Annotated in this window: 47 protein-coding genes (2 of these 47 cut by a window edge); 23 read left to right on the top strand and 24 right to left on the bottom strand. The window is 44.9% G+C overall.

From position 1 onward, the window contains the following. Nucleotides 1-105 carry the 3' portion of a putative toxin-antitoxin system toxin component, PIN family gene (locus FEM33_RS02625; RefSeq protein ID WP_161597052.1) on the top strand. Its footprint begins 228 nt before the window's first position, so the window shows 105 of its 333 coding nt (coding positions 229-333); its start codon lies beyond the left edge, outside the window; it ends in the stop codon at nt 103-105. A gap of 199 nt (nt 106-304) precedes the next feature. After that, nucleotides 305-1,093, top strand: coding sequence for a DUF3050 domain-containing protein (locus FEM33_RS02620; RefSeq protein ID WP_139010565.1), 789 nt, complete (start codon nt 305-307; stop codon nt 1,091-1,093). 145 nt (nt 1,094-1,238) lie between these two features. Here FEM33_RS02620 and FEM33_RS02615 read toward each other — a convergent pair whose 3' ends face one another. The 4 genes from FEM33_RS02615 to prmA all read right to left on the bottom strand — a co-directional run bounded on the left by FEM33_RS02615 (nt 1,239) and on the right by prmA (nt 9,093). Further along, nucleotides 1,239-2,600, bottom strand: a complete 1,362-nt coding sequence (locus FEM33_RS02615) for a dipeptidase (RefSeq protein WP_139010564.1) — start codon at nt 2,598-2,600, stop codon at nt 1,239-1,241. A 105-nt stretch (nt 2,601-2,705) separates the two neighbouring features. Continuing rightward, nucleotides 2,706-3,365, bottom strand: coding sequence for a glycerol-3-phosphate 1-O-acyltransferase PlsY (gene plsY, locus FEM33_RS02610; RefSeq protein WP_139010563.1), 660 nt, complete (start codon nt 3,363-3,365; stop codon nt 2,706-2,708). 146 nt (nt 3,366-3,511) lie between these two features. After that, nucleotides 3,512-8,188, bottom strand: a complete 4,677-nt coding sequence (locus FEM33_RS02605; RefSeq protein WP_139010562.1) for a hypothetical protein — start codon at nt 8,186-8,188, stop codon at nt 3,512-3,514. Nucleotides 8,189-8,250: 62 nt separating this feature from the next. Next, nucleotides 8,251-9,093: a 50S ribosomal protein L11 methyltransferase gene (gene prmA / locus FEM33_RS02600; protein ID WP_139010561.1), complete on the bottom strand. Its 843-nt coding sequence runs from the start codon at nt 9,091-9,093 to the stop codon at nt 8,251-8,253. A gap of 141 nt (nt 9,094-9,234) precedes the next feature. On the opposite strand from prmA, the gene FEM33_RS02595 reads away from it, so the two are divergent. Both FEM33_RS02595 and FEM33_RS02590 read left to right on the top strand, forming a co-directional pair. After that, a complete protein-coding gene (locus FEM33_RS02595; RefSeq protein ID WP_139010560.1) occupies nt 9,235-9,468 on the top strand; it encodes a hypothetical protein in 234 nt (77 codons plus the stop codon). After that, on the top strand, nt 9,469-9,867 hold the full coding sequence (locus FEM33_RS02590) for a type II toxin-antitoxin system VapC family toxin (RefSeq protein ID WP_139010559.1): 399 nt from the start codon (nt 9,469-9,471) through the stop codon (nt 9,865-9,867). A gap of 69 nt (nt 9,868-9,936) precedes the next feature. Here FEM33_RS02590 and FEM33_RS02585 read toward each other — a convergent pair whose 3' ends face one another. Continuing rightward, nucleotides 9,937-11,751 carry a glycosyltransferase family protein gene (locus FEM33_RS02585; RefSeq protein WP_139010558.1) on the bottom strand — a complete coding sequence of 605 codons (1,815 nt, stop codon included), beginning with the start codon at nt 11,749-11,751 and terminating at the stop codon, nt 9,937-9,939. 378 nt (nt 11,752-12,129) lie between these two features. Between FEM33_RS02585 and FEM33_RS02580 the strand changes: the two genes are divergently transcribed. Then, the gene (locus tag FEM33_RS02580) at nt 12,130-13,647 is read left to right on the top strand and encodes a glycoside hydrolase family 10-like protein (protein WP_201747688.1); all 1,518 of its coding nucleotides are present in this window, start codon (nt 12,130-12,132) and stop codon (nt 13,645-13,647) included. A 4-nt stretch (nt 13,648-13,651) separates the two neighbouring features. After that, complete coding sequence (locus tag FEM33_RS02575; protein WP_139010556.1) at nt 13,652-14,869, top strand: NADH-quinone oxidoreductase subunit D; 1,218 nt, start codon at nt 13,652-13,654, stop codon at nt 14,867-14,869. A gap of 49 nt (nt 14,870-14,918) precedes the next feature. Here FEM33_RS02575 and FEM33_RS02570 read toward each other — a convergent pair whose 3' ends face one another. After that, nucleotides 14,919-15,929, bottom strand: coding sequence for an aspartate-semialdehyde dehydrogenase (locus FEM33_RS02570; protein WP_139010555.1), 1,011 nt, complete (start codon nt 15,927-15,929; stop codon nt 14,919-14,921). Nucleotides 15,930-16,097: 168 nt separating this feature from the next. Continuing rightward, on the bottom strand, nt 16,098-16,691 hold the full coding sequence (locus tag FEM33_RS02565) for a 5-formyltetrahydrofolate cyclo-ligase (protein WP_139010554.1): 594 nt from the start codon (nt 16,689-16,691) through the stop codon (nt 16,098-16,100). Nucleotides 16,692-16,806: 115 nt separating this feature from the next. Between FEM33_RS02565 and FEM33_RS02560 the strand changes: the two genes are divergently transcribed. Beyond that, on the top strand, nt 16,807-18,021 hold the full coding sequence (locus tag FEM33_RS02560) for an NADP-dependent isocitrate dehydrogenase (RefSeq protein ID WP_139010553.1): 1,215 nt from the start codon (nt 16,807-16,809) through the stop codon (nt 18,019-18,021). A gap of 115 nt (nt 18,022-18,136) precedes the next feature. Beyond that, entirely contained in the window at nt 18,137-19,378 is a 1,242-nt protein-coding gene (locus tag FEM33_RS02555; protein ID WP_139010552.1) for a BamA/TamA family outer membrane protein, read from the top strand. Between the two features lie 3 nt (nt 19,379-19,381). Here FEM33_RS02555 and FEM33_RS26610 read toward each other — a convergent pair whose 3' ends face one another. The 4 genes from FEM33_RS26610 to FEM33_RS02540 are packed head-to-tail and all read right to left on the bottom strand — an operon-like array spanning nt 19,382 to nt 21,624. Continuing rightward, complete coding sequence (locus FEM33_RS26610) at nt 19,382-19,594, bottom strand: PIN domain-containing protein (protein WP_262711954.1); 213 nt, start codon at nt 19,592-19,594, stop codon at nt 19,382-19,384. A 45-nt stretch (nt 19,595-19,639) separates the two neighbouring features. Next, nucleotides 19,640-19,852: a PIN domain-containing protein gene (locus FEM33_RS26605; protein ID WP_229214047.1), complete on the bottom strand. Its 213-nt coding sequence runs from the start codon at nt 19,850-19,852 to the stop codon at nt 19,640-19,642. Next, the gene (locus tag FEM33_RS02545) at nt 19,842-20,078 is read right to left on the bottom strand and encodes a hypothetical protein (RefSeq protein WP_139010551.1); all 237 of its coding nucleotides are present in this window, start codon (nt 20,076-20,078) and stop codon (nt 19,842-19,844) included. Before FEM33_RS02545 ends, FEM33_RS26605 begins: the two co-directional genes overlap by 11 nt. A 19-nt stretch (nt 20,079-20,097) precedes the next feature. Further along, nucleotides 20,098-21,624 (bottom strand): RtcB family protein, encoded by a 1,527-nt coding sequence (locus FEM33_RS02540; protein ID WP_139010550.1) that lies wholly within the window; start codon nt 21,622-21,624, stop codon nt 20,098-20,100. A 203-nt stretch (nt 21,625-21,827) separates the two neighbouring features. Here FEM33_RS02540 and FEM33_RS02535 point away from each other — a divergent pair, with 203 nt between their 5' ends. Next, complete coding sequence (locus FEM33_RS02535; protein WP_139010549.1) at nt 21,828-23,057, top strand: pyridoxal phosphate-dependent aminotransferase; 1,230 nt, start codon at nt 21,828-21,830, stop codon at nt 23,055-23,057. Nucleotides 23,058-23,181: 124 nt separating this feature from the next. Then, nucleotides 23,182-24,246: a ferredoxin--NADP reductase gene (locus tag FEM33_RS02530; protein WP_139010548.1), complete on the top strand. Its 1,065-nt coding sequence runs from the start codon at nt 23,182-23,184 to the stop codon at nt 24,244-24,246. 62 nt (nt 24,247-24,308) lie between these two features. Here FEM33_RS02530 and FEM33_RS02525 read toward each other — a convergent pair whose 3' ends face one another. From FEM33_RS02525 to lipB, 10 genes are all read right to left on the bottom strand, one after another. Further along, nucleotides 24,309-26,144: a M56 family metallopeptidase gene (locus tag FEM33_RS02525; protein ID WP_139010547.1), complete on the bottom strand. Its 1,836-nt coding sequence runs from the start codon at nt 26,142-26,144 to the stop codon at nt 24,309-24,311. After that, entirely contained in the window at nt 26,141-26,521 is a 381-nt protein-coding gene (locus FEM33_RS02520; protein WP_139010546.1) for a BlaI/MecI/CopY family transcriptional regulator, read from the bottom strand. Before FEM33_RS02520 ends, FEM33_RS02525 begins: the two co-directional genes overlap by 4 nt. Before the next feature lie 192 nt (nt 26,522-26,713). Further along, nucleotides 26,714-27,838, bottom strand: coding sequence for a DNA polymerase III subunit beta (gene dnaN, locus FEM33_RS02515; protein WP_139010545.1), 1,125 nt, complete (start codon nt 27,836-27,838; stop codon nt 26,714-26,716). Nucleotides 27,839-27,941: 103 nt separating this feature from the next. Further along, entirely contained in the window at nt 27,942-29,594 is a 1,653-nt protein-coding gene (gene gldG / locus FEM33_RS02510) for a gliding motility-associated ABC transporter substrate-binding protein GldG (protein WP_139010544.1), read from the bottom strand. A 213-nt stretch (nt 29,595-29,807) separates the two neighbouring features. After that, nucleotides 29,808-30,701, bottom strand: a complete 894-nt coding sequence (locus FEM33_RS02505; protein ID WP_139010543.1) for a 3-keto-disaccharide hydrolase — start codon at nt 30,699-30,701, stop codon at nt 29,808-29,810. An 89-nt stretch (nt 30,702-30,790) separates the two neighbouring features. After that, nucleotides 30,791-31,162, bottom strand: a complete 372-nt coding sequence (locus FEM33_RS02500) for a GxxExxY protein (RefSeq protein ID WP_139010542.1) — start codon at nt 31,160-31,162, stop codon at nt 30,791-30,793. Between the two features lie 75 nt (nt 31,163-31,237). Next, nucleotides 31,238-33,625: a ribonuclease R gene (gene rnr, locus FEM33_RS02495; protein WP_139010541.1), complete on the bottom strand. Its 2,388-nt coding sequence runs from the start codon at nt 33,623-33,625 to the stop codon at nt 31,238-31,240. A gap of 71 nt (nt 33,626-33,696) precedes the next feature. Then, a complete protein-coding gene (locus tag FEM33_RS02490; RefSeq protein ID WP_139010540.1) occupies nt 33,697-34,431 on the bottom strand; it encodes a 3'-5' exonuclease in 735 nt (244 codons plus the stop codon). A 53-nt stretch (nt 34,432-34,484) separates the two neighbouring features. Continuing rightward, nucleotides 34,485-34,898 (bottom strand): hypothetical protein, encoded by a 414-nt coding sequence (locus FEM33_RS02485; RefSeq protein ID WP_139010539.1) that lies wholly within the window; start codon nt 34,896-34,898, stop codon nt 34,485-34,487. Beyond that, entirely contained in the window at nt 34,895-35,623 is a 729-nt protein-coding gene (gene lipB, locus FEM33_RS02480) for a lipoyl(octanoyl) transferase LipB (RefSeq protein ID WP_139010538.1), read from the bottom strand. Before lipB ends, FEM33_RS02485 begins: the two co-directional genes overlap by 4 nt. 130 nt (nt 35,624-35,753) lie before the next feature. On the opposite strand from lipB, the gene FEM33_RS02475 reads away from it, so the two are divergent. After that, nucleotides 35,754-36,113: a YraN family protein gene (locus FEM33_RS02475; protein ID WP_139010537.1), complete on the top strand. Its 360-nt coding sequence runs from the start codon at nt 35,754-35,756 to the stop codon at nt 36,111-36,113. A gap of 18 nt (nt 36,114-36,131) precedes the next feature. Here FEM33_RS02475 and FEM33_RS02470 read toward each other — a convergent pair whose 3' ends face one another. After that, nucleotides 36,132-36,998, bottom strand: coding sequence for an AraC family transcriptional regulator (locus FEM33_RS02470; RefSeq protein ID WP_139010536.1), 867 nt, complete (start codon nt 36,996-36,998; stop codon nt 36,132-36,134). Between the two features lie 140 nt (nt 36,999-37,138). Between FEM33_RS02470 and FEM33_RS02465 the strand changes: the two genes are divergently transcribed. The 9 genes from FEM33_RS02465 to FEM33_RS02425 all read left to right on the top strand — a co-directional run bounded on the left by FEM33_RS02465 (nt 37,139) and on the right by FEM33_RS02425 (nt 50,789). Then, nucleotides 37,139-37,957, top strand: a complete 819-nt coding sequence (locus FEM33_RS02465) for a phytanoyl-CoA dioxygenase family protein (protein WP_139010535.1) — start codon at nt 37,139-37,141, stop codon at nt 37,955-37,957. Between the two features lie 282 nt (nt 37,958-38,239). Then, nucleotides 38,240-41,341 carry a SusC/RagA family TonB-linked outer membrane protein gene (locus FEM33_RS02460; RefSeq protein ID WP_139010534.1) on the top strand — a complete coding sequence of 1,034 codons (3,102 nt, stop codon included), beginning with the start codon at nt 38,240-38,242 and terminating at the stop codon, nt 41,339-41,341. Between the two features lie 12 nt (nt 41,342-41,353). Then, complete coding sequence (locus FEM33_RS02455; RefSeq protein ID WP_139010533.1) at nt 41,354-42,940, top strand: RagB/SusD family nutrient uptake outer membrane protein; 1,587 nt, start codon at nt 41,354-41,356, stop codon at nt 42,938-42,940. A 148-nt stretch (nt 42,941-43,088) separates the two neighbouring features. Then, on the top strand, nt 43,089-45,842 hold the full coding sequence (locus FEM33_RS02450; RefSeq protein ID WP_139010532.1) for a DUF1553 domain-containing protein: 2,754 nt from the start codon (nt 43,089-43,091) through the stop codon (nt 45,840-45,842). A 49-nt stretch (nt 45,843-45,891) separates the two neighbouring features. Then, nucleotides 45,892-47,364 (top strand): DUF1501 domain-containing protein, encoded by a 1,473-nt coding sequence (locus tag FEM33_RS02445; RefSeq protein ID WP_139010531.1) that lies wholly within the window; start codon nt 45,892-45,894, stop codon nt 47,362-47,364. Between the two features lie 79 nt (nt 47,365-47,443). Continuing rightward, nucleotides 47,444-47,764 (top strand): L-rhamnose mutarotase, encoded by a 321-nt coding sequence (gene rhaM, locus FEM33_RS02440; RefSeq protein WP_139010530.1) that lies wholly within the window; start codon nt 47,444-47,446, stop codon nt 47,762-47,764. Nucleotides 47,765-47,816: 52 nt separating this feature from the next. After that, nucleotides 47,817-49,313, top strand: a complete 1,497-nt coding sequence (locus tag FEM33_RS02435) for a c-type cytochrome domain-containing protein (RefSeq protein ID WP_139010529.1) — start codon at nt 47,817-47,819, stop codon at nt 49,311-49,313. A gap of 53 nt (nt 49,314-49,366) precedes the next feature. Then, nucleotides 49,367-50,272 carry a sugar phosphate isomerase/epimerase family protein gene (locus FEM33_RS02430; RefSeq protein WP_229214046.1) on the top strand — a complete coding sequence of 302 codons (906 nt, stop codon included), beginning with the start codon at nt 49,367-49,369 and terminating at the stop codon, nt 50,270-50,272. Nucleotides 50,273-50,342: 70 nt separating this feature from the next. After that, nucleotides 50,343-50,789, top strand: coding sequence for a barstar family protein (locus FEM33_RS02425; protein ID WP_139010527.1), 447 nt, complete (start codon nt 50,343-50,345; stop codon nt 50,787-50,789). A 96-nt stretch (nt 50,790-50,885) separates the two neighbouring features. On the opposite strand, the gene pnuC is transcribed toward FEM33_RS02425, so the two are convergent. Continuing rightward, nucleotides 50,886-51,503: a nicotinamide riboside transporter PnuC gene (pnuC, locus tag FEM33_RS02420; RefSeq protein WP_139010526.1), complete on the bottom strand. Its 618-nt coding sequence runs from the start codon at nt 51,501-51,503 to the stop codon at nt 50,886-50,888. A 520-nt stretch (nt 51,504-52,023) separates the two neighbouring features. Here pnuC and mfd point away from each other — a divergent pair. Then, entirely contained in the window at nt 52,024-55,374 is a 3,351-nt protein-coding gene (gene mfd, locus FEM33_RS02415) for a transcription-repair coupling factor (protein WP_139010525.1), read from the top strand. A 93-nt stretch (nt 55,375-55,467) separates the two neighbouring features. Further along, on the top strand, nt 55,468-56,733 hold the full coding sequence (locus FEM33_RS02410; protein ID WP_139010524.1) for an SUMF1/EgtB/PvdO family nonheme iron enzyme: 1,266 nt from the start codon (nt 55,468-55,470) through the stop codon (nt 56,731-56,733). 54 nt (nt 56,734-56,787) lie between these two features. Here FEM33_RS02410 and FEM33_RS02405 read toward each other — a convergent pair whose 3' ends face one another. Next, the gene (locus tag FEM33_RS02405; protein ID WP_139010523.1) at nt 56,788-57,480 is read right to left on the bottom strand and encodes a ComF family protein; all 693 of its coding nucleotides are present in this window, start codon (nt 57,478-57,480) and stop codon (nt 56,788-56,790) included. A 66-nt stretch (nt 57,481-57,546) separates the two neighbouring features. On the opposite strand from FEM33_RS02405, the gene FEM33_RS02400 reads away from it, so the two are divergent. Next, nucleotides 57,547-57,671, top strand: the start of a protein-coding gene (locus FEM33_RS02400) for a dihydroorotase (RefSeq protein WP_139010522.1). 1,237 nt of this gene lie beyond the right edge of the window; the window shows 125 of its 1,362 coding nt (coding positions 1-125); its start codon is at nt 57,547-57,549; the stop codon falls past the right edge of the window.

The raw sequence follows: 57,671 nt of genomic DNA, 5'->3' as shown, positions 1-57,671 counted from the left end.
TTGTTACTGAACAAAGTGACTGTACAGTCAATACCACAGGTTGTACGCGATACAGATGATGATTATCTGTTAGGGATTTGTGAGCATTGCAATGCTGATTTTTAATTACAGGTGATGCCGATTTGCTGGTACTAAAATCCCATAGCAACACTGCCATTTTAACGATGAATCAGTTTTTACAACTACTGCCTTCCATATGCAAAAATGAAGAACTGTGAAATACTCCGTCTGACAAATCAGTTGCCTGTTAACTTTGCACCATAAGACAGAATACAGTTTTTGTCGTATCACTAAAAATTAAAAAGTGGAAAATTACATTGAGCAAATTCAAAAAAGCATAGAGCCTCTACGGCATCAGATTATCAACCATAAAGTATATGCTGCAATTCAGGATATCGAGAGTCTTGGAATATTCATGCAGTATCATGCGTATGCAGTGTGGGATTTTATGTCGCTCCTGAAATCACTGCAGAATAACCTTACTTGTACTGCTGTTCCGTGGTTCCCGAAAGGCTCGCCTGAAAGCCGTTATCTGATCAATGAAATTGTATTGGGTGAAGAATCGGACGTTGATATGGAAGGGAACCGGAAAAGTCACTTTGAACTGTACCTGGAAGCGATGTGCCAGTGCGGTGCAGACACCGCACCAATCACCGGTTTTATTTCAGAACTGATGCAGAACGGCGAGCTTGAACAGGCATTTCAGAAAGCCGGCACGCCGGAGAAAGCTGCACAGTTTGTCAGCAATACATTCGAGATTATTGGCAGCAACAAGGATTATGTTCAGGCGGCTGTTTTCACATTCGGGCGGGAAGATCTCATTCCGGACATGTTCCATTCCATTATCAATGATTTGCATGCACATTTTCCCGAGCGTATTTCCATTTTCAAATATTATCTGGAAAGGCATATTGAAGTGGACGGCGATCATCACAGCCATTTAGCCCTGCAAATGACTTCAAATCTGTGCGGTACAAACGAAGAATACTGGCAGGAAGCGACAGAAGCAGTAAAGACATCATTACAAAAGCGTATTGAATTATGGGATGGCGTTTACGATACCATTATGGCTCGCAAGCAGGTAACGGGGTAAATAAAATCAGTATCAAACTCATATATTGTTCATAAAAATATCAATCTGCAAAACAGAATAAACACAAAAAACCCGGCTGGTTTTACTGCGGCCGGATTTTTTTGTATAAAGAACAAACAAAAGTCAACTCAAATTAAAATCGGCTTTACTTCTTCAATTCTGCATAGTGCTTGAAAAACAATGGAATTGTCTCTATTCCTTTATAGTAATTAAAAATTCCGTAGCTTTCATTCGGAGAATGCAGGTTGTCAATATCCAGTCCGAAGCCCATTAAAATACTTTTACAGCCCAGTTCCCGTTCAAACAGCGCAACAATCGGGATGCTTCCTCCGCCGCGTGTCGGGATTGGCTTTTTGCCGAAAGATTCTTCCATAGCCATTTCCGCAGCTTTATATTCTACCGAATCTGTTGGCGTCACATAAGGAAGTCCGCCGTGATGCGGAACGACTTTTACCTTTACTGAAGCCGGCGCAATGGATTCAAAATGCTTTGTAAACAGCTCGCAGATTTCATCATCGTTCTGGTTTGGAACCAGCCGCATGGATATTTTGGCATTGGCTTTGGAAGGCAAAACCGTTTTTGCGCCTTCACCGATGTATCCGCCCCAGATGCCGTTTACATCCAGCGTCGGGCGCACGGACGTTCTTTCAATGGTCGTATAACCTTCTTCGCCAAGCACGTCGCCGATCTGCAGTTCATTCTTGTATTCTTCCAGGTCAAACGGCGCTGCGTTCAATGCGGTTCGCTGGTCAGGCGTAAGTTCTTCCACTTTGTCGTAAAATCCGGGAATAGTTATATGCCCGTTTTTATCTTTCAAAGAAGCAATCATTTCGCAAAGCACATTAATCGGATTGGCAACGCCGCCGCCGTAAACGCCTGAATGCAGGTCGCGGTTTGCACCGATAACTTCCACTTCTACGTAAGTCAGCCCGCGGAGGCCGGTTTCAATGGACGGAACGTCATTGGCGATGATGCTTGTGTCCGAAATCAGGATCGTGTCACATTTCAGCATTTCCTGATATTCCTTCACGAATGTGCCGAGGTTGGAAGAGCCGATTTCTTCTTCGCCTTCAATCATTATTTTGACATTGCATGTAAGTGAATTGGTCGCAAGCATGGTTTCCAATGCTTTTATATGCATGTAAAACTGTCCTTTGTCATCGCACGAACCTCTTGCATAAATTCGCTCATTTTTTATTACCGGCTCAAACGGAGGTGAATCCCAGAGTTCGTACGGGTCGGCAGGCTGTACATCGTAATGCCCGTAAATAAGCACGGTCGGAAGTGCCGGATCGATCAGCTTTTCACCATAAACCACCGGATGGCCTGCGGTTTCGTATATTTCAGCACGATCGGCACCGGCTTCCAGAATCCTGTCGCGGACGTATTCAGCCGCTTTCAGCATATCGTTTTTAAACTTCGAATCTGCGCTTACGGAAGGTATGCGGAGCAAATCCAGCAGTTCGTTTAAAAATCTGTCACGGTTTTTATCTATATAATCAAGCATTGCTTCTGAAATTGTTAGTCTTTGAAATAGGTATAAAACTGCGCACAAGATAAAAAAATAACCCCTGAAGGATTGCCTCAGGGGTTATTTTTCCTAAATATACTTTTAAGAATTTTGTCGTTCAGACTTGGACTTTGAAAAGATCTTGACGCGGCTTTCATTTCCGTTCATAAGCCTTATGATGTTTTTCTGATGCGTAAAAACGACCAGAATGAACATGGTAAATCCAAATACAACCAACAGCGGTTCCGGGTGACCAAACACTCCGATCCAGGAAAGAACAGGAAACGCAAGTGTAGCCAGAATAGAACTCAGCGATACGTATTGGGAGGTAAGAAGTGTCAGAATAAAAATCGTGATGCAGAGCAAGGCAAGTTCCGGGTGAATGGCCAGCACCATACCGAGTAAGGTTGCAATGCCTTTTCCTCCTTTAAAATTAACAAAAACTGGAAAAATGTGACCGATGATCGCAATGATGCCAAAAATGATCTTGTACATAAGCAACTCAGTCTCACCGATTTCATTTATGTAAAAAAGCATGGATGCCAGGCAGGTTGCCGTCCAGCCTTTCAGCACGTCGATGAGCATGACAACCGTGCCCGCTCTTTTTCCAAGAATCCGGAACGTATTGGTTGCGCCAGCATTGCCGCTTCCGTGCTTTCTGACATCAATTCCAAAGTATCCAATTCCGTACCAGACCGAGCTAGGTATAGATCCTAATAAATAGGCTGCAATAATCGTAACAGTTAATAAGGCAATACTCATTTTGAACTTTTCATAATTACTGGACTACAAAATGTTTTTCAAAAAATAAGATAGCCGGAGGATTTACAATCAAAAGGGATGTAAAACTAAGTTTTATTATGCAAATTTTCAAATATTAGTATAAAGTATTGAAATTATGCACAATTTCAGAAGCCTTCTGTCTGCTCTGCTTTTTTCTTCTTTTCTTCAGGTGTTACGGTTTTTTTCTTGGCAGCTTTTACCAGCTTTGCTTTTTTGAGTGCCGGCTGGTAAAAATCGTCGAACCGGTTAACAAACAAATCTTTTTCTTCAGTTCCAAGCCCGATCAAGGTCATATCCTTGGATTTTACATTCTTGGATTTTGCGGTGATCTGGTCATTGAAATCGACCTGCGATGAAACAACGCCCAGTTCCCCGAGTTTATAATCAAAAAAGTACCAGATATCCGGCGAAGCCTGTAAGAAAAGACTGAATTCGTCTCCGTCTACTGTCCGCCTGATTTCCAGTACACCGTCCATTTGCGCATTGATATTGTTTCTTCCCAGGTTTGCAACGCCAATCGGACCCTGAGAATAATATGCACCGTGCGCAGCCGACCAGTGCAGATCCACATTGGACAACAGCATCGGAACATCCAGCGTCGGAGAGGCTTCAAACAATGGCTTGTAACCCGCAGCCGTAAGTTTTATATAAGCATCCGTAGCCTGCGGCCCGATCAGAGCGGATAATTTCCGGTTCAGTTGTTCTGCATCATCGTCGGCTGCGGTACTGTTCTGTTCTTCCAGATTGGTTTCCACAATTTTGGCCGCCAAAGGCTGGGCAATCGGTTCCAGTGCAGGCAGTTTCATCAGTAACATCGTATTAAATGCAAACTTCGAACTATCCACCTGAACTTCGCCCGTTCCGACGGATTGCAGCCACGGATCACGGATCAGTTTCAGCGGGCCGGAGAAAGTAGCCGAACCGGTTTTATCGTCAAATCGCAGCGCATTGGCTTCGTCGATCAGGCCGTCGGCTCCGGGCGGAGGCATTACGCGGAAAGCCTTGCTGTCTTCGTCATAGTTCAGTGCGCCTTGCGCCAGGTAAATGTCATCGTCTCCGTCCGATTCCTTGGGCGAAAGAAATGACATGTACATGCCGCGGGTTTCATTGTAATGCAAGCCTACAGAAAGCGGTATGTCATGCTCGTTTTTCAGGTTTTTATCAATTTTAATCGAAATGGATTCGCCCGGTGATTCTTTATAGACAATCCATGAACTCTGAAAATCTTTCCGGAACTTAATCACGGGTTTTACAAATCCGTCCAGCTGCAGCGAAGGTTCGTATGCAATCAGGTTAATGCCGCCTTTGTACTGAATGCGCGGCGAAAGGATCAGGTTTTCGGTTTCCTTAATATCCGCGCGTGCCGTTGTGTAATATTTGATTGCCGTATTTCCTTTGTCGGACCGCGAACGTTTGCCTTCTTCTGCTGCGCCTATTTCCCTCAGCTCAAAATTCTGCATTTTGATGTTGAAAGTATCTTTTCTGGCCGTTATATACTGATACGTTGCCGATCCTTCGAAGTGGTTCCGGGAATCGATGCGGATGTCTGCATCGCGCATTCTGTGCGACGTGTTCAATGTGTCAATTTCAATCCGGGCTTTTTTCAACGGGTTTATTTTTCCTTTGCTGTCCACGCTTACAAGTCCGCCGTCCGGAATAATCTTTACATCCGCCGTCTGAATAAACGGAACGCCTTTGATATTGAGCGTCACTTTTTCAATGTCATAAATTGCTTCCGATCCGTTGAACGTCAGCCCTTCCTGCGTTGAATCCATGGAAGTATAGGAGGAAGTTTCGCCAAAACCTTTCATCAGAATGGTCTTTTTGTTCATATCCCATTTCGCACTTCCGATCAGCGTCTGGTAAGAAGCCGTCGGGATTTGCATGCCGGATGAATCCGACCCGAATCCGGTTTCGTCTGTAAGGAAATTGGCAACGCCGGTTTTGAAATTGAAATCAATGTTTACATTATTTCCGGTCAGCAGCTTTTTGGCAGCTTTCTGGTCTCCGCTGTTGATGGAAAATGCCGAGCGGTTGGCCAGAAATCCGTCCTTGTTGAATTTGATATCAGGCGAAGACAGTTCCGAATCCGGTCTTTTCAGCTTTCCGTTTCCGTACAATCCGCTCGAACGCAGCAAGAGGCTTCCTTCCAGGCTTGTAGTTCCTTTGTAAAAAGAAAAGGATTTTCCCTGCGTATTGATAAACATACTGTCTGCATTCGGATACCATTTCAGCGCATAATCTTTCAGTTCCACACCCGGGAAATAGCCTTTGCCGATCGTTGCTTCCTTGATGCTGGCCACATCGCCTGATGCCATCAGGGAATCGGCTGTCAGCAGCACGTTTTTGGCAGTCATGGAGGCAGACAAATATTTCAGTACGGCTTTGGAATGCAGACCGCTGTTGTCCATCGTAAGCGTGTCTGTAAACTTTGCCAGCGCTTTTCCGTCGTAAATTTTCAGATCCGTTACAGGCGGTTTGTAGTCGAAGCCAAGCGAATTGTCCGGCATACTTTTCAAAATCGTCTGAAGCGGAGGGATAATACCGTTGGAATTGAATGTTCCTTCAAAAATCACATCGCGGTTATCCAGCCCGTCCATATCTATTTTCGGGATCTTGAAAAAGACTTCACGCGGGTACAGAACCGTTCCGCGTTCAGGCTGATCAAAATAGACAATCATTCCGTCCGGAACGACAAGCCGGGGTGATTTTTTAACCCCTTTCTGAATTCCGGATTTGTTTTTCGGATCGCTGAGGTAAAATGTTCCGCCTTTTTCATATTTCACATGTCCGCCGACCTCGCCCTTCTGACCTTTGGCAAATTTTTCCCTCGGCGTAAACGTAATCGAATCGGAAGGAGCAACATTCACGAAAAACTGATTGTAATCAAATTTGACATTCTGCCCTCGGAACTGATAATTGGATGCCACCATCTGGCCGTTCAGCGTGAAATTCCTGTTTTTGCCGATCACCAGTTTTTTATCCGCCGGAACCGCATAAATCTTTAAAGAATCACTGACAACAAAGCGCGAAACACCCAGAACCGTCAGCAATGTATCTGAAAGATTGATGGTCGCATTGGCCACTTCTTCATTGGCTGCAAACTGCGAAGTCACCTGAAAATTGTCGTAATCCGCTTTGTCCAGATTGGCAAGCACGTACAGAATTCCTTTTTTGCTCAGTGCAAATTCGTCCGTCGTTTTGTTGTAAATAAAGTATTCATCCAATGCGAGTCTTTGCAGTGAATTGCGTAGGATTTTAGGATTTTGCTTGAATTTTGCAGCCAGTTCTTCAGCCAGAAACGCAGATTTCTTTTCGGTTTGCGTATAATTGGCTGCCATAATCAAAGGCTGAAAACCATATTCCTTGCTGATATCCTTGAATTTTTCTTTTTTGAAATAATCAAAAGATTCCAGCCTGACGGGAACCTCCTGCTTGCCATTAATACGCAGAAACTCCACTTTTTCATTCGGGAATTTCCAGCGCATGGCCTGCGACCAGATGTTCATTTTATGATATGAATCCTGATAAGGAAGCGGCGCGTAATCCGTTTTTTCGGCACGGCCCAGTTTCAGAATGCCTACTTCGTCATTATACTTGAAAGTAACGCCTGGATGGTAAAGCGAGTCATTTCCCAGAGGCATGGAAAAAGTAGCAAACGAGGAAGTAATGACCGAATCTTTCAGCATAAATTTCTTACTCAATGCCTTGAAAGCCACTTTATCCTTGTATTTCACCTGAATAGCAGACGGTTTGTCGCTGAGCGAAGAGCTGTACATTTCCGTTCCGATGAGTGCAAAACCACCTTTGTAATCAATGTTTTTTCGGGATGCTTTCAGCCTTGCATCAATGCCGTTGGAAACAAACCGCGGGTACGGCGCCGGCTGTCCTTTCACTTTTTTCACGCCGCGATATTCCAGCGTGCCTTTGATCGGCGCTGCAAGTTGTTGCTCGTGATGCAGCGTAACATTTTCAGCAAGGAGCTTGGGCTGTGAAATATGGAATGAGTAACTGTCCAGATCGGCATAAATGGAAGAATCGCCCGCAGCCTGCCAGTTGAACTTTCCGTTTTTACCCACAAAAATGCCGTCTTTCAGCATGACACTTCCGTTTGCCGGACCAAAAACGACCGAATCACCCGCAGCAACCATTGCAAAAGTGGCATTCTGAAGATCAAGCAACGGTCCGGAAACCGCAGGAAGCGGATTGGATTTCGGCGCAATAACAAAATTGGAATCCACAGGCGTGTTCCAGCTGTCGTCGGCTGCTGCAACATTCGCTTCCACTGCCGCGGCTTGTGCGTTTGTCGTGTCGAAGCGGTACTTATACGTTCCGCCAAGCAAATAAAGCGAGTTGTAATTGGCCGCATACAGCTTGTTTGTTTCACTCACCGAACGAATCGTTTCCAGTACTTTCTGAAACGTTTTGCCGTCGTATTTCTCACCGGAACTTGCTGCGATGTTCAGGAATCCTTCCAGGTTTTCAGGAGACTGTCTGGCAAGAAAATGCGTATTGCGTGCCAGAAGTGCAAGAACGGGCCCTGCTTTTTGACCTTTTGCGATCTGCGTTTTAACGATGTTTATAAATTTCGCCTGCTGCGCGCTGTTCAAAGAAGCCGTCCAGATACTATCCAGCTGAGCGGCCGGCCTTACAAGCTGCGGATTGCGGCTGCCGTCCATGAGTTTACGGAACTGCACCATAAACTGCGCCGGCTCGTCAGAAAATTTCTGATTCTGGGCGGATGCAGTAATTCCGATACAGGCCAGAAAGTAAAGAAATAAAGTAAATCGGATTATTTTCATGTGTTGTTGGCTTTTAGCTTTTAGCTATTGGCTCTGAATGTTGTTGTTTTTAAAGTCTGCTTTCAACTATTATCCAGTTTCTGGAAAACAACGGTTGCCCATTGATTGCGTGTATTCGACCTTAATTTTTTTAAATTGTTTTCTGCTGCGCAACGTTCGATATCGGCCTGGTCTGTTTCATAAAAACCGCTTGTTACAAGCCAGCCGCCGGACTTCAGATGCTTTACATAATCCGGGATTTCACTCAACAGAATATTCCGGTTAATATTGGCGAGAATTCCGCCGAAAACCTGCTCTTCGCGCACATCCGCTATGGTTCCCTGAAATACTTCTGCTTCTGCCGGCAAATCATTCATTGCAAAATTTTCGCGTGTATTCTCAACCGCCCATTCATCAATATCAAATCCGAGCAGCTGCGTTGCGCCCAGCTTATGCGCCAGAATGGCCAGGATTCCTGTTCCGCAGCCAACGTCCATGACGGACAAACCTTCATGCGGCAGGCCGAGCTGTTCATTCATCACAAGCCACGTGGTTTCGTGATGGCCCGTTCCGAAAGACATTTTAGGCTGAATAAGCAAATCGTACCTGAAAGCAGGATCGGGCTCATGAAAAACGGCTCTTACACGGATCTGATCGCCTACTTCAATAGGCTCGTAACTTTTTTCCCATTCCTCGTTCCAGTTCTTTCTTTCTAACGATTTCCATGTTGCCGCTATTGTCGTAAATTCCAGGTATTTGGCTGTCAGATTATGGATTTCATTTTCATCGAAATCAGTTTCCTGAATGTACGCCAGCAAGCCTTCTTCCGTTTCCACAAATGATTCAAAACCCGCTTCGCCAAGCTCGGCCATTAATATTTCCGAATAATCCGGCTCAACTTTCAGATCTAGTTCTATATAATTCATTACAATTTAACTGTTTTAAAATGGGAAGTGAAGGTGTGGAAAATTTTCAGGAATGCAGCCCGAACAACTTTGCCGATTCATGATTAATTGTCCTAAATTGTTGAATATTCTTAAATTTGACAAAAACGCATACGTAAAGCCATGTATACAGCCATCAAAGGAATTTATGAGAATGGCGTTCTGACTTTCATTGAAACGCCGCCATCAATCAAAAAGTCACAGGTTGTCGTTTTATTTATGGACGAAAGCCAGCAGGATCAATCTACGGAAGAACAGCCGCAAAGAGGAGTTGTTTTAGGAAGTCTTGCGAATAAAGGATATAATATTCCGGATAATTTTAATGATCCACTGGAAGATTTCAACGACTATATGTAAATGCAGAGATATCTTATAGATACACAAATTCTGATCTGGGCACTTATTTCACCTTTCAAATTATCAGCAGAAGTTCTAAAACTATTGTCTTCCAATCAGATTTGCGTTTCTCAAATCAGTATTTTGGAAATTGCAATTAAACAGAAAACGGGAAAGCTTACAGAATTGCCAGTAGCCATTGATTTATTAGAGAAAATTATTTTAAATGACGGTTTTGAAATAATTTCTCTTGCAACCAAGCATATAGTCCAATATGAATCCATTCCTCTCTTTCCTCAGCATCGGGATCCTTTTGACCGTTTAATTTTGGCAACTGCTTATTCTGAGCGCATGTCGATAATTTCTGCAGACAGCAACTTTGGGTTATATACTAATTTTATTCAATTAATTAAAGCATAGAAAATAATGCAAAAACCCGCTAACATCATCTTTGGAGATATTAACGGGCTTTATCAAGCTATTGAAAACTTACGGCTTCCTCCTTTTCGCAGCCAGATCGTGCGCTGTATCGTAATAGGAGCGGAGGTTCATCCAGTCGAATACATCGGAAATGTTTTCAACGCGGTTTCGCTGCATAATACGGTCGCGGCGCTGCATTCTTACAAATTTGAACAGAATATCGGCCAGCTGATCGGCAGCCTGCGTGAAGGTCTGTGACTTTCTGTTAATCACGTAAATTCCTCTGTTTTCATAATCCCGCATGATCTGCATAATGTAATCCCCGAAACCGGAAAGATCGCTTGTTACAGTCGGAACACCGCGCACTACGCATTCCAGCGGCGTGTAACCCCATGGCTCATAATAACTTGGAAAAACACCCAAATGGCAGCCGCGTACAAACTGGCCGTAATCGAGTCCGAAAAGCGGGTTTGTGGAAGCAATAAAATCCGGATGATAAACGATCTTGACGCGATCGCGCTCGTTATTGACCAGATTTGCCCTTTTGCAAAAATCCGTTATGCCGTCTTCTTCTTTTAAATCATGCGTTACAAATGCCGGAAGTTTATCTGTTTTCCAGCTTTGTATCGTCCGGCGGAGGCGTAAACGCCAGTATTCATCCACAAAATTGTTGAGGTCGGGCATTTTATGGTCTGCACCGGCCGCAGCGGCATGAAAGAGTTTTTCACCCACTTCCTTTTCAATCGCCGTACACGTTTCCTGCAGTTCATTCAGAACGGCCCGCGACTGCAGTACATCCGGATTAACCGAATAATACGGCTGCTTGGTGACGATAAACATCACGACCGTCATGTCCATATTGGCCTGCACCATTTTCCAGTTAAGGCGTGCAAGTGCTTCCAGAGTAAGGTCGTATCCTTTATTGCTGTATTCGTAGCGGCCCGATGTGAAGAAGTAAAGCGTTTTATCCAGGTCAAAAGAATAGCTCTGGAAAAAATGGCCCATTACAAATTCGTGAATGCGCTCTTTATGTTTTAAATGCAGGTTCTGGAATTCATGCACCGCCTGAAACCGGACTACGTTCAAGCCGTTCGGCGTAACCAGATCCGGCATTCTGCCCAGAAACACTTCACATTCACGCGCGGTCACGTCGCTTACCGTTGTAAGTACATGCGCATTCAGCGCAGCTTGTCTTTCTATGGAGCATTGTGCCAGAATGCCGTAGTTTTTAGCTTCCTGTTCCCAGTCGAAAAAAGGAAGTTTACCATAAAACCCGCTTACATTCTGGGCAAGATAACGGCCCAGCATGGTGGCATGGGTCGTAAAAGTAGTGGCTATTTTTACATTTTCACGTTTGAGATCGGGAAGTCCGCTGCTGGCCATCCATTCATGGAACTGCGCGTAGATTTCTTCGCGCTTGGCATTTTCCTCTGCATATTCCTTAAGAAATATACGTACAAGTTCCCCGAAGCATAATGTTTGGTTAACAAGATGTTCAACATTGATCGTAGGAATGCGGCTGCGTTCCCAAAGGTTAAACTTGATAACGTCGAGTTCTTTCTCGATGCTTTCAAGATCAAAAAGGATAACCCGGGGCTTGCCGGTAACGAGCCAGTAACCGTAAAAAACATGATAGCCCATATCGCGCATCCTCTTAACGATGCGGCCGGCAGGAGAATCGTCCAGATCCGTGATCACTTCAAACTCGGAAGATGCCTTTTTTTCGAAATAGGGCCCCAGCAGAAAGTAGTTGTCTTCCCATTTTTCGACCATTGCCGGGACTTTGGTCCGTATTACAGTATAAATTCCTCCAACTTGATTACAAACCTCCCATGCAACTTCAAACAGGACGTTTTTCTTAGTGGTTTTGACAAATGGTTCCAATATGGGATACAGGTTTAAACGTTACTAGCGGCAATTGCAAGAATGTAACTGATATTAAGTCACAAAAATCCTTGTAATTACACAATAAATATGCATAAAAATTATTCACAATAACAACAATTTTACTTTATGTTTCTCTGCTTTCTGAAAAGCATTGGAACATTCCGGCGCATAATATATAACAAAGTCAAGAATGTCCGGTACAACTGTCGGCCGGCAAACGCAGGCAATTCTGTGCCTGTTTAAATGAATTTAAGTTTGTTCTCAGCTAACTTTGTTCCAAATTACGTTACTTTGATTGGATTAACATTTTGCATTAGTTATATAGTGAAAAAAATTAAAATAGTTGCTCTTTCCTTTATACTTATCACGTTTTTAATGGAAAGCTGCATAGCCCAGTCTGCAGAAACTGATGAAATTTTACCTCCCAAAAGGGAATTCAGAGCAGTCTGGATAGCAACCGTTGACAATATTGACTGGCCCAGCAGTAAAAATCTTATACCTGAAGAGCAGCAGGAAGAATTTTCATCTCTTCTGGATTTTCATAAAAAAGTAGGCATGAATGCGGTTTTCGTTCAGGTAAGAGCTGCCGGGGATGCATTTTATGCCAAAAGCCCCGAGCCGTGGTCTGAATGGCTGACGGGCAGGCAGGGCAGGCAACCCAATCCGATGTGGGACCCGCTTGATTTTATGGTGCAGGAAGCACATAAGCGCGGCCTCGAATTTCATGCCTGGCTTAACCTGAACCGGCTTGTACATAAATCCTCCACAAGTGTTTCCTCTGAAAATATCAGCCGTGTGCATCCCGAATGGATCATCAGCTACGACGGTTACAAGCTTTTTGACTTCGGCATTCCCGAGGCACGGCAGTTTATTACGGACATGACAGTGAACGTTGCCCGTAATTATGACGTGGACGGCATTCACTTTGACGATTATTTTTACCCGTACGCCGTACCCGGACAAGTTATTCAGGACGATGCGTCGTTCCGGAAATATGGTGAAGGTTTTACAAGCAAGGCCGACTGGCGCCGGCATAATGTGGATTTGCTTGTGAAATCCATTCATGATGCGCTGGAAGCACTGAATCCGCGCCTGAAATTCGGCATCAGTCCGTTTGGTGTATGGCGAAACAAAGACCGCGACCCGGAAGGGTCAAAGACTTTCGGAGCACTAGCGTCCTATGACGATTTGTTTGCAGACAGCCGCAGATGGATCAAAGAAGGATGGATCGATTACATTGCACCGCAGGTTTATTTTTCCTCGGGATTCAACCGCGTTCCTTATAAAAACCTTGTAGACTGGTGGGCAGAAAACAGCTTTGGCCGGCACTTATATGTTGGAATGGGCGTGTACCGTGTTGGTTATAAAGACAAAGATACGCATTGGGCCAATCCGGCCGAAGTTCCGAACCAGATCCGCTATTCAAGAGAAACAGAGTCCAACGGGACTATATTTTTCAGTTCACGCTCCATTCGCGGCAACAGTCTCGGATTTGCCGATTCGCTGCGAAAAGACTTTTTTCGTTATCCGGCTCTGATCCCGACGATGCCCTGGAAAGACCGTATTCCGCCGCTTTCTCCCAAAAGTCTGAAAGCAACATTACTTTCCAAAGGAATAGAACTGACGTGGGAAAAGCCGGATGCTGCCGCTGACGGCGACCGCGCGTGGTATTATGTTGTTTACCGTTTTGAACCGGAGGAAAAAGCAACGGCCTACGATCCGCGGCGCATCATTGGCATGTGTTATGAAGGAGAAAAAATCATTGACCTTACTGCTGAAACCGGCAAACGGTATGTTTATTATGTAACAGCCGTAGATCGCCTTCACAACGAAGGACGGCCGATCGGCCCATTGCGCGTAGAGTTGCAGGATCAGAAACTGGTTAGATTTTAATACAATGGCCAATACAATTCAATACGAATACAAACCGGAATACCTTGCTGCTTCCATTCCCTCGAAATACAAGCCTGAAAACCTTCGTACCGAGGAAATGATCCTGAACATGGGACCGCAGCATCCTTCCACGCACGGCGTTCTGCGGCTTGAAGTCGTGACGGATGGCGAAGTGATCGTGGATGTCGTTCCGCATTTGGGTTACTTGCACCGCTGCTTTGAAAAACATGCCGAATCGCTGCCGTTCAATCAGGTTATTCCTTATGTAGACCGGCTGGATTACGTGGCTGCCATGAACTCCGAGCACGCCTATGTGATGGGTGTGGAAAAAATGCTGGGTATTGAAAATGATATTCCAAAACGCATCGAGTACATCCGCGTTGTGGTTGCTGAACTCAATCGCCTTGCTTCGCACTTTGTAGCATTGGGAACATACGCCATGGATATCGGTGCTTACACGCCGTTTTTGTGGATGATGCGCGACCGCGAGCAGATTCTGCGCTTGCTGGAATGGATCTGCGGCGCCAGGATGCTTTACAATTACATCTGGATCGGCGGACTGTTTTACGATTTGCCCGTTGGTTTTGAAGAAAGATGCCTGGAATTTGTCAAGTATCTGAAACCAAAGCTGATTGAATTGCAGCAGCTTGTCATTGATAACAAGATTTTTATTCAGCGTACGGCGAATGTCGGCGTTCTGCCATTGCCCGTTGCAATCAATTACGGCTGCACCGGCCCGATGCTGCGGGGTTCGGGATTGCGGTATGACCTCAGAAAAGTGGATGCTTACTCCGTTTACCCTGAACTTGATTTTGACATACCGATTGGTGAAGGTAAAATGGGAACAACCGGTGACTGCTGGGACCGGGCGTGGGTTCGTGTACTGGAATGCTGGGAATCGGTCAAAATGATTGAACAAAGCCTTGAACAGCTTACAGGCAATTACAAAAGAACCCGCGATTTTGACCCGCAGGCCGTTGTTCCGAAGAAAATACGTCCGAAAGCCATGGACTTTTACGCAAGAGGGGAAACTTCAAAAGGCGAGCTGGGATTTTATTTCAGAGCGGACGGACGTTCTGATATTCCGTTTCGCTGCAAGGCGCGGTCCTGTTCATTTCATAACCTTTCCGTCATCGGTGAAATCTCGAAAGGTGCACTGCTTGCCGACGTGATTGCGATTATAGGATCGATTGATATTGTAATGGGCGAAGTAGACCGCTAATTAAAAAAGCCGCTTAGCGGCTTTTTTAATTAATAATATATTCTCAAAACTAAGCTTCCTGCGATACGCCTACAAGATCGTGCTTTGCAAGGAACTCGGCGATCTGAACGGTGTTGGTTGCAGCACCTTTGCGAAGGTTGTCGGCAACGATCCACAAATTCAGTGTTTTTGGCTGTGACTCATCGCGGCGGATGCGGCCTACAAACGTTTCGTCCTTCCCATGCGCCGTAAGCGGCATCGGGTAAACGGCATTTTTAGGATCATCCTGAATAATGACACCTTCTGCTTCGCTTAAAATCTGGCGAACTTCATCCAGATCAAATTCATTTTCAAACTCAACATTGACTGCTTCCGAATGGCCGCCGATGGTTGGAATGCGAACGGTTGTGGCCGTAACAGCAATGCTGTCGTCGCCCATGATTTTCTTGGTTTCGTTCGTCATTTTCATTTCTTCCTTTGTGTAGCCATTGTCAAGAAACACGTCAATATGCGGCAATACATTCAGGTCGATCTGATGCGGATATACTTTTTCGGTGCTGTGGTCGCCGGTACGTTCTGAAAAAAGCTGGTCAACGGCTGCTTTTCCCGTTCCGGTTACCGATTGATAAGTGGAAACAACCACACGTTTGATTTTATATTTTTTATGCAAAGGATTCAGAACCACAACCATCTGAATTGTTGAGCAATTCGGGTTTGCAATGATTTTATCTTCCTTTGTCAGTTCGCCTGCATTGATTTCCGGAACAACCAGTTTCTTGGTCGGGTCCATACGCCATGCCGATGAGTTGTCGATTACCGTAATTCCGGCTTCTGCAAATCTCGGGGCCAAAGCTAATGAAGTGCCTCCACCGGCAGAGAAAATCGCAATTTCAGGTTTGGATGCAATCGCTTCCTCAAATCCGATTACCTTGATCTGTTTACCCTTGAATGTAACTTCCTTGCCTATTGATCTTTCGGATGCAACAGCCAATAATTCTGTTACCGGGAAATTACGCTCTTCGAGCACTTTGAGGATTTCGCCGCCCACCAGACCGGTAGCGCCTACTACTGCGATTTTCATTCTTGCATTAAGATTAAAAATGGATAAAATATAATTACTCTTTGCCTCGGTAAGGCTGAAAAGTGGCGCAAATTTACAATGAATTTTAGAATGAACGATGTTTTGAAATCACTAATGTATTTAAATCCAGCTTTGAACACAGAATTTCAGCATTTATCGTTTACAAAATCACTCATTTTCTGACAGGAACGGATATAACCGAAAAGGTGTAATGCAGAAGTTCAGCGGTATGTCAAATTCATTTCTGTCTTCAATTTTCTTTACAGGGTCAAAAAAGGAAAGCCCGATTTTAACTGCATCCGGCCTGCATCCGGTAAAAAACCGGTCGTAATAACCTCCTCCGTAACCTACACGAAATCCGTCTTCATCAAATGCAAGCAACGGAACCAGAACAGCGTCAATCGATTCCGGATTGATTTTTTGAGAAATGACAGGATTGGGCTCAGGAATTTTCCATTGATTGGTGATCAGTTCGGTTTGTTCATCCAGCAGAAAATGCTCCATTTCCCTCGTGCCCGGAAGGATGTACGGAACGGCTATTTTTAAGAACGGGAAAGACCTGCGGATTGCAGAAATTATTTTCCAGGTATCGATTTCTCCTGAATTAAGTTGCGGCAGAAAAGTATGAATGATTCTGAACGGCCTGTTTATCAGTAGTTTTTTAACATTTGCCGTAATATGTGTATCAAAATTTTCTTTTTCTTCTTTGGTCAAAAGCTTTCTTTTATCCAGATATTCCTGACGTAAAGCGGATTTGTTCATTGCAGACAGCAGTCTTTTTTAACTTGCAAGATGAGGAAATTTCGCCTTTTTATTCTATTGTTCGTACTTTCACGGTCTGATTTCAAAATCTTTAACTATTGTACAGAATTAGGACATGAGCAAAATTAAAGTTGAAAATCCCGTCGTAGAGCTGGATGGCGATGAAATGACCCGGATCATCTGGAAATTTATCAAGGAAAAACTGATTTTACCTTATCTGGATGTAGATATCAAATACTACGATTTGGGCGTAGAATACCGCGATGAAACCAATGACCAGGTTACAGTTGATGCAGCCAATGCGATCAGGGAATATGGCGTAGGTATCAAATGTGCAACGATTACACCGGATGAAGACCGCGTTAAGGAGTTCAATCTGAAACAAATGTGGAAATCGCCGAACGGAACAATCCGGAACATTCTGGACGGAACCGTTTTCCGTGAGCCGATCGTAATGAGCAACGTACCGCGTCTGGTTACAAACTGGACTGCCCCGATTATCGTAGGACGTCATGCTTTCGGCGATCAGTACAAGGCTACGGATTTTGTTGTTCCTGGAAAAGGCAAGCTGACAATCAAATTTGAAGGTGAAGACGGACAGGTTATCGAGCACGAAGTGTATCAGTTCAAAGGCGCGGGTGTCGCTATGGGAATGTACAACATTGACGAATCCATCCGCGGATTTGCACGTGCTTGTTTCAATGTAGCGCTGGATAAAGGCTGGCCTTTATACCTTTCAACCAAAAATACGATTCTTAAAAAATACGACGGTCGCTTCAAGGATATTTTCCAGGAAGTTTATGACCAGGAATATGCAGGAAAAGTACATTACGAGCACCGTCTGATCGATGACATGGTTGCTTCTGCATTGAAATGGGAAGGAAACTTTGTCTGGGCTTGTAAGAATTATGATGGAGACGTTCAGTCCGATACCGTTGCACAGGGCTTCGGCTCACTGGGTCTGATGACTTCCGTACTGGTTACGCCGGATGGCAAGGTAATGGAAGCGGAAGCAGCGCACGGAACGGTAACGCGCCACTACCGCGAGCATCAGAAAGGAAGACCAACTTCTACAAACCCGATTGCTTCTATTTTTGCATGGACACGCGGACTTGCGTTCCGTGGAAAGCTGGATAACAACCAGCCATTGATCGATTTCTGCCATGCGCTTGAAAAAGTGTGTATCGAAACCGTAGAAAGTGGTAAAATGACAAAGGATTTGGCCATTGGTGTTCACGGAAATGATGTGAAACATGGTGACCATTATCTTTATACCGAAGAGTTCCTTGAAGTTATTGATACCAATCTGAAAGCTGCATTGGCACAATAATCAGGATAAAATATAAAAGCTGCCGGTTTCTTCACGAAGCCGGCAGCTTTTTTGTGTTCAGGTATCATTTTAGTATAAAAATATTTACTCATATGAACCAGAAAACACAGCGCCCTTGAACCTCAGGATTACAGGCATATTGACCTCTATATTTTACCTGATAATCACAGGCCTGAATGCATATTGCCGTCCTTTTCAGGCAAATGAAAACACAGTTCAGGACAATGCAGATTCCGTTGCGAAAGTTGTGGTACAAAAAGACATTATGGATGTGCTTCGCCAGCTTAAGAAAAAGGAAAAGCAAAGTCCTGCCAAAGTAGATACCACCGTAAAAACGGGAAAACTTTTGTTTTCCATCATTCCAGCGTTCGGGTATACACTGTCTTCCGGCTTTATCGGATCCATCAATGTAAACAGTGCTTTTTATTCCAGTAATCCAAAGACCACCCGGATTTCCAGTATCACAACCAATTTCATTTATACACAGTACAAACAGATTACCGTTCCTTTACAAGCCAATATCTGGACAAAAAACAACAATTACAATATCCTGATCGACTGGCGTTTTTTCAAATATCCGCAGGATACTTACGGACTTGGCCCGAATACAGAAATAAGCAATGCGAGCAAAATTGATTATTCACATCTTCGTCTGCATCAGTCGGTACTTAAAGAAATCGGTACATCATTTTTCATCGGCATCGGATATTTGTTTGACCGGAGGTGGAATATCAAAGAGCAGGATAAAAATGCAGATGTTCAGGAATACGGTCTGCCGCCTACTTCTGTTTCTGCCGGCCCCGTTGCTACATTTCTGTACGACAGCAGAAAAAACTCCATTAATCCGGAAAAGGGGTTTTATACCAGTATACAATTCCGGTCCAATATGAAACGCCTGAAAAGTACGAGTAACTGGCAATCGTTAATTGTAGACATTCGTAAATACATTAATCTTCCGGCGGGAAGCCAGAATACACTGGCTTTCTGGAATTATAACTGGCTTACCGTAAGCGGCAAACCGCCATACCTTGATTTGCCAAGCACAGGCTGGGACCCGACGAACAATCTGGGGCGCGGGTACATTCAGGGCCGTTTCCGAAGTCTCAACCTTTTGTATCTCGAATCGGAATACCGCTTTGCCATTACAAGGAACGGCCTGCTGGGCGGCGTAGTTTTCGGCAATGCACAGAGCGTATCTGATTATCCGTCAAACAACTTTACCAAAGTAGCTCCCGGCGGCGGATTGGGCCTGCGGATCAAAGTAAATAAGAAATCCAGAGCCAACGCAGCCATTGATTACGGCTTTGGCGCCAAAGGTTCAAGAGGGTTGTTTGTAAGTTTGGGTGAAGTGTTTTGAGAATTAAGTTATGGAAAGATCAGCAACCGATTGAACAAGCTTGATATTTTCACCTGCACATGCAATTGTAAAGTCGTTTTCATCAAAGGACGCCAGCATTTTAATATTATTCAGTTTGCAGCTGGCAAGTATTAAGGCATCATTTGGCAGAAGGTTATACTTGGCCATCATCTCTAAAAATACCGGAACAACGTCATTTCCATTTTGAAGGACTATAAATAAAGAAAGAAACTGATGTGGCTGATCCTTTGATAAAATACCTTAAATTTCTTTGTTTTCCTTTGTAGTTCTTGGTGCCTTTTCCCCTTCAATGGCCAAAAGATAAAAGGTGTATTCACTTAACACAATGGAATTAATAACTAACTCAGTATCTGTATTCGAAATTAATTCAAGTAACAACTCTGTTTTAGATTGCTTTTTGAATTCTACCAAAATTGAACTGTCAATAAAAATCTTCCGCTTTTTACTGTTCATGTGCATCAAATTTACTTAAATCAAACGAAGATTTTTTTGATTGATTCAAGTAATTATGAGCAATGCTGAGTCTTGATTCTGTTGTGTTTGAATTACTTCTGTCTATCGATAAAACGATAACTTCTACTAAGTCATCATTAAAATATTCCGGAAGAGAAATCCTGAGTTCTCTGTTTTCCGGCTTTTCAATCAGCCTTAATGCATTCATAATGTTGTCTTTTTTCAAATTTAATGAAATCTGTTTACTAATCCTCTCTTCCTTCCTTCCGGTTTGCATCTGCCATTCTTACGATTTTTGGTGAAAAACGTGCCAGTACTGTAACCAGTTCGGACTGGGCAGCAATGACATCTTCAATGTTCTTGTAAGCCATCGGCGATTCGTCCAGATCTCCGCCTGTAAGTTGAATGCCGGCCTCTTCCAGAACTTTATTCATCTGGCTCTGCGTAACTGAACTCAGCGCTTTTGAACGCGACATCAGTCTTCCGGCGCCGTGCGATGCCGAATTCAGTGCCTCGGCATTTCCTTTTCCTCTGATAACATAGCCCGGCTGGCTCATGGAACCCGGTATAATGCCAAGATCGTCAATTCCGGCCGGCGTTGCGCCTTTGCGGTGAACAATCACCTCGGTACCGTCGGCAAGCTGCTCTTTCCACGCAAAATTATGGTGATTCTCAATCATCTTTAAAGGCTTTTCCCTGAGCTCTTTGGCAATTTTGTAGTGAATTTCGTGATGGTTTGCGGACGCATATTCGCCAGCAAGATTCATTCCGATCCAGTATTCCTGTCCTTCCTGCGTGTTCAGGTCGAGCCATGCCAGGTGCGCGGCCTGCTTTGGCAGTTTTGTTTTCTGCATGGCCAGTTTGGAATAATAATTGGCAATATTGGCGCCCAGTCCGCGCGAGCCCGAATGAGAAAGCAAGGCCATGTATGCACCTTTCGGCAAGTCCAGCAAATCATCTTCTTCCAGCACTTCCACAATTCCCCATTCCACAAAATGATTTCCGGTTCCCGAAGAGCCAAGCTGGCGGTATGCCTTGTCTTTCAGGCTGCTGATCAGCTTTGTGGCTTTCCATTCCGGACGGTCCATTACGCTGTCGTCGTACTTGCGGCCTGTTTCTCCGCCCATACCGAACTTTGTATTTTCTAGCAAAACCTTTTTCAGCAAATGTGGTTCCCGTTTCAGGTAATTGGCCGGCAAGTCGAAAACAGACATGCACATACGGCATGCAATATCCACACCCACGGCATACGGAATCACTTTATCATGCTCTGTTGCCAGCACGCCGCCAATGGGAAGTCCGTAACCCTGATGCGCATCGGGCATCAGAGCGCCTGCTCTGGAAATGGGCAGACTTACAGCCGTTTCCATCTGTGCCAAAGCGCCTTCTTCAATATGTTCCTTTCCGTAAACGGCATAATGCAACTTGTCTTCGCGCAGATCAAACTGCTTTGTGATTTGTCCGTTATCCTGATCCAGCGTCATGACGGCCTCTTCATTCACAAGGAATTCACGTCCGGTTTCAGTCAGTGAAATTTCCACACCGTTTTTCCGGGACTCAAAAACCGTTTTGGCAAGATTTGTCAGCTTGTTTTTTGAAAAAGCGTACTTTTTAGGATTTTCCATCATCCGGACCAGTTGCTGCAATACTTTTTCCTTTGGCTGCTTGGCCCGCTGATGCAGTCCGTTGGCAACGCGCAGAAACGTTTCATGCAGGTTTTCCGGAATGTTGATCAGTAACTGTATTTCTTCAATTGTTATGATTGATTCCATCGTATTGTTGATAAATAGGTATAATCAATAATGTTATTCGGGTAGTATAATAATATAATACTCCGTTTCTGCTGTTTGGTCACAATGGGTATTTCCTAAATCTTTCTTTGTATATCACAGCGCAACTTCTAAAAAACCCATACCTTTGCGGGCAATTTGTTGACACAGATTGCAGTACCTTCTTTAACTTAATTATCATTGCAATGTCCGCAGTAGCAGAGCAAACACAGGTGGAGTCCCGGTTGTTGGCCGACCGCATCAACGCCCTCGAAGAATCTTCGACGCTGGCGATGACCAAAATGGCCCGTGAACTGGCCGCAAAAGGCCATAGAGTAATCAGTCTGAGCGTGGGAGAGCCGGACTTTAAAACGCCTGCACAGATTTGTGAGGCCGCAAAAAAAGCCATTGATGATGGCTTCCACGGTTATTCGCCGGTAGCAGGATATCCTGATCTGCGAAAGGCCATTGCTGACAAGCTGCAACGTGATAATAATATAGACTGGAAACCGGAAAATATCGTGGTTTCAACGGGTGCCAAACATTCTCTGGCCAATGTAATCCAGGTGCTGGTCAATCCGGGCGATGAAGTAATCATTTTTGCGCCATACTGGGTAAGTTATTCCGAAATGGTGAAACTGGCAGAAGGAAAATCGGTTATTATTGACGGCGCTTTTGAAAATGATTTTAAAGTAACGGCCGCCCAGCTGGAAGCAGCCATTACGCCGCGTACCAAAATCGTCATGTATGCTTCGCCCAATAATCCGACCGGCGCCGTTTATTCCGAAAAAGAGCTCAGGGAAATCGCTGCTGTACTGGAAAAGCATGAAGATGTTTACATTCTGGCTGATGAAATTTATGAATATATCAACTTTACAGACGAAGGCCATTTCAGCATCGGATCTATTCCGGCACTGAAAGACCGTGTCATCACGGTTAACGGCGTTGCAAAAGGTTTTGCCATGACGGGCTGGCGCATAGGCTTTACGGCAGCAGCGAAATGGATTTCCGATGGGGTCGAAAAATTGCAGGGACAAGTTACTTCCGGTACCAATTCCATTGCACAGAAAGCTGCAACCGCAGCTTTCAACGGACCGATGGAGCCTTCCATTGAAATGGCAAAAGCATATCAGCGCCGCCGGGATCTGGTGATCGGTTTGTTAAAAGAAATCCCCGGATTTAAAGTCAATGTTCCGCAAGGCGCATTTTATGCTTTCCCGGACGTAAGTTATTATTTCGGAAAATCGGACGGAACAACGGTTATCAGCAACTCTGACGATTTTTCAAACTGGCTGCTCAATAATTCATACGTTTCCACCGTGGCAGGTTCCGGCTTCGGTGCCCCAAACTGTATCCGTATTTCAACAGCCGCTGCCGATGAAGCACTTGTAGAAGCGGTTCAGCGCATTAAAGATGCCGTTGCAACTTTAAAATAATCCGTTTTGAAATCTTAAAAGCCTCATAGGTGTTACCTGTGAGGCTTTTGTGTTCTATAACTATTGAAATTTTCCGGTTAAAGTCAATACATTGAAGCTAATCGCTAAAAGCTAACAGCTAAACATGAGCAAGTATTATTTTTTGAAAGTAAAGGAAATTGAAAAAGAAACGGAAGAAGCTTCGACCATCCACTTCTGGCATCCGCTCAATGAAGTCGTTGCATACCGGCCCGGACAATTCCTGACGTTGCTGCTGCCTCAGGATGACAAGAAAATCAGGCGTTCGTATTCCATGTCGAGTTCTCCGTATACGGATGTTTCGCTGGCAATCACGATCAAACGGGTTCCCGGCGGCTATGCATCCAATCTGCTTCTGGATACGGTTAAGGAAGGAGACGTGCTGGAGGCCATGGAACCCATGGGCACATTTTTCCCGAAACAGGCTGACGATCAGACGCGGCAGGTTGTATTCATCGGTGCGGGAAGCGGCATAACTCCTTTGTTTTCTATATTAAAATCCATTCTGATGGTGGAACCCGAAAGTGAGGTTTTTCTCATTTATGGAAGCCGTAATGAAGAAAGTATCATTTTTAAAAATAAAATTGCTGCGCTGGAAGCCAAATATGGCAAACGGCTGAAAGTTGTACATACGCTCAGCCAGCCGTCAGAAGCATGGAACGGGGAAAAAGGCCGTTTGAACAAAAGCCATTTGCTGAAAATCATGGAAGGCATGCCGGAGCTGGATAAAACACAAGCCGAGTTTTTCGTTTGCGGGCCGGAAGATATGATGGAAGAAGCACACAGGGCGTTGTCCATTCTTGCCGTTCCCGATTCCAAAATCAGAAAAGAAAGTTTTCTTACCGTTACCGCTGCACATCCGGGAGAGGTGATTGTGGAAGAAGAAAGTTCGCTGAAAACAAGAGAAATCACGTTGTTTTATGAAGGTGCAGAGTACAAGCTGCCTGTAAAACCGCATGAAACCGTTCTGGAAGCGGCATTGAATATGGACATTGACTTGCCTTATTCCTGCCAGGCCGGCATGTGTACGGCTTGCCTCGGCCGATGCGTGTCCGGAAAAGTGCACCTGGACGAAGAAGATGCGCTTTCGGAAGCAGAGCTGAATGAAGGATTTATACTGACGTGCGTTTCGCATCCGATGAGCGACGACGTGATTATTGAAGTTGAATAGAAAGATCAAATGAAACAAAAAAGCAGGCTGTATTTATTGCAGCCTGCTTTTTTGTTTAAAATTTATCTGACGGGCGGTGCCGACGGAGGCGTCGGCGAAACGGGTGCCGGAGCCGGTCTTGGTGCTTTCTTCACTTTTGCCTGCGGTGCGCGGGCGGGTTTTGGCGGTCTGGGCGGCTTTGGAGCAAAGGCCATTTCAAGCATTTCCATTTCGCGTGATTCCAGTTCCATTCTGCGGCTGATTTCTTCCATCTTGCCGTTTATTTCTTGCATTTCCCTTTCTAGCTTGTGCAATGGCTCTTCTGCTTTCAGGGCTTCTTTGCGGCTGGCCGAAATTTGCGAATTCAGTTCTGCTATGTTTTGCTCATGAACTTTAATCTGTTGTTCAAAGTCCGCAAGTTGCTTTTCCAGATCAGCTTCGTTTAATTTTGCTTTTCCGGATTCGGAATTATTTTCAAACACAGCAGACCGTTTTTCCATCAGTTCAGACCTTGCTTCTGCTGCACGCTGTTTTTTCCATTCAATCTTTTGTACTTCCCTTTCAAATCTTTCCACCTCAAAGCGCTGCTTTTCCATTTCAAGATTCAAGTCTTCCATTCTGCGGTGAAAAGGCTCCATTTCGGATTGAAGCGCCTGCATTCGGCGATGGAATTCATTCATTTTCTGATTCAGCGAATCGTTGTCAAAATCGAACGAGAATTCGGAAAGATCAAAGTCAATGTCTATTTCTTCGGGTGTTTCTATTTCAACTTCTTCCGGTTCTTCATTCACCTCGGCTACTTCTTCTTCATCCACATCTTCCTCCATTGAAACGGATTGTTTTTGTAAAACAGGCTTTGCCGCTTTTTCTTTTTCCTTATTTTCTGTTTTCTGGGCAACTGCATACACAGACAATCCTGCGATCATTCCGGCAGCCAACAGGATTACAGGCAGGTTTATGATGTTTCCTGTGGATTTGGGTTTTACGCCAAGTACCCTTTGTATACGCTGCAAAAGCAATGGTTTTTTAGATGCAAATGCCATCGCAAGTTCCGGCGAAGACTGCCATTCGGCTACTTTTACAAGTGCATGTGCAAGCGACATTTTATCACCGCAGACACGGAGTGCAATGTCATCGCAGCAATGCTCGCGTTCCATCCGGATACGATCGGAAAGCCACCAGATGGCCGGATGAAAAAAGAAAATAACCTCCACAAACGACTGCATCAAGTTAATCAGATAATCATTTCTGCGTATGTGTGCAAGTTCGTGCGCCAGAATGGCTTCCACCTGCGCAGTAGAAAATCCGGTAAGCAATCCGATCGGAATCAGAACGACCGGGTTAAATGCACCGATTACCATGGGCGTCAGGATTCTGGCTGATTCTTTAAATTCAATAATCTGGGAAATGTTCATTTTGGCTGTAATAATGCCAAAACGTGCGCGCCACTCTTTATCCATAATGATGTTGGCCTGAGAGCGTAATCTTTCGGTAAAAATCCAGCCGCCGGCAAATCTGAGTAACAATATGCCTGCGCCGATCAGCCAGCAGATTACAAGCTCATGCAAATGAGCCGAAAGCCACAACTGAAATTTGAAAGTAACCGGAAGGTCATGCGCAATTGATTTTAAAGCAGCAGCAGAATTCAGTGAAACATCATTTTTTAATAAATTTTCAGTCAGCAGGGTAGGAGATGACTTTAAATTATAATAACCAAACGTAATTCCGGAAGCAATCAGCTGAGCAAGCAAGAAAGAAACGCCGGTTATATAACGGGCATGCGCAGAAAATCTTTTGGAGAAGTAAAAAACAACTGCGGCTACAATCATCAGCAGTGTTCCCTGCCACACGGAATGCACAAGCGTCCAGCCAAAAGCAGACACAACAGAATCTGAAAGTAAACTAGAAATAATTTTCATGACTTACGGTTATTTTCCAGGTTATTGAGCAATTCACGGATTTCGTCTAATTCTTCCTTGGAAGTGGCATGGTTTCCAAGTGCCTGCATAACCATTTGCGCCGCAGAACCCTGAAAAACAGTTTCTACCATTTTGCCTAAAAGGTTCTGCTGCGTTTCTTCCTGGCCAAGGAGTGCTACGTAAATGTGTGACCGGCCGTTTTCTGTCCGGTATAGCAAACCCTTATCATGCATAATCTGCATTAATTTCAGGGTTGTGGTATAACCTACGTCTTTTGTAGCTGCCAGTGCGTCATGCACAGCTCTTACTGTACTTGGACCGGCTTGCCACAAGTAGTTCAGGATTTCCAGTTCGGATTCTGTCGGCTTGATATACATAAAATTAGCTTTATACGATGATCTTCGTACCAAAGATCTACGAAAATAATCGTATAAACAAGCGCTAAGTACGATTTTTTTCGTATAAAGCTTATAATTTTATATAACTAATTTAAAATAAAGATATTAAATAAAAAAGTCCGCTTGGAGAATAAGCGGACTTTTGAATATGAAATTAAAATTTCTTTATTTCTAAACATAAGTGTTGAGCATAACCGGCATAACGAGCATCAGGATATCTTCATTTTCTTCCTGATCAACCGGAATGATCAACCCGGCGCGGTTTGGTGCAGAAAGTTCGAAAGTAATGGTTTTGCTGGAAAGATTCCCGAGTACTTCAATCAGGAATTTTGCGTTAAAACCGATTTCCATGTCATCGCCGTTGTATTCGCACATCAGGCGTTCATTGGCTTCATTGGAATAATCAAGATCTTCTGCTGAAATAATAAGATCGTTAAGCGAAAGTTTCAGACGAACCTGATGTGTAGTCCGGTTGGAATATATGGAAATACGTCTTAACGAACTCAGAATTTCCATTCTGTTGATCGTCAGCGTATTCTGATTGTTGGTCGGAATGGCATTTTCATAATCCGGGAACCGTTCATCGATCAGCCGGCAGATCATGCGGATATTTCCAAAGCTGAAAAATGCATTGGACGAAGTAAATTCAGCTTTGACGGGCATATCTTCGGACGGAAGACATGATTTTAGAAGATTCAGCGCTTTACGCTGGATAATCATGGAAGTATCGTTATCGGATTTGATATCAGTTCTTCTGTAACGAACCAGACGATGGCCGTCTGTTGCCACAAATGTTGCATTTTCGCCGCCCATCTGAACAAAAACCCCGGTCATGGCAGGACGAAGATCATCCGTACTGGTTGCAAAAAGGGTATTTGCAATGGCAGCGCCCAATGCCGATGAAGAAAAATTAACCGATTGTCCGCGGTTCACAACGGGTGTTTTCGGAAAGTCAATCGGGTTTTCTCCGGAAAGTTTATACCGGCCGTTATCGGAAATAATTTCAGTACCGAACGTTTCATTATTGACCTGCAATGTAATTGGCTGCTCGGGCAATCCGCGAAGCGTATCCAGCAATAATTTGGCAGGAATGGCGATAGCGCCTTTTTCAGCTGATTCCACTTCCACTTCTGTAATCATTACAGTCTGAAGGTCGGAAGCAGTGACAGTCAGGGTATTTCCATCCAGAGAAAGCAGGAAATTCTCAAGAATGGGTACTATTGGGTTCGTTGAAACGACACCATTTATCGCTGAGAGCTGTTTAAGGAAAATTGATGACGAAACGACAAACTTCATAATATGTGACGTAAGTGTTAATTGATTAATTTATAAATTTCAGATTTCGGAAGACCGTTCTAGAGGAAACAAAAGTATAAAAAATTAACGACGAAGTACTCTTTCAACCAAATTTTCGAATACGGAAAAAGTATCTCAAACCACCAAAAACCCCGATTAACAGCAGCGGAACCAGTAAGTTGATGCTTTGCCAGAATTTTCGGTTTTCCTGAATCCGGATTTTATCCAAAGCCCGGATCTGTATTTCTTTACTCCTTGCCGTAATCAAACCGTTTGCATCCGTCATAAAATCAAGTGCATTCATTACAAAGTCCTTGTTCCCATACGTTTGTTTTGTAACCCGGTCATAGCCAAGCGGAAGCGGCGCATTTCTTTTATAATCAAAATCGTTCACGATAAGGTCGCCGTCCGAGCATATGATGACCTTTCCGGCACTTCCCTGCGATCTGAATTTTTTGAAGCGCGGGTCATCCGTGAGAATCCGGTTTTGAAACAAGGACGTAAAAGTACCTTCCAGCAAAATCCCTGCTATTTTTACCCCGCCCTTGTACTGTGAAGGCTCGGGCTGCCTGCGTGCTTCATTATAACCCACCAAAGCGGGTGCATTGACGGTCTGCGTATAAGCGGAAGTCAATAAAAGCGGTGTCTTTTTTATGTTTGCATTACCGCCGACTGTATCGATCGTACTCAGAAAACGGGTATATACTGCATTGATATTCCGGGTAACGGAATGCCGGCCAAAGTTGTTGAGCAAAGGAAAAAACCGCCACGGCATTGGTCTGATTTCAGGTTTGTCGCCTACATTCCCGATATTCAAAAGGATTTCGGCACAGTTCAGGTCTTTTACAAGGTTGGTGTTTACTCTTGCGCCCCAGCGAAAAAACAGATCGTTCAGGTTAAGGTCAAGCGGCTGCGCATAATTTCCTTCCAGGCTGACACTGTCAACGCGGGCGCCGTCAACAAAGAAAATAGCCTTTCCGCCTCCGGTAACGTATTGATCCAGTTTGAATTTTTCATCTTCCGAAAAAGCACTGTCGGGCTTCATCACCAGCAATGCATCGAGGCCGTCGTAAGATTCCGGATTGTTCATGTCCAGAAAAACGTCGTAATGCTGCTGAACAGAAGCCAGTAAATCGCTTAGCCGTGCCGGTGAAATTTTGGTATGGCTTACGATAAAACCAACTTTCTTCCGCTGCGGACTGGCAAGCAGCCGAATGGCCGAAGCCATTTGAAACTCCACGCCTTCATACGATTGGTTAAGCTGTTCTTCAGGCGTGCTGGCCTTGTTTCCTTTAAGAAGCTGAACGGGAACAGAAAGTGTATCGGCCTGAACAATGGCTCCGGGAAAAATGATTTTTTCCGTGCGTTTTCCATTTTCATTGGCAAATACGTTGGTCGGTGTCAGGCCGCGGTCTACAAGATTGAGATATTGTTTCTGTCGCTGTTCCTCGCTTGTGGCCTCGGTCGGATCAGAATAGTTGATAAAAAGGTGGCCGTTGGAATAGGTTTTAAATTCTTCCAGTGTTTCACGCGTTGCACTTTCCAGCCTTTCAAATCCCGCCGGAAATTCGCCTGTCAGGTAAACATTGATTGTAATGTCTTTATCCAGCTCATTCAACAGCTGTTTTGAAGCATCCGAAATACTGTATCGCTTGTCTTCTGTAAGGTCCAGCCGGAAAAAAAATGTGGACGCCAGCCAGTTGATTCCGGCCAGCAAGCCAACTAACAGAACAAACCGGAACAGATTTTTTTTCATGAACACCTTGCAGGCTTTAAACGGGTTATATCAAAATAAAAAATGGACGCATCTGTTATCAGGGTTAACGTCCATTTTTTTGCAAAAATATATAAACAGCAACTGAAATCGTCTGATTTTATTCAATACGTTTTCAGACTTTGAATATTCCGGTTTGTATCATTCATGTAATAACCTGCTGGCGCTGTAATTTTTCGGTTTGTCTGAGTATGGTTATTTACCAAAAGTGCACCGACTGTTATCGGCAACTACGTAATAGGATTTATAATTGGATGCTTTTTTATTCATGCATCCTTTCAGTTCCAGCACTTCTATATTCCTGAAATCAATCGGATGGCTTTCGGCCTGAAGTGCAATGTATCCGCTTCCAAGCGGCGTTCCGTCTTTTTTGATCCACTCGTCTTCATGGCTCACTTTGCCATCTTTGAAGGTATGTGTTTTGCCCACGTATCCGCCGCCGATTTTGGGCTTCGTAAATGTCAGAACCGTATCGCCTTCAATCAAATGATGTACAATGGAATCGCCGAGTACAATCGCTTCTGCTGTAACCCACTGATCGCCGTTATACGTTTTTGAGGTGGAATTAATACAGTGTGCTTCGTCTACTTTTCCGTTAATTTCTACAATTGTGCCGGGCGTGCAGAGGTTTCCGGTATTTCTTTCTCCGGCATTCAAACCGCCGAGATACTGCATTTCCAGTGAAATGGGGAAATCCTGATCCAGTCCCAGGCTTGCCGCAGATTGTGAATGCAGCATGATGCCGCTGTTTCTTACATTCCACGAAGCGCCGCCGGGAACCTGATTTCCTGTAAACCGGTACTGCAATCTAATTTTGTAATGTGAATACGGCTTATTATAGTACATATGTCCATATTCTGTTGTGAACTTTTCATATTCCTTGTAGTTCACGCGAATCATGTTGTCTTCAACTATAAAAGTATTCTTGTAATTGTCATTTACCTTGTGGCCTGCAATCTTGATATCCCATCCTGTAAGGTCTTTTCCGTTAAACAAGGACTTCCATTCTTCTTTGTCGGCGTTGCTTTGTGCTTGTAATTGGATGGAGGTCAGGAGAACTAAACTGAGTAATTTGAGGCTTCGGAGCATAAGTTTGATTTATAAGTTTTTCAGCCACGAATACACCGATCAGCACTAATTTCATTTCGTGGAAATCCGTGGGTTCGTGGCTTTGAAAATTAAAGTACCAAACGCTTGTATTCTAACTTCCCTCTGCCAAAATTAACAAGCAGACCCAGTTTGTTTTGGGATACTTTCAGGTAATTGATGGTTTGGGCAATGTGCTCGTCTGTAAGCGTAGTAACACATTTTACAACCAGGATAATTTTGTCATAAACGACAAAATCTGCTTTGAATTTGTGCCGGAGCAGTATTCCGCGAAAGTAGACAGGATATTCTTTTTCCCGTTCGAAAAAAATATTGTGCTGGCTGAACAGGATTTCCAGCGCATCCTTGTACACGGCTTCCAGAAACCCGTGGCCAAGCTCATTGTACACATCCATGCACTTGCCGATGATCTGGTAAGATTCTTCCTTGTAAACCAATTCCATTGCTGCTAAGAAAAAGAAGGTAAGTCCATATTAGACTCGCAACAACAGAATTGGTAACAATTTATATGCAGGATTTTATCCTCTTCTGCGCGATTTCGGTTTCGGCGAAGAAGCAGATGATGATTTCGAAGAAGAGGTTCTGCGGCTTTTACGGGCAGGACTTGCTTCTCTTGGTTTTCGGTTGCTGCTTCTTAAACCGTCACTGTTCCTTGAACTGCCGCTGTTACGGCTTGGAGCAGGAGTCGTTCCGGCAAGGTACAAGTCCATGCTTCTGCGTGCAAGGTTTGTTTCCTTTACTTTCACCTTTACAGCATCGCCAAAAGTGTAAATCTTTTTGGTACGCTGACCGATGATCCGGTAATTTTCCTTGTCGAGTTCATAAAAATCATCGCCAAGATCCGTCATACGGATCAGACCTTCGGAAGCCGTCTCGGTAATTTCAACAAAAATCCCGAATTCGGTAACGCCTGTTATGATTCCGTCAAACTCCTGATCCTTATCCATCATGCTCATGTATTCCACTTGCTTGTACTTGATGGAAGCCCTTTCCGCTTCTGCTGCAAGCCTTTCACGTTCGGAAGAATGCTTGGAAGCATCTTCGTAAGCATCGCGGTCAACGGTAGAGCCACCGTTAAGGTAATGCTGTAAAAGCCTGTGCGCCATGACGTCCGGATAACGGCGGATCGGAGACGTAAAGTGAGAATACCGCTCAAATGCAAGTCCGAAATGGCCGAGGTCTTCAACGCTGTAACGCGCTTTTGCCATCGTTCTGACCGCCAGCGATTCAATCAGGTTCTGCTCTGGCTTCCCTTCAATCCTGGACAGCATCTTGTTCATGGAACTGGCAATTTTACTTTCCTCTTCCACTTCCAGCTTATGCCCGAGCTTGGCGACAAATGTGGCAAATGTTTTCAAACGGTCCGTGTCCGGCGCTTCGTGGATACGGTAAACCATCGTATTTTTATCTTCCCCTTTTGACAAAGAATAAACAAATTCAGCGACCCGCTTGTTGGCAAGAAGCATAAATTCCTCAATGAGCTTGTTGGAATCATGACGCTCTTTCGTGTAAATGCCCAGCGGCTTGCCTTTTTCGTCCAGCTTGAAACGGACTTCCTTGGTTTCAAAATTGATCGCGCCGTTTTTAAAACGCTCTTTTCTGAAAATCTTGGCAAGCGTGTTCAGCGTGTTCAGTTCACTTGGAAAGTCGCCTTCTCCGGAATCCAGCACAGCCTGCGCTTCTTCATACGAGTAACGGCGGTCGGAATGAATGATCGTACGGCCAAACCATTCTTTCAGCAGTTTCCCTTTGGGACTGATTTCAAAAATAGCCGAAAACGCAAGTTTGTCTTCGTGCGGACGGAGCGAGCAAAGATTGTTCGAAAGCTTTTCCGGCAGCATCGGAACCGTTCTGTCTACCAAATAAACCGATGTAGCGCGGCGGTATGCCTCTTTTTCCAGCTCGGTTCCGGGCAGAACATAATGCGAAACATCAGCAATATGCACGCCGACTTCCACATTTCCTTCATCCAGATACCTTACCGAAAGCGCATCGTCAAAATCCTTGGCATCAACCGGATCTATCGTGAAAGTAAGCACATTGCGGATATCCCTTCTGTTTTGTATTTCCTTTTCAGTAATGACATCCGGAATTTTCTGCGCTTCTGCTTCCACATTTTCCGGAAACTGGTATGGAAGTCCGAATTCAGCCAAAATGGCGTGCATTTCCACGTCATTATCTCCGGCTTTTCCCAGCACTTCTACAATTTCCCCTTCTGCCTGGCTTCTTCGCGTGGGCCATTGGGTAACTTTAACAATAACCTTGTCACCGTTCTGCGCCGTTTTGACTTCTTCCGGTTCAATAAAGATCGGATCAAAAAGCTTTTTGTTATCCGGCTGCACAACGGCAAACCGCGGATTAATTTCAATAATGCCTACAATTTCAGCAGCAGAGCGTGTTACGATTTCGGTAACCCTTCCTTCCACACGGTTTTTCCCCGAATCATTGCGGCCCGATCTCGAACTGCGACTGCTTTTGGTCAAAGGCTGGATTGTAACAATATCTCCGTCCCATGCACCGTTCAGAAGCTCGGCTTCCACATAAATATCATCTTCCCTGCCTTCAATAATGACGAACGCAAACGATTTGTTTACACGGTCCACACGTCCGGTAAGCCCTTTGTTTACTTCTTTATTAAAGACAGCCGAGTAGCCACCGTTCTGATGCACAAGCCGTCCGGATTCTTCCAGTTCGTGAATGATTTCATTAAACAGCTGACGCACTTTTTTATCCTGCACGCCAAAATGATCGTGCACATCAAACGGTCTGAACGAATGTTCGCTGTTCAGGTCAAAGAAAGCCGCAATGTCCGCTTTCAGGTTATCTATATAGGAAACAATATGATGAGGTGATTTTACCTCCTTTTTCTCATGATTGCCCTTGTCTTTTATTCTTTTATCTTTCATGTATTCTTTTATATATAATGGCCTTGCAACGCTGCAAAAGCCGCTTGCTGACAAATGTCAGACTTCGGGTATTATTCCACCCGGATGATGTTATCCGGATGTACGGTTTCAAAGTTTTGTAATCTCAAATAAAGCTGTGCCATTACAACCACATCTTCCCTGCAATAGCGGCTAATTTTCAAAAGGTCGTTTTCCTCATAATATACCTTTGTGACCTGATCGCCGCTCATTTCATTTTTACTCCCCGGAATGTCGAAAACGGCTGCCAGCAGATCCAGCGACGTATAACTTTTGTAATCGCCGAATTTCCACATATCCATCGTATCCTGATGCAGAATTTCCCATGGTTTTTTGCCCGAAATCTGCAATGCTTTCGGAATTTCTATGCCGTGGATCAGCATGCGGCGGCAAATGAACGGGAAATCAAATTCCTTGCCATTGTGTGCGCAAAGGATCAGCTGGTCGGCAGGGTACTTTTCAATCAGTGCCTTGAACTGCAAAAGAACCTCTGCTTCGTTGTCACCGGAAAAACTGCTGACCTTGAAGGCAACTTCATTTTTTTCATTCCAGTAAAAAGCACCGAAAGCAATGCAGATAATTTTGCCGAATTCAGAATAGATTGCGCTGCGGTTATAGAAATATTCTGCATTGGACAAGGTATCATCGCCTTTTTTCAGACTGACCGCCTTTTTGTCCCAGAGCTTCTGCATACGTTCCGGCAACTCGTCGTACGATGCATAGGCGGCTACGGTTTCAATATCGAGCAGCAGAAGGCTTTTTGCTTTTTTCTTGAATTCTTCAGTCATAGTATGTGTGTTATCTTGCTATCTTTTTTTTCAAAATATATGCCGGATGATGCTTATTCATGCAGAATGCCTTCAACGCCAGGCGGATCGATTACAATCAGGTTATCTTCGATAATGCTGTCCGGCACGAAGATAAACTTTTTATCGTAGATCTGTTTTTCAAGGAAATAACTGATCCAAAACTCATTATTGAGATGAAAAACGTCCGGCATGATCGGTTCTACAACCACATGCGCGCCGGGCTGGATTTCCGGAAAAAAGTGCCTTAAGGTGGATGTACGCTGATCTGAATTCGTTCCTGATTCGCTGTTGCTGTATCCTTTTGAGGTCACAAAGCAATTGGTTATAGGCTTGTCATTCCGGTTGATGACAATAACGTTCCATTCTGCAGTATCCAGTTCATTTATGGTTCTTACAACTGCAACCTGAACGCCTTGTACCGGATGAAATATGATGTCTTTCTTCATTGATTGATTACTTGCAGTTCCATTCGGAACAGTTCTGCCAAATGATTTTTTAATTTTTCTGAAACTTCCTGAAAGTTCATTTCATGTCCGAGTTCGGCTGCCATGGACGTAACCGCCTTGTCCTGAATGCCGCACGGAACGATGTTTCCGAAGTAGGACAAATCCGTATTCACATTCAGTGCAAATCCGTGCATTGTAACCCAGTGGCTGGTTTTTACGCCCAGTGCGCAAATCTTTCTCGGGTTTTCCTGCGCTTCAAAATCGAGCCAGACGCCGGTCAGTCCGTCAATACGGCCGGCTTTCAGTCCGTAATCAGCCAAAGTCAGGATGATACTTTCTTCCAGCATGCGCATGTAAAGATGTATGTCCGTAAAAAAATTATCCAGATCCAGGATCGGATAACCCACAAGCTGGCCGGGCCCGTGATAAGTAATGTCGCCTCCGCGGTTGATCCTGTAATATTTTGCCTGTTTTGCTGCAAGTCCGTTTTCTTCCAGCAGCAAATGATCCGGCTTTCCGTTCTTGCCCAGCGTATATACATGCGGATGCTGGCAGAAAAGCAGATAATTGGGCGTTAATTGCTGCTTTTCGCTGTCCAGGTTCCGGTTGGCGGTTTTGACCGAAATCGTTTCTGCAAAAACCTTTTCCTGATAATCCCACGCTTCCTGATAATCGATCAGCCCGAGATCCCGGAAAAGTACTTGTTTATTAATAAGGATATTCATTTAAAATTCAGGATTGGCCTGCAACTGCTTATGGAGCCAACATTATTTATTTTTTGTGACCTTTAAAAATTCCTGCGTCATAACGGACTGTTACTAGGTAAATAACACACTTTAGTATATAAAATGTTCTATGGCAACACACAACGATACAGGAAACTGGGGAGAAAAGCAGGCTGCTGCATTTTTAAAGCAAAAAGGGTACGATATAGTCGAAAAAAATTACCGCAACAATCATCTGGAAATTGACCTGATTGTCAGAAAAGACAAAATGCTGATTTTTGTCGAGGTGAAAACCAGAAGCGGAACCGGTTTCGGCATGCCGGAACAGTTTGTAAATGCAGCAAAAGCAAGGCTGGTCATGAAAGCAGCGGAGCAGTACATTTACGATAACGACTGGCATTTTGATATCCGTTTCGATATCATCTCCATTCTGATCCAGCAAAACGGCAAATCAAATATTCTCCATATTGAAGATGCTTTCAGCAAATAAGCAGCCGGAACGTAGCATTTATAAACTTTTCTGAAAACTGTTCCTGTAATTCAGCGGGCTCATGTTCATCCTTTTTTTAAACAGTTTGTAAAAATGTGAAATGTCGCCGAATCCGCTTTCCAGTGCAATTTCTGAAACGGCCTTGTCCGTGGCGATCAGCTGTTGCACGGCAAAGCTGATCCGGTAATCTATAACCGTTTCTACAAAGGTTTTGTTGGTCATTTTCTTAAAATATTTGCAAAATGCATTGGGCGACATGTTGGCAAGCGACGCCACTTTGTTCAGCACGATGTCATTCCTGAAATTATCCACAATGTAGCCCAAAGCGGCATTGATTCGTTCCTTGTGGCTGTTATGCTGCTGCGCAATGGTCGCATCCTGATCCAGCAGGATATATTCACCGGATTTTGCCAGATCGTACAGAATTTCCAGCAGCATCGTCATTTTACGAAAGGCATTTTTCTGTCCGGCCAGCAGCTTCATTTTCTCGCCTGCCGCAGCTGCGCCGTCATGGATAAACTGAATTCCGAAGACACTCATTTTCAAGAGGTTGTTGATTTCGGCCAGTTCGGGTTTATCAAAAAATTCAGGGCCGAGAAAGTTCTTTTCAAACTGCACAACAACGGACTGTACAGTTTCCGTCCGGACTGTATTTTCCGATTTCCATGAATGCGGCAGGTCCGAACCCAGAAAAACCAGATCTCCGGAATCAAATCCGGCCATATTCTTGCCCACAAAGCGTTTTCCGCTTCCTTTTACAATGAGCGTCAGTTCGTACTGCGGATGAAAATGATATGGCACGTCAAACTTTTCCAGCGTGAACGCATTCACGATGAAGGAAGCGTGTGAATGGGGATACAGATTTTCAAATTGTGCCTTGATCATTGACTATTTTATTCAAACTACGTCCGGTAAATTAAAAATAGATAAAATAACCCATTAATCAGCCATAATCCGCCTAGCATAAAATCCATATTAGCATCGAAATTTGATATTAATTATTCCTAAACCCCTATTTTCTACCAATGACAACTTTAACCGCTCCTGATCTGGCCGGCTTCAAGACTATTGACGACAGTCAAATCGAAAGTTTCAGAAAAAACGGGCATGTGCTCATTCCCGGCATCCTCAATCAAACCGAAGTTGCTTATTACCGGGACGTAATCAATCGTGCTGCAACAGTATTCAACACCGAAAAACGCAGTCTGAAAGACAGAGACACTTACGGAAAAGCTTTTCTTCAGATTACCAATCTCTGGGAAGTGGATGAACAGGTCAGGAGTTTTTCGCTTGCAAAACGTTTTGGCAAAATCGCGGCGGATCTGCTCGGCGTTGAAAATGTGCGTATGTATCACGATCAGGCATTGTATAAAGAGCCCGGCGGCGGCTTTACGCCCTGGCATCAGGACCAGTATTACTGGCCGGTGGATACCAATAATACCGTAACCATGTGGATGCCGCTCATCGATATCACCGAAGAAATGGGCATGCTTACGTTTGCTTCCCGGTCTCATGAAAGCGGATTTGTGGAAAACGTGGCCATTTCGGATGAGTCTGAGGCCATGCTTGAAAAATACATTCAGCAAAAAGGGTTTCAGGTTTCACGCGCCAAAACCATGCATGCCGGCGATGCAACATGGCATTATGGCTGGACGCTGCATTCGGCGCCCGGAAACAAATCCGAAGAAGTTATGCGCGAAGTAATGACGATCATTTTTGTTGCAGACGGCGCAGCCGTTACCGAGCCTCAGAACAAACATCAGGAAGCAGACCGCCAGCGCTGGATGTGCGGATTGCCGACAGGAAGCATGCTGGCTTCCCGGTTAAATCCTTTGATCCTGTAATTTCAGAAGTAGTTTTTTATAGTCTGCTGCATTTCAAAAAACCGTTTTCAGAAGAAATCATTTTCCGGAACAAAACCTGGTCGCTGCCTTGAAAAGGGTGATGAAAGCGTATTTACTATCTGCGCTGAACAAATCGTGAACGTACCCGAATTGCAAATCTATATGGAAATCCTGTTTTCCGGAAGAAATCTCCAATGGATGTTTACATATAAAGCCGGCCTTCTTTCCACAAATCCCACACTGCCGATCCGATAACACGAAATCACTTAACCGCTAACCTGAATGAAAACGATGCAAAAACTTCGACGATCAAATTGCTGTGCGTCTTTGTACGCGCTGATGAAAAATTCACTGGCCCAGATTATTTTCTCTGTTGCTTTTGCAGGTTTCACTTACGCAGGACATGAAGGAATAAACTGGGAAATGCAAAGGAAAGCGAGTGAAACCGTATTTTCCGGAAATCAGGAAGTGCTGCCGGTTCAGGTTACGGGTAAAGTAACAGACGAAAACAACGCCGGATTGCCCGGCGTAAGCGTAGTGCTCAAAGGAACGCAGAAAGGTACCACTACAGACAGCGAAGGAATGTTTAAACTGGATGTGCCGGACGAATCAGCCGTGCTTGTGATGAGTTTTGTGGGTTATGTAACGCAGGAAATTACAGTGGGCAGCCAGTCAAATATTTCGGTAAGCCTTGTTCCGGAAAATACGGCGCTGAAAGAACTGGTTGTTGTCGGCTACGGAACGCAGAAAAAAATCAATCTTACCGGAGCTGTTGCAACGGTAGGAGCGGAGCAGGTCGCCAACAGGCCTGTTACCAACATGTCGAGTGCCTTGCAGGGCATGCTGCCGGGCGTAACCGTTGTGCAAAGATCCGGGCAGCCGGGAAGAGACACGGGCGAAATCCGGGTGCGCGGTGTCGGAAGTATGAACAATGCTTCGCCGATGGTGGTTGTGGACGGGCTTATTTCTTCCATGGAAAACCTGAACCCGAATGACATAGAAAGTATAAGCGTATTGAAAGATGCTTCTGCCGGCGCCATTTACGGTTCGCGGGCAGCAAACGGCGTTATTCTGGTAACAACCAAAAGAGGAAAAACAGGCAAGCCCGTAGTAAGTTACAATGCATACGTCGGTGTGCAGAAACCGACCAATCTTCCCGATTATCTGGGTTCTTATGAATACGGAAAACTGCTGAACGAAGGGCTTGTCAACGAAGGCCAGCAGCCGAGGTTTACAGAAGCGGAGCTTGAAAAATTCCGTAACGGCTCGGATCCTGCAAACTATCCGGATACCGACTGGCTCGATCTGCTTTATAAAGGCTCCGGAATCCAGCAGTCGCATAATCTGAGTGTTTCCGGCGGCTCGGATGCTTCGCGGTATCTGTTGTCATTCGGTTATTTAGATCAGAAAGGGTTAATCAAAAACACGGATAACGACCGCTACAATGTTCGTTTTAACCTTGACAGCAAAATTTCGGAACGGCTTTCCGTGGGACTTACTTCTTCGTTTATCCGGCAGGGAATCAGCGAGCCGTCGGCGATAGCAACGGGGCAGGGCTTGAATTTCAGCATTGTGTATGCCAACCGCATTCCGCCAACCGTTCCCAATAAATATCCGGACGGTTCCTGGATGCGGTATCTGGACGGGAACCCGAATGCATGGATCGAAAACGGCGGTTCTATTAAAGATCAGATTTCCAACGGCATGGGAAATGCATTTGCCGAACTGATCCTTTTCAAAGGTCTTAAGCTGAGAGGTTCAGCCGGAGCGGATTTTTATTTTAACGACAAAAAAACACATCTGAAAGACCTTACTTACGGGGACGGCAGTTATCAGGGACCGAATTCGATCCGGGATGATAATTTCAGGAATTCCAGGATCACGCTTCAGGCATTTCTGACTTATGAAAAGAGTTTCGGCAGCCATAACCTGAATGTGCTTCTGGGAACTTCGCGCGAAACCTATAATTATCGCGAAAACGGCATTTACCGCAGAAACCTGCCCAGTAATGATCTTACGGACGTAAATGCAGGATCAACGGAAGGTATGACGGCATCGGGCCTTAGTTACGAAAGCAAGCTGGGTTCCTATTTCGGAAGGGTCAATTACGATTACCAGGGAAAATATTTGCTGGAAGCCAGTGTGCGTTACGACGGTTCGTCCAAGTTTGCAACGGACAAAAGATGGGGCGTTTTTCCTTCTTTCTCGGCAGGATGGCGTATTTCCGAAGAAGCGTTCCTGAAAAATGTACAAGTCGTTTCCGATCTTAAACTGAGAGGATCTTACGGTTCTGTCGGAAACAACAACATCAACGATTACCTGTATATTCCGACGGTTGCATTGGGCGTAAATTATCCTTTCAACGGTGGTATAAATGCCGGCGCAGCGCAGCAGGTGGCCGCAAATCCGAATCTGCAGTGGGAGAAAAGCACGACTTTTGACATTGGTGCAGACCTTGCTTTGTTCAGTAACAAACTGTCGCTTACAGCTGATTATTACAATCGTTATACGGACAACATTCTCGTTGCCGTGCCGGTTTCGTCTATTTACGGTTTGCCCGCACCGACTGTCAATGCCGGCGCGATGCGGAACAAAGGCGTTGAGCTGGTGATCGGGCATGCGAACCGGATGGGCGATTTTTCATACAACGTTTCATTCAATGTCGGAATAAATCGGAATAACGTCGAGAAATACGCAAATCCGGCCAAAACCAAGCGGATTCAGGCCGAAGGTTACCCGTGGAATGCATTCTTCGGTTACGAAGCAGTCGGTTTTTACCAGACAGACGAGCAGGTTCAGACTTTACCGAAAGTAGTGGGCGCGCCGGTACAGAAAGGCGATCTGATTTTCAAGGACCAGAATAACGACGGTGTAATCAACGGCAACGACCGTGTTGATCTCGGAAGCGATATTCCCAAAACCACTTACGGACTGAACCTGAATGCACGTTTTAAAAACTTTGATCTTGTCATATTAGGCCAGGGCGCGGCAGACGTAAAGCAGTACCTTCAGGATCAGGTCCAGTTTGCATTTGTAAACGGATACAAGGCACAGACCAAACATCTGGACCGCTGGACGCCCGAAACGCCGGATGCAAGATTCCCGAAAACGCATGTAAGTCAATGGCACAATTATGCCATTTCCAGTTTCAGCGTTGTGAATGCCAATTACCTGAGACTGAAAAATCTGCAGATTGGTTATAGTATTTCTCCCAAAGTATTGCAAGCTATCAAAGTAAGCTCGTTAAGAGTATATCTGAGCGGTCAGAATTTGCTCACATTTACAAAGCTGGACAGCGGATTTGATCCCGAAAGTGCTGAAAATGCACAGTTTGGCTATCCGAATGTCAAAGTATATACCGCTGGTTTAAATATCAATTTCTAAATTCCGACGACCATGAAAATCATATACAGAGTAATATGCCTGACATTTTCCTTTTTCCTGACAATTTCCTGCGGCGATAAATTTCTGGATGTTTCCCCGACGGACAAATTATCGGATATGACCTTCTGGAAAACAGAAAAAGATGCAGAAATGGCGCTTGCGGGCATTTATAACAAATGGGAAGAGCATACAAACATTCTTTGGTGGGACCTGATGACCGACAACGGGTTTTCACAATATGCGTGGGACAACGTGCAGGTTTTAGGAAACGGGCAAGCCAATGCATCCAATTTCGGCAAGGATTATTTCAACTATACGCTGATCCGGAAGTATAACCAGTTTATTGAAAAAGTGCCGCAGATTGAAATGGACGCGCAGAAGAAAGAAAGATTTCTGGCCGAAGCCCGTTTCCTGCGTGCTTACGATTATTTCCGGAAAGTGCAGTTTTACGGCGACGTGCCGCTGGTGACCGAAGTAATTGAAAACCCCGAAGATGCCAAAATCGGGAAAACGCCGAAAGCAGAAGTTGTCAGTTTTATTCTGAGCGAGTTGGATGCGGTTTCCAAAATTCTTCCGGCTGAAAACATGCGCCAATCGGGCGGCCATGTAACGAGCGGTGCCGCGCTGGCCTTGAAAGCAAGGCTGGAACTGTATGAAGGCAAATACGCCGATGCCATGGCAGATTCCAAAAAAGTGATGGATATGGCCAAAAACGGCGTTTACAGGCTTTATCCTGATTATTTCGGATTGTTCCAGGTTGAAAATGAAAGCAATAATATGGAGTCTGTGCTGGAAATTCAGTATATTAAGGACACATATGCGAACAATATCTGGCAGCACATTCTTCCTTCGAAAGAAGGCGGCTGGTCGTCCATTTCGGCGGTTCAGAGCATTGTAGACGCGTATGAAATGAAAGATGGCAAAACAATTACGGAATCGGCGCTTTACAATCCTGACAAACCGTTTGAAAACCGCGATCCTCGTTTGGGAATGACGATTCTGTATTCCGGGGCAAAGTACAACGGCAGATTTTACAACACGCTGGATTTGTCAAGTCCTGATTTTTACCAGAGTGCGTCGGCGCCGAAAAGCGGCTATAATGTGCTGAAATATACGACCATCGTCCCGGAAGCATTGCTGAACAACGGCGATGCCAATGTAATGGTCATCCGGCTTGCGGAAGTACTTTTAACCTACGCCGAGGCTGCAATCGAATCCGGCCAGATTACAGCGGATGTTTATGACGCGATGGATATGATCCGGTTACGCGCCAAAATGCCGGCAGTTGACAGAACGGTTTACAACACGCAGGCAAAGCTGAGAGAACTTGTCCGCCGGGAAAGAAGAGTCGAGCTTGCCTTTGAAGGGCTGCGTTATTGGGATATAAAAAGATGGGATATCGGTGCGCAGGCTCTGAACGGGCCTGTTTACGGATCGAGGCTTGGAACGATGAACAATGCAACAGGCGTCGTAACATGGAACGGAGCAAAAATTAAAGTGGAAGACAGGGTTTTTGTAGCCAATCGCAAATACCTGCTGCCCATTCCGCAGGCCGAACTGGATGCGAATCCGGCCATTGAACAGAATGCAGGCTATTGATGCGGGATTGACAATATGGCTTGCAAATGCAGCCGGACATAAGTAGGTAATCAAAAGTAAATTCTTTTTGTTGTTTGATATACAACAAATTAGCGTATCGATAAGCACTTTTGGTTCGTTAAAAGTACAAGGGTTAAAGAATGGAATCATGAACAACAGAATATTGATCGGCATTGGCGTGCTGATTGTTTTCATATCATCTTTTTCATGGGTTCAGGACTGGCTTGGCCGTAAAGTAGATTACAATACGGAGGTCAAGCCGATTCTGAACAAGCACTGCATGAGCTGTCATGGCGGTGTGAAAAAGGCCGGAGACGTCAGTTTTCTGTTTGAACATGAAATGCTGGAGCCAGGCAAATCCGGCAAAATACCCGTTGTACGCGGCCATGCCGATGAAAGTGAAATGATCCGCCGCATCCTCAGCAATGATCCGGATGAAAAAATGCCGAAGAATGGTGCTCCGCTGAACGACAATGAAATCAGTATTCTGAAAAAATGGATTAATGAAGGTGCAAAATGGGAAACGCACTGGTCTTACAAACGCATAGAAAAGCCCCAAGTGCCTGCTTTGGGCAACTTCTGGAATTTATACGGACTGTTTGATTCTGAAAACAAAAATTGGGTCAAGAATGAAATCGACTATTTTGTTCTTCAGAAATTGAAGGAAAAAAAGCTGGATGTTTCTCCGGAAGCAGATAAAGCTACGCTTATTCGCCGTGTAAGTCTGGATATAACCGGCCTACCGCCGACGCAAAAGGAAGTAAGCGAATTTATGCAAGACGAATCGCCGGATGCCTATGAAAAAGTAGTGGACCGCCTGCTGAAATCGCCTGCGTACGGGGAAAGATGGACTTCCATGTGGATGGACCTTGCGCGCTATGCCGATACCAAAGGCTATGAAAGCGACGGCGGCAGAATGATGTGGCCTTACAGGGATTATGTAGTCAAATCTTTCAATGAAGACAAGCCTTTTGACCGGTTTACTATTGAGCAGCTTGCGGGCGATTTGCTGGAAAAAGACAACGAAGGTTTTCCAAAAGAACAGAACCTTGTTGCCACGGCTTTTCACCGCAATACCATGACCAACAATGAAGGCGGAACGGATGACGAAGAATTTCGTACTGCTGCGCAGATTGACCGCGTGAACACGACGTGGGAAGTCTGGCAGGGAACTACGTTTGCATGCATTCAGTGCCATAGCCATCCTTACGATCCGATTCCGCACGAAGATTATTACAAGTACATGGCTTTTTTCAACAATTCCAGAGATGAAGATGTGTGGGACGAATGGCCGAAACTGCGGTTTTATAAAGGAGAAGATTCCGCGCGTGTAGAGCGGGTTAAAAACTGGATCCGGAAATACGATCCTAAGCAAATTGCCGAAAAAACAGAGTTCATGCGTGTGATGGAACCCAAGATCAATGCGCACAATTTTATAAAAGGCGACCAGTCCACGGCGCTACTAATTTCCTATTATGGCGTAAAAGACAAAGGCAATGCAAGGATTTCTAATGTTGATCTGACCGGAGTCGGAAGCATAGTAATGAATATGTCCACAAAGGCTGAAAACGCAATGCTGACTTTTCATCTGGATAAACTCGACGGACCTGTGATTTCCACGATCAAAGTGCCGGCGCGGGATACCGTTTTAGTAGCGCCTGTTTCCAGCGTTTCCGGAAAGCATGATGTTTATCTGTCTCTGAAAAGCCCGAAGTCGCCGGAAGAATGGGTCAGAATAACCTGGGTTTCCTTTCAGCAGGCATTGCCTGGCGCAGAGCAGCCGGATTACAAACAAATTGTAGCCGATTATGCGTCTGTTCTGACAAAGTCCACTGAAAGTATGCCCGTGATCTGGGAAGGAAAAAATGATTTTGCCCGGAAAACAAATGTATTTGTAAGAGGCAACTGGATGGTAAAAGGCGCGGAAGTGAAGCCGGACGTTCCCAAACTGCTGGCACCGATGCCAAAAGATTATTCCAGAGACCGGCTCGGGCTGGCCAAATGGATTGTCAGCCGTGACAATGCACTGACAGGCCGTGTGATTGTAAACCGCTTTTGGGAGCAGCTTTTCGGCAGAGGCATTGTGGAAACCGTTGAAGATTTCGGATCACAGGGCAGCGAACCTTCACATCCCGAACTGCTGGACTGGCTTGCGGTGCAGTTTATGGAACAGGATCACTGGAGTGTGAAAAAACTTTTGAAAAGAATTGTCATGTCGGCCACTTACCGGCAAAGTTCCAAATCGGACAAGGAAAGAATAGAAAAAGATCCGTATAATGTCTGGATTTCACGCGGCCCGCGCGTACGGTTAAGTGCCGAACAGGTCCGCGATCAGGCACTGGCTTGCAGCGGGCTCATTTCCAGAAAAATGTATGGGCCAAGTGTAATGCCTCCGCAGCCGGACAAAATATGGCAGTCGCCTTACAGCGGCGAAAGCTGGGTTGTCAGCGAAGGGCCGGATCGTTACCGCAGAGGCATTTATACCTACTGGAAACGCACGGCGCCGTATCCTTCGATGACGACTTTTGATGCGCCGAGCCGGGAATTTTGCCAGTCCAGAAGAATACTGACCAATACACCTTTGCAGGCATTGGTTACGCTGAATGATCCCGTTTATCTGGAAGCGGCTGAAAAACTGGCAACAACAATGAAAAAGCAGGGAAAAACGCCGGAACAGCAGCTTTCGGAAGGATATCGCATGCTTACTTTTCAGCCGATTGCACCTAAAAACCTGAATGTGCTTGTAAAAATTTACAAAGAAGCATTGGGGGTTTACCGGAATAAACCGTCTGAAGTGGACAGTATCCTGACTTATGCCAAAGAGAAATCACCTGAGCTGGCTGCACTGACGGTCTCGGCCAATGTATTGTTGAATCTTGACAATGTAATTACAAAAGAATAGGCAGGATAAATGTTTTTCAAAATCCGGCTCATTCATAAATGACAACGAAATGGAAAAGCTTCTGAAAGAACTTCAGCACGCAGATTTGCACCGTCAGACGAGGCGTCATTTTCTGCAGTCTGCAGGATTTGGACTGGGAGCACTTGGTCTGGGTTCTCTGCTGGGTTCGTGTGACAGTTCCGGCAAAAAAACGATTGGTGAACAGACTGCCCAAGCCCGGATTCCTCAGTTTGCACCGAAAGCCAAGCGTGTGATTTACATCCATATGGCCGGAGCGCCTTCACAGCTTGAACTTTTTGATTACAAGCCGGAGCTGGAAAAATATCATGGCAAAGACTGTCCGGCCGAATTTCTGGAAGGTAAAAAATTTGCGTTCATTCAGGGTGTTCCGAAAATGCTGGGCCCGCAGGGAAAATTTGCCCAGTACGGGCAATCCGGCGCGTGGATGTCGGATTATGTTCCTTACCTTCAGACCGTTGCCGATGAAATTACTTTCATGAAGGCGATGCATACGGATCAGTTCAATCATGCGCCGGCGCAATTGCTGATGCATACTGGAAGCGCGCGGCTCGGAAGACCGAGTCTGGGCGCATGGGCCGTTTACGGATTGGGTTCCGAAAACCAGAATTTACCCGGTTTTATCGTGCTGGCATCGGGCGGAAGGCAGCCCGATGCCGGAAAAAGTGTTTACGGAAGCGGCTTTCTGCCTTCGGTTTATCAGGGCGTTCAGTGCCGGACGGGCGGCGATCCGGTCTTGTATGTGACCGATCCGAACGGTATGAACCGCAACATGCGCAAGCAGACGATCGAGGCAATCAATGAAATCAACCGCCAGACCTACGAAGATGTTCAGGACCCGGAAATATTAACGCGTATCAGTCAGTACGAAATGGCATTCCGCATGCAGATGTCTGTTCCGGAAGTAATGGATGTTTCCAGGGAGCCGCAGTTTATTATGGATATGTACGGTGTAAAACCCGGCGAAGGAACGTTTGCCATGAACTGCCTGCTTGCCCGCAAGCTGATTGAAAATGACGTCCGTTTCGTACAGCTTTTTGACTGGGGCTGGGATGGGCACGGAACTTCTGCCGGCGACAACGTAGAAGGCGGATTGAGAAATAAATGCCGCTTGTCCGACAAGCCGATTGCTGCACTAATACAGGATCTGAAAATGAGAGGATTGCTGGAAGAAACGCTGATTGTGTGGGGTGCTGAATTCGGAAGAACGCCCATGCAGGAAAACCGTAACGGGCTTGTCATGCCTTACATGGGCAGAGATCATCATCTGGATGCTTTTACGATGTGGATGACCGGCGGCGGCGTTAAAAAAGGCTTTTCGCACGGACAAACCGACGAACTGGGTTATTACGGCGTAAAAGATCGTGTGCATGTACACGATTTGCAGGCTACAATCCTTCATTTGATGGGGTTTGACCATGAAAAATTCACGTATCCTTTTCAGGGAAGAAATTTCCGGCTTACCGATACCGCAGGAAAAGTTGTAAAGGAAGTAATTGCCTGAAAGGATACGTTCTGGAAAATTAACCCGAAAGAAAACGTTTTAAAATATATATCGCTGTAATTTAACTGATGGCTTATTAATGGGAAACGAATATGTAAAAGCATTCCGGATGCAGCTGAAACCGGGTTATGAAGCAGAATACAAAAAAAGGCATGATGAAATCTGGCCGGAACTGGCCGAACTGCTCAAAAATGCCGGCATACTGGAATACTATATTTTTCTGGATGAGGAAACACTTGCGCTCTTTGCATTTCAGAAACTCGGAGAAAATGACCGTACTGCAAACCTTGCCTCCTTGCCTATTATGAAAAAATGGTGGGATTACATGGCCGGCTTAATGGAAGTAAATGACGACAATTCGCCAAAAACCGTTTCCTGTCCGGAAATTTTCCGCCTGTAATGCAGTCCACTTTGATCTTTTTTATTTAAACCCTAACTTCTGAAATTTCGGCATGCCATATCCTTTTTTGCAAGCTTCCGGCTGGGCAATATTTATTGGAAGATTTCATCCGGTTTTTGTTCATTTACCCATCGGATTCATTATCCTGGCCGCACTGCTCGAGATCGGGCGGCGTACGGGTAAGGTAAACATCAGTCAGTCGGTTATTTCGTTCATTTTGCTTTTGTCGGCGATCGGCGCAACGCTGGCTTGCATAGCAGGTTATCTTTTGTCCCTGGGCGGCGGTTATGATGAAGAGCTGCTTAATAATCATAAATGGCAGGGAATAGGCGTGGCTGCATTCGCCTGGATCGCATGGCTGGTGAAATCGGAGCTTTTTACAAGGTTTGTGCCTTTATTAACAAAGATTTATATTCCTGCATTTGCCATTTCACTGCTGCTTACCATGACCGCCGGGCACGATGGCGGATCGCTTACACATGGCGAGGATTATCTCACGCAGTACATGCCTGCGCCCTTGCGGAACATAGCCGGATTGCCGCCTGCCAAAGAACAGATCGTTGAAATGAAGCCAATTACAAATATTCAGGAAGCGGTTGTTTACAAGGACATTGTTCAGCCGATACTGGAAATGCGCTGCGTACAATGCCATAATGCCAGCAAACAGAAAGGTGATTTAAGAATGGATCAGCTTGCGCTGCTTCTGAAAGGCGGTGAAAGCGGTCCGGCATTTATTGCAGGTAAAAGTGCGGAAAGTGACATGATCAAACGCTGCCTGCTTCCGGAAAATGACGATGAACACATGCCTCCGAAGGGAAAGCCGCAGTTGACGAATGAACAGATTGCATTGCTTTCCTGGTGGATTGATCAGGGTGCTGCCGCAGAGAAAAAAGTGGCTGAACTGAAAGCGACGGAAGAAGTAAAAAAAGCATTGGCGTCACTAGGCAGCGGACAAGGCTCAGGCAACGAAGCAACATCCACGTCAATGATACTGAACGTGAAAGTCCCTGCGGCCAGGGAAACGGATATGGAAGCTCTGAGAAAAGCGGGCCTGATCGTGAATGCAGTATCTCAGGACTTGAACCTGCTGGAAGTAAGCGCAGTAAATGCGCCGAACTTTAACGATAAGCAAGTTGCATTGCTGTCGAACGTTTCGGAGCAGATTGCCTGGCTTAAACTGGGTAAAACCAAAATTTCGGATGCAGGCCTGAAAATAATTGCAAATTTCAGAAACCTCAGCAAATTACATCTTGAGCATACAGCGGTAACAGACGCAGGTTTGAAGGAACTGAAAAATTTGCCGTCTCTGGAATACCTCAATCTTGTTGATACAAAAATAAGCGACGCCGGTCTGGAAAATATTGCTTCCAAAAAAGGGCTGCGATCCGTTTATGTATGGCAGTCTGCCGTGACGGACAGCGCAGTAAGCCGCGTAAGTAAACACCATCCTGATCTTCTGATTGTGAATGGCATGAATGAAGCTGCTATTTCAAAATTCCTGAAGTCAGGAGATACAACGGCGTTGAAAGCCACAGCAGAAGTACGTTAATCTGGCCATTATTACTATTCAAGAATTTTTTTAAAATGAACCGCCGCAATTTTATGAATACCGCCCTAGCAACCGCAGGAATTTTAACCGGCTTTGAAGCCATCGCCGATGAGCATGCGGCTCCGTTCCGATTTGAAAATAAAATGTCTTTAAAAATACTGGGTACAAACTGGGGCTACGAAGGCACAACGGATTCATTTTGTGCCGCGGTTAAAAAAGAAGGTTATGACGGCATTGAAATGTGGTGGCCGTCATCAAAGGAGAAGCAGACGGAACTGTTTTCAGCATTGAAAAAATATGATCTGGAAGTCGGATATCTGTGCGGATCGGGAGAAAAAGACTATGCGGTTCATCTGGATGCTTTCAGAAAATCGATTAATGAAGCAACGACGCAATTTGACAAAAAGCCTTTGTACATAAACTGTCACAGCGGAAAAGATTTTTTCACTTACGAACAGAACAAAGCTTTTATTGACCATACAACCGAAGCTTCTTCCAAAAGCGGCATTCCCATTTATCATGAAACGCATCGCGGGCGCATGCTTTTTGCAGCGCATGTTACCCGGAATTTTATAGAGAAAAACCCTGAACTAAGGCTTACGCTGGATGTTTCGCACTGGTGCAATGTACATGAAAGTTTGCTGCAGGATCAGCAGGAAACGGTTCGCCTCGCGCTGTCGCGCGTCGGACATATCCATTCCCGGATCGGCCATGAAGAAGGTCCGCAGGTAAATGACCCGCGTGCGCCGGAATGGGAGGCGGCTGTAAAAGCGCACCTTGGCTGGTGGGATGCGGTTGTGGAGCAGAAAGTGAAAAGCGGCGGAATACTTACGGTTTTAACGGAATTTGGTCCGCCCAATTATCTTCCGACGCTTCCTTATACCAATCAGCCGCTTGCAGACCAATGGGCCATTAATGTGCATATGATGCATTTGTTCAGGAAAAGATATATCCGGTAAGCTGTGCAAAATGTCTATCGTTAAAATTGTATTTTCCATAACTTGCAGCCTTGTTAAAATCGCCTGAGTTATGAAAAGCGCACATTTTCTGATAGCACAAAAAGAAACGGACATCCGGAAGTCATTCCTCGGATCTTACATCGCATATATTGACGGCAGAAAAGCAGCTTCCATAAAGGATTTCCATGAGCAGATTGCCGCCGCCATGCAGTTTCCGGATTATTCCGGTAAAAATCTGGATGACCTGGATGAAATGCTTAATGATCTGGAATGGATTGACGAACAGAAAGTCATTATATACATTGACCATTCTGCGGAATGGCTTTCCAGAGAGAAGTCAGAAGAAAAAATCCTTGCTGTTATAGACATGCTTGATGCAACTGCAGAAGACTGGAAATGGCTGGATGAAGAGGAGGAAGGCATTTCCAGAAAAGAGCTGAACATTGTATTTCAGGATTCTCCGCGCATAAAGGCTTTACTTCAGGAACAGGAAATTCCGTTCAGTATTTTTAGCTAAGTAGCTGTTGGCGTTTGGCTTTTAGCTGTTTGATAGAAAAATATATTCATGGGTAAAATGTAAAATGAGAGTTTTCAATCAATTTCAGGCAATTACTTAGGTTGCAGTCGATGTATTGTTAACATCTCTTTTCCACTGAATATATCCCATAACGGCCAGTGCAAGAAATACTGCGTACAAAATAGCGGTGAGATGCAGGCTTTTGTAAAAGTACATAAATACATAGCAGGCATCAGCGACAATCCACAAGATCCAGTTTTCAAGATACTTCCTCGCCATCATCCATTGTCCGATCAGACTTGCCACGGTTAATGCAGAATCGGCGTAAGTCAGGCTTGCATTTGTAAAACGGCCAAGTAAATAGCCCCATAGCAAGGTGGCAGTAATAAAAATAAGTCCGAAGATAAGATACAGCCGTATTGGTGTTCGGGTAACACGAATTCCGTCATGGCTTTTTCCTCCGAATTTCCACATCCACCAGCCGTAAATGCTTGTCAGAAAGTAATATCCCTGCAGGCCGGTATCTGCATAAAGCTGTACTTGCCAGAAAACAATTGCGTACAGTACGGCATTAATGATGCCGAAAAACCAGCCAAGCACATTCTGGCGCGTATTCAGATATACACAAACTGCTCCGGTAAGAAATCCCAGAATTTCAAGATATGTAGTTGTAATGCCACCAAGTGAAATGGTCTGATTGAGCCAGTCTGTCATGAATTATCAATTATAAATCGTAAAAATAGAGGTTTAGCAATTCAATGGTTCCTGCGGAGCCGCCTGTTTGTAGAAAAACGCATTTGGCATTCGTTTTGGCGGCTCCGCAGGAGCCTCCTTCTCGGATGGTAAGGCAACTCCTGCCGGAGTTACATCGGGCATCAGGCATGCGTTTGCTAGAAACAGGTTGCCACTCCGTGGCAGATTGCAAATGCCGAAATTAAAATAGGATGTTGTTCAAAATTTCAAATTCAAAAATATAGCTCATTGTAAAACCAAAGTTCGCTACGAAGTAGCGCCCTGTTTGTAGAAAATCGCGTTTGACATTTGTTTTGGCGGCTCCAGAAGAGCCTCCTTTTTCCGGAAAATGTTTTTCAAATTATTTTTATTAGTAAATAGCACTGATACAAACAAAATTGAGTAAACCATTGTTGTTCTTTTGCCGGTCCGGGGAAATCCTGAAACGGCTTTTTGCGTTTAAATTCACGGCGGCTAAGTTCGCTTTATAATAGAAAATTGCTTGGAAGTTAAAGACTTATTAAAACTGTATGGCGGCGATAGTTATCTTGATATCCTCATCTCGCAGATAACATCCGATAGTCAGGACGCCGCTCACGTGCAAATAAAAGGACTGGTCGGAAGCCTGGATGCCGTTATAGCTGCTTCCATACAGCAAAAAAGGAAAGGGCCGGCCGTGTATATCCTGAGCGACCGGGAAGAAGCTGCTTATTTTCAGAACGATCTGCAGAATCTTATTGGCAAAACGGAGGTTTTATTTTATCCGACATCCTACAAGAGGCCGTATCATTATGAAGAAGTGGATAATGCCAATGTGCTGATGCGCGGGGAAATCCTGAACAAACTGAGCATTGCCAAAACAGGGCCTATTCAGATCGTTACTTATCCGGAGGCATTGTTTGAAAAGGTGATCAACAAGCGGTCGCTGAAAGCCAATACTTTTTCCGTAAAAGTCGGTGAAAAACTGGATCCTTCGTTCCTGACGGAATTTCTGACGAGTTACGGGTTTGAAATCACCGATTTCGTTTTTGAAGCCGGACAGTTTTCTGTCCGGGGTGGAATTTTGGATGTTTTTTCTTTTGCAAGCGAGCACCCGTTTCGTATCGAGCTGTTTGGAGACGAAGTCGAAAGCATCCGTTCATTTGATCCGGATACGCAGCTTTCGATTGAGACCGCCAAGCAGGTTAACATTGTCCCCGACATTCAGCAAAAGCTTTCGCACGAATCCCGCGAATCGTTTCTGAATTTCTTTCCTGCGGAAACGGTGCTTTGGTTTAAGGATGCAGACCTTACGCTTGAAGTAATCGAAAAATGTTTTGAAAAGGCCGAAAAAGCTCTCGAAGAAGTGACAGGCGGCGGTGTTCAGATTGTTTCAAACCCGCAGGACCTTTTCGAAACGCGGAGAGGCTTTCTGAATCAGGTCAAGAAATTTAAAACTGTTGAATTTGGAAAAAGATCGTATTTCAAAACGGAAAACAAACTGCCGTATTCCTCCAAACCGCAGCCTTCATTTAACAAGGATTTCAAAAGATTGCTGGACGATCTGTCAGAAAATCAGTCCAAAGGATATATCAATATCATTGTTGCGGAACAGCCCAAGCAGCTTGACCGGCTGGAAAGGATTTTTGAAGATCTGGACCCTTTTGTGAAATTCCGGCCCATGCATATTTCCCTGCGGGAAGGATTTGTGGATGATAACATGAAAGTAGCGTGTTATACGGATCACCAGATTTTTGCCCGTTTCCACAAATACCGCTTAAAGGAAAAATTCAGCAAGTCCAAAGCGATTACATTAAAGGAACTGAAATCTTTGCAGCCCGGCGATTTTGTAACGCACGTGGATTATGGCATAGGCCGCTTTGCCGGCATGGAGCGAAAAGATGTAAACGGCAGGGAACAGGAAGCAATCCGGCTTATTTACCGCGATAATGACCTGCTTTATGTAAGCGTGCACAACCTGCACAAAATAGCAAAATACACCGGAAAAGAAGGCACGCCGCCTGCCATGAGCAAGCTCGGTTCAGGCGAGTGGGAAGCCAAGAAATCCAGAGTAAAAAAGCAGCTCAAAGACATTGCGCATGAGCTGATTGCATTATATGCCAAACGCCGGCAGGCACCGGGCTTTCCGTTTTCTCCCGACAATTACATGCAGGCCGAACTGGAATCTTCCTTTTTATATGAAGATACGCCTGACCAGGCCACTGCAACTTCCAATGTGAAAGAAGACATGGAAAAAGCGCATCCGATGGACAGGCTGGTTTGCGGCGATGTGGGTTTTGGTAAAACAGAAATAGCAATCCGGGCGGCGTTCAAGGCAGTTTGTGACAGCAAGCAGGTTGCCGTGCTGGTGCCAACGACGATTCTGGCCATGCAGCATTATAAAACATTCAGCGAGCGTCTGAGCGATTTTCCTGCAAAGGTCGGTTATATCAACCGGTTCAAATCTGCGAAGCAAATCAAGGAAACTTTGAAGGAAGCCGAAGAAGGAAAAATCGACATTCTGATCGGAACGCACAGGATTCTGAACAAAGATGTAAAATTCAAGGATTTGGGGCTGCTGATCGTGGATGAAGAACAGAAATTCGGGGTAAAGGCTAAAGACCGTCTGAAAGAAATGCGTGTCAATGTGGATGTGCTTACACTGACAGCCACGCCGATCCCGAGAACACTGCATTTTTCTTTGATGGGCGCCAGAGATCTTTCCGTCATTGCCACGCCTCCGCCAAACCGTCAGCCGGTTACGACGGAAGTACATACGTTCAGTGAAGAATTTATCCGGGATGCGATCAGCTTTGAAGTGCAGCGCGGTGGACAGGTGTTTTTTGTTCATAACCGGGTCAATGACATTGAATCCATTGCCAATATCATTCTGCGCCTGGTGCCCGATGTAAGAATTGGCGTAGCGCACGGGCAAATGGACGGCGATAAGCTGGAAAAAGTTATGGTCAATTTCATTGAAGGCGAATACGATGTGCTGGTTTCGACCAATATCATCGAATCGGGAATCGATATTGCCAATGCCAATACGATCATCATCAATTCGGCGCATATGTTCGGTCTTTCGGATTTGCATCAGATGCGCGGCAGGGTTGGGCGTTCAAACCGGAAAGCATTCTGTTATCTGCTGACGCCTTCGGTATCTACACTGGCCAGCGATTCGCGCAAGCGGTTACAGACGCTGGAAGAATTTTCTGAACTCGGCGACGGCTTTAAAGTTGCGATGCGCGACCTTGACATTCGCGGTGCAGGAAACCTGCTTGGAGCTGAGCAAAGCGGTTTTGTAAATGATCTTGGTTACGATCTGTATCACAAAATGCTGGATGAAGCCGTAAGTGAACTGAAAAATAACGAGTTTAAAGACCTGTTTTCAACAGCGCTCGGGCTGCCTCAGAAACTTGTTCCAGATTGTCAGATCGAGACGGATTTTACAACTTTGATTCCGGACGACTATGTTAAAAATATTTCGGAAAGGTTGTCGTTATATACCCGCCTTGACAATGTGGAAAATGAAGAAGAGCTGAGCAAATTCGAGCAGGAGATTCTGGACCGGTTTGGCCCGGTTCCGCACGAAGTGGAAGATCTGCTCAGAACGGTGCGGCTGCGCTGGGAAGCTGAACGGATGCATTTTGAAAAATTGACGCTGAAAAACAATACAATGAAAGGCTACTTCGTTACTTCGCAGAACGATGCATTCTTTCAATCGCCTAAATTCGGACAGATTATTGATTACATTAAAAGACATCCGAAAAAGATCGCATTAAAAGATCAGAAAGGCAAACTGATGTTGATTTGTGAAGATGTAAAAAGCATTGATCAGGCCAGAAATATTTTAATGGAGATGATCAGTGATTGATTTATAAATTATATTACGATTCATTTCATACATTTGCGGATTCGCATAATATTAAATACCAAACACTTAAGTTACTTTAAAGCAATGATTTGCATGCAAAAGATGGGTATCCGGTCGATCTCGTTGATTCTGATTGTGTTATTAGCGGCTACTTCATGTAGTAAAAACAAAAAACCGACCAGCCTTAAACCAGGAAAAACCAGTTCGAAAACGGGACTGGCTTACAATGGTAAAGACGGCTTCGAGGTAAAACAGTACAAAGCATTGCCTGCCGGACCTGACCTTGTTTATATCGAAGGCGGCCGGTTTACAATGGGTTCTCTGGAAGAGGACGTAATGAGCAGAAGGGATAATCCGAAAAGAACAGTAAGTATTCAGTCTTTCTACATGGATCAGACCGAAGTTGCGAATGTTCATTATCTTGAATACCTGAATGCGGTTCAGCGCGATTCTTCTGAAGAATTTTACAGCAAGGCACTTCCCGATACCAACGTATGGTTTAATGAATTGTCTTTCAACGACTCCTACGTCACCATGTACCTTCGTCACCCCGGTTTCCGTTTGTATCCGGTTGTGGGCGTATCGTGGGTTCAGGCCAATGATTACTGTGAATGGCGAACCGCAGCAGTAAGCCAGGCTAACAATACAGCAGGTGCTGCAGCAGCGGCAGGCGGCAAGAAAAGAGGATTGTCATTTGGCAAGAAGAAAAAAGAAGCTGCTCAGGCAGAAGCGGTTGCTAGTACACAAGCTGCTCCGCAACTCAGAATTGAAAGTGGTTACGTAATGCCTCCGTACCGCCTTCCGACTGAAGCAGAATTCGAGTATGCTGCCATAGCGATGATCGGGACGCAGTATTCGGATGAAAATCAGTCCAACTCCAGAATTTATCCCTGGGACGGATCAACCATGCGCCAGCCGCGTGGCCGCAAGCAGGGCACCATGCTTGCCAACTTCAAACGCGGCCCGGGTGATTACGCGGGTATTGCAGGAAAATCAAATGACGGAGCTATCATTACACAGGAAATCCGTTCCTATCCGGCTAATGACAATGGTCTTTATGACATGGCTGGAAACGTTAGCGAATGGGTTTATGACGTTTACCGTCCGCTTTCAAACAGTGACGTAAATGACCTGAACTCGTTCCGTCGTGACGGCTATCAGGATGAAGCCAAAAGCTATGATACCAAAAACAACAATTCTCTTGTAACCGATAATCTGAGGGTTTACAAAGGTGGTTCCTGGGCGGATGTTGCTTACTGGTTGTCTCCCGGAACACGTCGTTACATGGATCAGGATTCTGCAACAGCTATGGTTGGTTTCCGTTGTGCCATGATTGCGACCGGAAGTCACAAAGAATAACAGCCTATATATTGATTGAAGCCGTTGCCGGTTCAGGTAACGGCTTTTTTTGTTTTAATGTTTTGCCAGCGCAATGGTAAGAATATAAAATTTCTTGCATCCGGCAGTTTTCAGCGCACTGACACATTCTTCCAGCGTAGCACCTGTCGTAAGAACATCGTCCATAATGATCACGCTTTGGACTTTTATGTCTGTTTTGACTGAAAATACACCTTTCACATTTTCACGTCTTTCCGTTTTTGACTTTCCGGTTTGAGTGGCCGTATGCCTCGTCCGGCTCAGTATTGTTCCGGACCAGGGAATGCCGGTTGCATTGGAAAATCCTTCTGCAAGCAAGTCACTTTGGTTGTAGCCTCTGCTTTTCTTCTTTTTTTCATGCAAAGGCACGCTGATAATCAGTTCTGCCGGCGGAAGCATGCCGGAAGCTGCCATTTCCTGCCCGAACATAAATCCCAATGTCAAGCCAACTTCCTTGACGCCTTTGTATTTCAACGCATGAAGCAATTGCTGAACTTTGCCTTTTTTGGTAAATAACAAAAAGGAATGCGTGGAAATGATTTCCGGAGTGCCTGCAAATTTGAAATTCAATGCTTCACTATTTAATCCGTCAGCTTCAATCCTGGGCAATGAAATCCGGCAGAAAGTGCATATAATTTCTTCATTTCCAATGAGTCCGCTATGACAGGCTTCGCAGTTTCTTGGAAATATCAAATCAACAAAATCGTGCAAAATGTCCTTGATGCGCATATTTAGCAATATCTATGAATGAATTTCGAAGCGACTCAATACCTTTACAGAAAAAAATAATCGGGAATGACAACGCTGATCGTTAATGCACTTGTAGTAAATGAAAACACTATTCAGGAATCTGACGTATTTATCCGGAATGGTCACATCGAAAGAATTGGAAAAGATCTGCAGCACTCAGAAGCTGACCG

It is taken from the genome of Dyadobacter flavalbus (assembly GCF_006149045.1).
Classification (GTDB): domain Bacteria; phylum Bacteroidota; class Bacteroidia; order Cytophagales; family Spirosomataceae; genus Dyadobacter; species Dyadobacter flavalbus.
This window is presented reverse-complemented; position numbering and strand designations above follow the sequence as displayed.

Coding starts and splice junctions, on each gene's coding strand:
- FEM33_RS02615 (WP_139010564.1), bottom strand. CDS start 2,600: ATGCTTGATTATATAGATAAAAACCGTGACAGATTTTTAAACGAACTG.
- plsY (WP_139010563.1), bottom strand. CDS start 3,365: ATGAGTATTGCCTTATTAACTGTTACGATTATTGCAGCCTATTTATTA.
- FEM33_RS02605 (WP_139010562.1), bottom strand. CDS start 8,188: ATGAAAATAATCCGATTTACTTTATTTCTTTACTTTCTGGCCTGTATC.
- prmA (WP_139010561.1), bottom strand. CDS start 9,093: ATGAATTATATAGAACTAGATCTGAAAGTTGAGCCGGATTATTCGGAA.
- FEM33_RS02595 (WP_139010560.1), top strand. CDS start 9,235: ATGTATACAGCCATCAAAGGAATTTATGAGAATGGCGTTCTGACTTTC.
- FEM33_RS02590 (WP_139010559.1), top strand. CDS start 9,469: ATGCAGAGATATCTTATAGATACACAAATTCTGATCTGGGCACTTATT.
- FEM33_RS02580 (WP_201747688.1), top strand. CDS start 12,130: ATGGAAAGCTGCATAGCCCAGTCTGCAGAAACTGATGAAATTTTACCT.
- FEM33_RS02575 (WP_139010556.1), top strand. CDS start 13,652: ATGGCCAATACAATTCAATACGAATACAAACCGGAATACCTTGCTGCT.
- FEM33_RS02570 (WP_139010555.1), bottom strand. CDS start 15,929: ATGAAAATCGCAGTAGTAGGCGCTACCGGTCTGGTGGGCGGCGAAATC.
- FEM33_RS02565 (WP_139010554.1), bottom strand. CDS start 16,691: ATGAACAAATCCGCTTTACGTCAGGAATATCTGGATAAAAGAAAGCTT.
- FEM33_RS02560 (WP_139010553.1), top strand. CDS start 16,807: ATGAGCAAAATTAAAGTTGAAAATCCCGTCGTAGAGCTGGATGGCGAT.
- FEM33_RS26605 (WP_229214047.1), bottom strand. CDS start 19,852: ATGAACAGTAAAAAGCGGAAGATTTTTATTGACAGTTCAATTTTGGTA.
- FEM33_RS02540 (WP_139010550.1), bottom strand. CDS start 21,624: ATGGAATCAATCATAACAATTGAAGAAATACAGTTACTGATCAACATT.
- FEM33_RS02535 (WP_139010549.1), top strand. CDS start 21,828: ATGTCCGCAGTAGCAGAGCAAACACAGGTGGAGTCCCGGTTGTTGGCC.
- FEM33_RS02530 (WP_139010548.1), top strand. CDS start 23,182: ATGAGCAAGTATTATTTTTTGAAAGTAAAGGAAATTGAAAAAGAAACG.
- FEM33_RS02525 (WP_139010547.1), bottom strand. CDS start 26,144: ATGAAAATTATTTCTAGTTTACTTTCAGATTCTGTTGTGTCTGCTTTT.
- FEM33_RS02520 (WP_139010546.1), bottom strand. CDS start 26,521: ATGTATATCAAGCCGACAGAATCCGAACTGGAAATCCTGAACTACTTG.
- dnaN (WP_139010545.1), bottom strand. CDS start 27,838: ATGAAGTTTGTCGTTTCGTCATCAATTTTCCTTAAACAGCTCTCAGCG.
- gldG (WP_139010544.1), bottom strand. CDS start 29,594: ATGAAAAAAAATCTGTTCCGGTTTGTTCTGTTAGTTGGCTTGCTGGCC.
- FEM33_RS02505 (WP_139010543.1), bottom strand. CDS start 30,701: ATGCTCCGAAGCCTCAAATTACTCAGTTTAGTTCTCCTGACCTCCATC.
- FEM33_RS02500 (WP_139010542.1), bottom strand. CDS start 31,162: ATGGAATTGGTTTACAAGGAAGAATCTTACCAGATCATCGGCAAGTGC.
- rnr (WP_139010541.1), bottom strand. CDS start 33,625: ATGAAAGATAAAAGAATAAAAGACAAGGGCAATCATGAGAAAAAGGAG.
- FEM33_RS02490 (WP_139010540.1), bottom strand. CDS start 34,431: ATGACTGAAGAATTCAAGAAAAAAGCAAAAAGCCTTCTGCTGCTCGAT.
- FEM33_RS02485 (WP_139010539.1), bottom strand. CDS start 34,898: ATGAAGAAAGACATCATATTTCATCCGGTACAAGGCGTTCAGGTTGCA.
- lipB (WP_139010538.1), bottom strand. CDS start 35,623: ATGAATATCCTTATTAATAAACAAGTACTTTTCCGGGATCTCGGGCTG.
- FEM33_RS02475 (WP_139010537.1), top strand. CDS start 35,754: ATGGCAACACACAACGATACAGGAAACTGGGGAGAAAAGCAGGCTGCT.
- FEM33_RS02470 (WP_139010536.1), bottom strand. CDS start 36,998: ATGATCAAGGCACAATTTGAAAATCTGTATCCCCATTCACACGCTTCC.
- FEM33_RS02465 (WP_139010535.1), top strand. CDS start 37,139: ATGACAACTTTAACCGCTCCTGATCTGGCCGGCTTCAAGACTATTGAC.
- FEM33_RS02460 (WP_139010534.1), top strand. CDS start 38,240: ATGAAAACGATGCAAAAACTTCGACGATCAAATTGCTGTGCGTCTTTG.
- FEM33_RS02455 (WP_139010533.1), top strand. CDS start 41,354: ATGAAAATCATATACAGAGTAATATGCCTGACATTTTCCTTTTTCCTG.
- FEM33_RS02450 (WP_139010532.1), top strand. CDS start 43,089: ATGAACAACAGAATATTGATCGGCATTGGCGTGCTGATTGTTTTCATA.
- FEM33_RS02445 (WP_139010531.1), top strand. CDS start 45,892: ATGGAAAAGCTTCTGAAAGAACTTCAGCACGCAGATTTGCACCGTCAG.
- rhaM (WP_139010530.1), top strand. CDS start 47,444: ATGGGAAACGAATATGTAAAAGCATTCCGGATGCAGCTGAAACCGGGT.
- FEM33_RS02435 (WP_139010529.1), top strand. CDS start 47,817: ATGCCATATCCTTTTTTGCAAGCTTCCGGCTGGGCAATATTTATTGGA.
- FEM33_RS02430 (WP_229214046.1), top strand. CDS start 49,367: ATGAATACCGCCCTAGCAACCGCAGGAATTTTAACCGGCTTTGAAGCC.
- FEM33_RS02425 (WP_139010527.1), top strand. CDS start 50,343: ATGAAAAGCGCACATTTTCTGATAGCACAAAAAGAAACGGACATCCGG.
- pnuC (WP_139010526.1), bottom strand. CDS start 51,503: ATGACAGACTGGCTCAATCAGACCATTTCACTTGGTGGCATTACAACT.
- FEM33_RS02410 (WP_139010524.1), top strand. CDS start 55,468: ATGCAAAAGATGGGTATCCGGTCGATCTCGTTGATTCTGATTGTGTTA.
- FEM33_RS02405 (WP_139010523.1), bottom strand. CDS start 57,480: ATGCGCATCAAGGACATTTTGCACGATTTTGTTGATTTGATATTTCCA.